General features: G+C 61.2%; 44 protein-coding genes, 1 tRNA gene and 1 riboswitch (1 of these 46 running past the window's edge). Of the genes, 35 read left to right on the forward strand and 10 right to left on the reverse strand.

The window, feature by feature from the left end; genetic code table 11:
* The first annotated feature begins 166 nt into the window (after positions 1–166).
* From OQE62_RS07980 to OQE62_RS08035, 12 genes are all read left to right on the forward strand, one after another.
* The gene (locus OQE62_RS07980) at positions 167–916 is read left to right on the forward strand and encodes a sulfite exporter TauE/SafE family protein (RefSeq protein ID WP_265721490.1); all 750 of its coding nucleotides are present in this window, start codon (positions 167–169) and stop codon (positions 914–916) included.
* Positions 917–929: 13 nt separating this feature from the next.
* Positions 930–2,297, forward strand: coding sequence for a sulfoacetaldehyde dehydrogenase SafD (safD, locus tag OQE62_RS07985; RefSeq protein WP_265721491.1), 1,368 nt, complete (start codon positions 930–932; stop codon positions 2,295–2,297).
* A gap of 75 nt (positions 2,298–2,372) precedes the next feature.
* Positions 2,373–2,471, forward strand: a riboswitch (TPP riboswitch).
* 171 nt (positions 2,472–2,642) lie between these two features.
* Positions 2,643–4,556 (forward strand): phosphomethylpyrimidine synthase ThiC, encoded by a 1,914-nt coding sequence (gene thiC, locus OQE62_RS07990; RefSeq protein WP_265721492.1) that lies wholly within the window; start codon positions 2,643–2,645, stop codon positions 4,554–4,556.
* A gap of 106 nt (positions 4,557–4,662) precedes the next feature.
* Complete coding sequence (gene thiO, locus OQE62_RS07995) at positions 4,663–5,736, forward strand: glycine oxidase ThiO (RefSeq protein WP_265721493.1); 1,074 nt, start codon at positions 4,663–4,665, stop codon at positions 5,734–5,736.
* Positions 5,736–5,933: a sulfur carrier protein ThiS gene (gene thiS / locus OQE62_RS08000; RefSeq protein WP_265721494.1), complete on the forward strand. Its 198-nt coding sequence runs from the start codon at positions 5,736–5,738 to the stop codon at positions 5,931–5,933. Before thiO ends, thiS begins: the two co-directional genes overlap by 1 nt.
* Positions 5,934–5,935: 2 nt before the next feature.
* Positions 5,936–6,739 (forward strand): thiazole synthase, encoded by an 804-nt coding sequence (locus OQE62_RS08005; protein WP_265721495.1) that lies wholly within the window; start codon positions 5,936–5,938, stop codon positions 6,737–6,739.
* 3 nt (positions 6,740–6,742) lie between these two features.
* Positions 6,743–8,281 carry a thiamine phosphate synthase gene (thiE, locus tag OQE62_RS08010; RefSeq protein ID WP_265721496.1) on the forward strand — a complete coding sequence of 513 codons (1,539 nt, stop codon included), beginning with the start codon at positions 6,743–6,745 and terminating at the stop codon, positions 8,279–8,281.
* A gap of 127 nt (positions 8,282–8,408) precedes the next feature.
* Positions 8,409–9,161: a HesA/MoeB/ThiF family protein gene (locus OQE62_RS08015; protein WP_265721497.1), complete on the forward strand. Its 753-nt coding sequence runs from the start codon at positions 8,409–8,411 to the stop codon at positions 9,159–9,161.
* A 5-nt stretch (positions 9,162–9,166) separates the two neighbouring features.
* Positions 9,167–9,523: a c-type cytochrome gene (locus OQE62_RS08020; protein ID WP_265721498.1), complete on the forward strand. Its 357-nt coding sequence runs from the start codon at positions 9,167–9,169 to the stop codon at positions 9,521–9,523.
* A gap of 42 nt (positions 9,524–9,565) precedes the next feature.
* Positions 9,566–10,576, forward strand: coding sequence for a Vgb family protein (locus OQE62_RS08025; protein ID WP_265721499.1), 1,011 nt, complete (start codon positions 9,566–9,568; stop codon positions 10,574–10,576).
* Positions 10,577–10,768: 192 nt separating this feature from the next.
* On the forward strand, positions 10,769–11,239 hold the full coding sequence (locus tag OQE62_RS08030) for a Dps family protein (RefSeq protein WP_265721500.1): 471 nt from the start codon (positions 10,769–10,771) through the stop codon (positions 11,237–11,239).
* Between the two features lie 175 nt (positions 11,240–11,414).
* Complete coding sequence (locus OQE62_RS08035) at positions 11,415–11,771, forward strand: hypothetical protein (RefSeq protein ID WP_265721501.1); 357 nt, start codon at positions 11,415–11,417, stop codon at positions 11,769–11,771.
* On the opposite strand, the gene OQE62_RS08040 is transcribed toward OQE62_RS08035, so the two are convergent.
* Complete coding sequence (locus OQE62_RS08040; protein ID WP_265721502.1) at positions 11,746–12,630, reverse strand: LysR family transcriptional regulator; 885 nt, start codon at positions 12,628–12,630, stop codon at positions 11,746–11,748. The two genes, OQE62_RS08035 and OQE62_RS08040, sit on opposite strands and share 26 nt — an antisense overlap.
* 222 nt (positions 12,631–12,852) lie before the next feature.
* On the opposite strand from OQE62_RS08040, the gene OQE62_RS08045 reads away from it, so the two are divergent.
* From OQE62_RS08045 to OQE62_RS08080, 8 genes are all read left to right on the forward strand, one after another.
* Entirely contained in the window at positions 12,853–14,826 is a 1,974-nt protein-coding gene (locus OQE62_RS08045) for an acetoacetate--CoA ligase (RefSeq protein ID WP_265721503.1), read from the forward strand.
* A gap of 149 nt (positions 14,827–14,975) precedes the next feature.
* Positions 14,976–15,350, forward strand: coding sequence for a hypothetical protein (locus OQE62_RS08050; RefSeq protein ID WP_265721504.1), 375 nt, complete (start codon positions 14,976–14,978; stop codon positions 15,348–15,350).
* Positions 15,351–15,458: 108 nt separating this feature from the next.
* Positions 15,459–17,237, forward strand: coding sequence for an autotransporter assembly complex protein TamA (locus OQE62_RS08055; protein ID WP_265721505.1), 1,779 nt, complete (start codon positions 15,459–15,461; stop codon positions 17,235–17,237).
* Entirely contained in the window at positions 17,237–21,202 is a 3,966-nt protein-coding gene (locus tag OQE62_RS08060) for a translocation/assembly module TamB domain-containing protein (protein ID WP_265721506.1), read from the forward strand. Before OQE62_RS08055 ends, OQE62_RS08060 begins: the two co-directional genes overlap by 1 nt.
* A gap of 135 nt (positions 21,203–21,337) precedes the next feature.
* A complete protein-coding gene (locus OQE62_RS08065; RefSeq protein ID WP_265721507.1) occupies positions 21,338–24,151 on the forward strand; it encodes a xanthine dehydrogenase family protein molybdopterin-binding subunit in 2,814 nt (937 codons plus the stop codon).
* 12 nt (positions 24,152–24,163) lie between these two features.
* Positions 24,164–24,709 (forward strand): (2Fe-2S)-binding protein, encoded by a 546-nt coding sequence (locus tag OQE62_RS08070; RefSeq protein WP_265721508.1) that lies wholly within the window; start codon positions 24,164–24,166, stop codon positions 24,707–24,709.
* Between the two features lie 72 nt (positions 24,710–24,781).
* Positions 24,782–25,999, forward strand: a complete 1,218-nt coding sequence (locus OQE62_RS08075; protein WP_265721509.1) for a cytochrome c — start codon at positions 24,782–24,784, stop codon at positions 25,997–25,999.
* Between the two features lie 76 nt (positions 26,000–26,075).
* Entirely contained in the window at positions 26,076–26,861 is a 786-nt protein-coding gene (locus OQE62_RS08080; protein ID WP_265721510.1) for an outer membrane protein OmpK, read from the forward strand.
* 17 nt (positions 26,862–26,878) lie between these two features.
* Here the strand turns inward: OQE62_RS08080 and OQE62_RS08085 are convergent, their stop codons facing one another.
* Both OQE62_RS08085 and OQE62_RS08090 read right to left on the reverse strand, forming a co-directional pair.
* Positions 26,879–27,754, reverse strand: coding sequence for a M90 family metallopeptidase (locus OQE62_RS08085; protein ID WP_265721511.1), 876 nt, complete (start codon positions 27,752–27,754; stop codon positions 26,879–26,881).
* 33 nt (positions 27,755–27,787) lie between these two features.
* Positions 27,788–28,264 carry a hypothetical protein gene (locus OQE62_RS08090; protein ID WP_265721512.1) on the reverse strand — a complete coding sequence of 159 codons (477 nt, stop codon included), beginning with the start codon at positions 28,262–28,264 and terminating at the stop codon, positions 27,788–27,790.
* Positions 28,265–28,796: 532 nt separating this feature from the next.
* Between OQE62_RS08090 and OQE62_RS08095 the strand changes: the two genes are divergently transcribed.
* Both OQE62_RS08095 and ftsH read left to right on the forward strand, forming a co-directional pair.
* A tRNA-Arg gene (locus OQE62_RS08095) sits at positions 28,797–28,873 on the forward strand.
* A 160-nt stretch (positions 28,874–29,033) separates the two neighbouring features.
* Positions 29,034–30,962: an ATP-dependent zinc metalloprotease FtsH gene (gene ftsH, locus OQE62_RS08100; protein ID WP_265721513.1), complete on the forward strand. Its 1,929-nt coding sequence runs from the start codon at positions 29,034–29,036 to the stop codon at positions 30,960–30,962.
* Between the two features lie 105 nt (positions 30,963–31,067).
* On the opposite strand, the gene polX is transcribed toward ftsH, so the two are convergent.
* The 3 genes from polX to OQE62_RS08115 all read right to left on the reverse strand — a co-directional run bounded on the left by polX (position 31,068) and on the right by OQE62_RS08115 (position 36,337).
* Positions 31,068–32,786 (reverse strand): DNA polymerase/3'-5' exonuclease PolX, encoded by a 1,719-nt coding sequence (polX, locus tag OQE62_RS08105; RefSeq protein WP_265721514.1) that lies wholly within the window; start codon positions 32,784–32,786, stop codon positions 31,068–31,070.
* Positions 32,787–33,014: 228 nt separating this feature from the next.
* Positions 33,015–35,201: an NAD-dependent DNA ligase LigA gene (gene ligA / locus OQE62_RS08110; RefSeq protein WP_265721515.1), complete on the reverse strand. Its 2,187-nt coding sequence runs from the start codon at positions 35,199–35,201 to the stop codon at positions 33,015–33,017.
* Positions 35,202–35,335: 134 nt separating this feature from the next.
* Positions 35,336–36,337 (reverse strand): tRNA dihydrouridine synthase, encoded by a 1,002-nt coding sequence (locus tag OQE62_RS08115; RefSeq protein WP_265721516.1) that lies wholly within the window; start codon positions 36,335–36,337, stop codon positions 35,336–35,338.
* 514 nt (positions 36,338–36,851) lie between these two features.
* Between OQE62_RS08115 and OQE62_RS08120 the strand changes: the two genes are divergently transcribed.
* The 4 genes from OQE62_RS08120 to OQE62_RS08135 all read left to right on the forward strand — a co-directional run bounded on the left by OQE62_RS08120 (position 36,852) and on the right by OQE62_RS08135 (position 40,669).
* A complete protein-coding gene (locus OQE62_RS08120) occupies positions 36,852–37,088 on the forward strand; it encodes an OadG family protein (RefSeq protein WP_265721517.1) in 237 nt (78 codons plus the stop codon).
* A gap of 68 nt (positions 37,089–37,156) precedes the next feature.
* Positions 37,157–38,938 carry a sodium-extruding oxaloacetate decarboxylase subunit alpha gene (gene oadA, locus OQE62_RS08125; RefSeq protein WP_265721518.1) on the forward strand — a complete coding sequence of 594 codons (1,782 nt, stop codon included), beginning with the start codon at positions 37,157–37,159 and terminating at the stop codon, positions 38,936–38,938.
* A gap of 11 nt (positions 38,939–38,949) precedes the next feature.
* The gene (locus OQE62_RS08130) at positions 38,950–40,260 is read left to right on the forward strand and encodes a sodium ion-translocating decarboxylase subunit beta (protein ID WP_265721519.1); all 1,311 of its coding nucleotides are present in this window, start codon (positions 38,950–38,952) and stop codon (positions 40,258–40,260) included.
* Between the two features lie 172 nt (positions 40,261–40,432).
* Positions 40,433–40,669 carry a DUF5062 family protein gene (locus tag OQE62_RS08135; protein ID WP_265721520.1) on the forward strand — a complete coding sequence of 79 codons (237 nt, stop codon included), beginning with the start codon at positions 40,433–40,435 and terminating at the stop codon, positions 40,667–40,669.
* Between the two features lie 162 nt (positions 40,670–40,831).
* Here OQE62_RS08135 and OQE62_RS08140 read toward each other — a convergent pair whose 3' ends face one another.
* Positions 40,832–41,188, reverse strand: a complete 357-nt coding sequence (locus OQE62_RS08140; protein ID WP_265721521.1) for a SpoIIAA family protein — start codon at positions 41,186–41,188, stop codon at positions 40,832–40,834.
* Between the two features lie 276 nt (positions 41,189–41,464).
* On the opposite strand from OQE62_RS08140, the gene djlA reads away from it, so the two are divergent.
* From djlA to OQE62_RS08160, 4 genes are all read left to right on the forward strand, one after another.
* Entirely contained in the window at positions 41,465–42,253 is a 789-nt protein-coding gene (gene djlA / locus OQE62_RS08145; RefSeq protein WP_265721522.1) for a co-chaperone DjlA, read from the forward strand.
* An 18-nt stretch (positions 42,254–42,271) separates the two neighbouring features.
* Positions 42,272–42,577: a BolA family protein gene (locus OQE62_RS08150; RefSeq protein ID WP_265721580.1), complete on the forward strand. Its 306-nt coding sequence runs from the start codon at positions 42,272–42,274 to the stop codon at positions 42,575–42,577.
* Between the two features lie 211 nt (positions 42,578–42,788).
* Positions 42,789–43,592 (forward strand): OmpW/AlkL family protein, encoded by an 804-nt coding sequence (locus OQE62_RS08155; RefSeq protein WP_265721523.1) that lies wholly within the window; start codon positions 42,789–42,791, stop codon positions 43,590–43,592.
* A gap of 243 nt (positions 43,593–43,835) precedes the next feature.
* Entirely contained in the window at positions 43,836–44,702 is an 867-nt protein-coding gene (locus tag OQE62_RS08160) for an OmpW/AlkL family protein (protein WP_265721524.1), read from the forward strand.
* A gap of 102 nt (positions 44,703–44,804) precedes the next feature.
* On the opposite strand, the gene OQE62_RS08165 is transcribed toward OQE62_RS08160, so the two are convergent.
* Together OQE62_RS08165 and OQE62_RS08170 are read right to left on the reverse strand one after the other, a co-directional pair.
* Positions 44,805–45,758 carry a glycoside hydrolase family 43 protein gene (locus tag OQE62_RS08165; protein WP_265721525.1) on the reverse strand — a complete coding sequence of 318 codons (954 nt, stop codon included), beginning with the start codon at positions 45,756–45,758 and terminating at the stop codon, positions 44,805–44,807.
* A gap of 139 nt (positions 45,759–45,897) precedes the next feature.
* On the reverse strand, positions 45,898–47,283 hold the full coding sequence (locus tag OQE62_RS08170) for an MFS transporter (RefSeq protein ID WP_265721526.1): 1,386 nt from the start codon (positions 47,281–47,283) through the stop codon (positions 45,898–45,900).
* Between the two features lie 478 nt (positions 47,284–47,761).
* Here OQE62_RS08170 and OQE62_RS08175 point away from each other — a divergent pair, with 478 nt between their 5' ends.
* Positions 47,762–48,502, forward strand: coding sequence for a FadR/GntR family transcriptional regulator (locus OQE62_RS08175; RefSeq protein WP_265721527.1), 741 nt, complete (start codon positions 47,762–47,764; stop codon positions 48,500–48,502).
* 457 nt (positions 48,503–48,959) lie between these two features.
* On the opposite strand, the gene araD1 is transcribed toward OQE62_RS08175, so the two are convergent.
* The gene (gene araD1 / locus OQE62_RS08180) at positions 48,960–49,955 is read right to left on the reverse strand and encodes an AraD1 family protein (protein WP_265721528.1); all 996 of its coding nucleotides are present in this window, start codon (positions 49,953–49,955) and stop codon (positions 48,960–48,962) included.
* Positions 49,956–50,514: 559 nt separating this feature from the next.
* Here araD1 and OQE62_RS08185 point away from each other — a divergent pair.
* The 4 genes from OQE62_RS08185 to OQE62_RS08200 all read left to right on the forward strand — a co-directional run.
* Positions 50,515–52,173: a glycoside hydrolase family 43 protein gene (locus OQE62_RS08185; protein ID WP_265721529.1), complete on the forward strand. Its 1,659-nt coding sequence runs from the start codon at positions 50,515–50,517 to the stop codon at positions 52,171–52,173.
* 7 nt (positions 52,174–52,180) lie between these two features.
* Positions 52,181–53,335 (forward strand): helix-turn-helix domain-containing protein, encoded by a 1,155-nt coding sequence (locus OQE62_RS08190; protein WP_265721530.1) that lies wholly within the window; start codon positions 52,181–52,183, stop codon positions 53,333–53,335.
* Positions 53,336–53,584: 249 nt separating this feature from the next.
* Complete coding sequence (locus OQE62_RS08195) at positions 53,585–54,739, forward strand: family 16 glycosylhydrolase (RefSeq protein ID WP_265721531.1); 1,155 nt, start codon at positions 53,585–53,587, stop codon at positions 54,737–54,739.
* Positions 54,740–55,151: 412 nt separating this feature from the next.
* Positions 55,152–57,671, forward strand: partial view of an endo-1,4-beta-xylanase gene (locus OQE62_RS08200; protein ID WP_265721532.1) — the 5' portion only. Its footprint extends 558 nt past the window's final position; the window shows 2,520 of its 3,078 coding nt (coding positions 1–2,520); the start codon lies at positions 55,152–55,154; its stop codon lies off the right edge, out of view.

Consider the following 57,671-nt stretch of genomic DNA (forward strand, 5'->3'; position numbering starts at 1 on the left):
GGTGAGCGCCATGGATGGCGCGAATCAGTGGAGCCGGGGGAGAGGGGGCGGAACCCGCCCAATAGCCCAACGTCCTCTATGGACCAGTACCCGGCCTCCGAATACTTGGGTCACCCATGCTCCCCACCTAAACTCTCCTGACTAAAAATTCCACAACGAGGTTGCCTTGGCGGAATTGGGGGAGTTTTCCAACCTGACGCTGGCACTGCTCCTGGCGGTGTGTGTCGCCAGTGCGTTTATCTCCGCAGTAACCGGCGGCGCCGGTGGTGTACTGATGTTTGCGGCACTGAATGTGGCGATACCGCTGCGAATGCTGGTACCGATACACGGCGCCGTGCAGCTGCTGAACAATCTGGCGCGGATCTGGTATGTGCGCGACCACATCCGCTGGAATCTGTGCCTGCCGTTTTTTATCGGCTGCACATTGGGGGCGGCAGCCATGACTCTGGGGATGGCCAGTCTGAGCTGGGAGCTGCTGCCGCTGGCCCTGTTGGCGCTGCTGATCTTTTACACGGTATTCAAACCGGGGCAATTGCCGGAAATACGCCTGGCACCGCGGAACTATTTCTGGGTGGGGTTGGCGGCCGGCACCTTGGGCATCCTCGCCGGCGCCGTGGATCCGCTGCTGGCCGCGTTCTTCGTGCGTAGGGACCTGGCGCCGAAAGAAGTGGTGGCCAGCAAATCGGTGATGCAGGCCTGGTGCCACGCCCTGAAAATCCCCGCCTTTATCTATCTGGGTTTTGCATTTTCCGATCACCTGGAGCTGATTCTGCTGCTGACGGTAGCCGCGGTGATCGGCACACGCGTGGGCGTGGCATTGCTGAACAGAATCGACAGTGAACTTTTCTTCAAACTGATGCGCGTGGCGCTGCTGATGGCCGGTCTGCGGATCACCTACCAGCTGATCGCGATGTAACAGGGGGTATGCAGTGGCGGACTACCAGATTATCAATCCCTACAATAACAAGCTGATCGAAGAATACGATTTTACCGGCCGCAAACAGGTGGATGCCGTGCTGGAAAAACTGGTGGCAGGTCGGGAAGTCCAGGCCGCTACTCCGGCGTTCGAGCGCTCGAATATCCTGATGCGCCTGGCCCAGCTGTTGCTGGAACGAAAAGAGGAGCTGGCGTGCCTGATTACGGAAGAAACCGGTAAAACGATCAGCGACAGCCGGGTCGAAATCGACCGCGCCTACAATACGGCGCTGGGCAGCGCTATGGAAGCGCGCTCGATTTCCGGTGAGGCGCTGGACTCCGACGCCTTCCCGCCCCAGCGCGAAAAGATCGGCGTGGTGCTGTGGAAGCCGCTGGGTACCGTCCTGTGTATCACGCCGTTCAATTTCCCGATCAATATCGCCGTACACAAAGTCGGTCCCGCTTTTGCTGCCGGTAATACCATCCTGTACAAGCCGGGCCCGCAGAACAAGCGCTCGGCGGAGCTGCTGGTGGAACTCTGCCATGCCGCAAGCATGGCAGAGTCGGTGCTGCAGATGCTGATTCCGGATATCGATGCCACCGGCCACGCAGTGGCCCACCCGGAGGTGCATGCGATCAACTTTACCGGCGGCACTGCGGCCGCCAATGCGATTGCCGTCCGTGCGGGTTACAAGAAACTGTTGTTCGAGCTGGGCGGCAATGATCCGTTGATCGTGATGGAAGACGGCGACCTGGACGCCGCGGTGAACGCCGCCATCAATCAGCGTTTTGCCACTGCCGGGCAGCGTTGTACCGCGGCCAAGCGGCTGTTCGTACATCGGCAGGTCTTCTCGGCTTTCTCCGAAAAGCTGGTCGCGGCAACGGAAAAGCTCAAGGTCGGCGATCCGGCGCAGGACGATACCTTTGTCGGTCCGCTGATTCACTCGGCGGCGGCGGACCAGGTGCAGCAGCGCATCGATGCGGCGGTGACCGGCGGCGCGCGAGTGCTGTTTGGCCATCGCCGCGAGGGCAATATCATCTGGCCGACGATTCTGGACAATATCGCCGACGATGCCGAACTGGTCTGCGAAGAGACATTCGGCCCGGTGATGCCGCTGCGCGCATTCGACAGCGTCGACGAGCTGGTGGCGCTGGTTAATAATTCATCATTCGGACTGCAGGCGGGTGTCTTCACCCAACAGCTGTCGCTGGCGAAGCAATTGTTCAACCGGCTCGATGTAGGCCTGCTGGCGATCAATGATGGCCCCGGCTTCCGCGCCGAGCACTTCCCGTTTGGCGGCGTGAAAGAGAGCGGCGTGGGTCGGGAGGGCGTTCGCTACGCCATTCGCGAAATGAGTTTCCAGAAGACCCTGGTGATCTGACCAGATTGACAGGCGGCGCCGCAGCTGGCGCCGGCAGCTTCCTGTTCAGGGCGGCCGACTTCCACTATACTCGGACGCAACTTGTCGGAGTGCCCCTGGGCTGAGATCGCTGTAGCGAGATCCGTTGAACCTGATCGGGATAAGACCCGCGTAGGGAACAAGGCAACCTCCGAAAATCGTGGCATTGCCGTCTGACGACGCGCAGTCCGCCATGTTTTCCGGGGTTACCAAGATCTGAAGTCGCCGAATGCTGTGTACTTAAACAACACTGGTGCGACTTCTCTCTTCATCTCTTCTGCCCCTGGGCGCTGCGGCGTCATTCGTTCGCAAGCCACAGGGGGCAGCATGTCCAAGGAAACCGCCAATACGGAAAGCCGCAACGGCAAATCCAGCCGCGCTGAAAGCCGCGATTCGGCCAGAGAGTTTCTCGATAATCTTACCGCGCAGTCTTTTCCCAATTCGCGCAAGGTGTACCTGAACGGTGAAACCCCGGATATACGCGTGGGCCTGCGCGAAATCTGCCTCGGCGACAGCGTCGTCGGCGGCGACGACGAAAACCCGGTACTGGAACCCAACGAACCCCTGCGCGTCTACGACACTTCCGGTCCCTATTCCGATCCGGATTACAGGCTCAACATTCGCGATGGCCTGCCCAAACTGCGCCGGGGCTGGATCGAGGCCCGCGACGACAGCGAAGAACTCACTTCGCGCCAGGCCGCCTACAGCCAGAAGCGCATGGCGGATCGGGGGTTGGACCATATCCGCTTCGACCGGTTGCCGTCGCCGCGCAGGGCGAAAGCAGGCCGGAATGTCTCGCAGATGCACTATGCGCGCCGCGGCATCATTACGCCGGAGATGGAGTTTATCGCGCTGCGCGAGAATATGGGCCGCGCGCAACTGGCGGATGAACTGGAAGAATCCCACTACCAGAAGGCCCGCGACGGTATCCATATTCCCGAACAGATCACGCCGGAGTTCGTGCGCCGCGAGGTGGCTGAGGGTCGCGCCATCATCCCGGCCAATATCAACCACCCGGAAGTGGAGCCGATGATCATCGGCCGCAATTTCCTCTGTAAAGTGAACGCCAATATCGGCAACTCGGCGGTGACATCCTCGATTGAAGAAGAAGTGGAAAAACTGGTGTGGTCCACCAAGTGGGGCGCCGATACGGTGATGGACCTGTCCACCGGCCAGAATATCCACGAGACCCGCGAGTGGATACTGCGCAACTCGCCCGTGCCCATCGGCACTGTGCCCATCTACCAGGCGCTGGAGAAAGTCGGTGGCGCGGCCGAGGACCTCAACTGGGAGGTATACCGCGATACATTGATCGAACAGGCGGAGCAGGGCGTGGACTATTTCACCATCCACGCCGGCGTGCTGCTGCGCTATGTGCCGCTGACCGCCGAGCGCGTCACCGGCATCGTCTCCCGCGGCGGTTCCATCATGGCCAAGTGGTGCCTGGCGCATCACCGGGAGAGTTTCCTCTACACCCACTTTGAAGAAATCTGCGAGATTATGAAGGCCTATGATGTCAGCTTCAGTCTCGGCGACGGCCTGCGGCCGGGCTGTATCGCCGACGCCAACGACGAGGCCCAGTTCAGCGAACTGCACACCCTCGGCGAGCTGACCGAAATCGCCTGGAAGCACGATGTACAGACCATGATCGAGGGGCCGGGCCATGTGGCGATCCACAAGATCAAGGAGAATATGGACGAGCAGCTGGAGCATTGCCACGGCGCACCCTTCTATACCCTCGGTCCGCTGACCACGGATATCGCCCCCGGCTATGACCACATCACCTCGGGTATCGGCGCCGCGCTGATTGGCACCTACGGTTGCGCCATGCTCTGCTATGTGACGCCCAAGGAGCACCTGGGTCTGCCCAACAAGGAGGATGTAAAAGAGGGGCTGATGGCCTACAAGATCGCCGCCCACGCCGCGGACCTGGCCAAGGGGCACCCGCGTGCGCAGCAGCGGGACGACGCCCTGTCCAGGGCCCGTTTCGAATTCCGCTGGGAGGATCAGTTCAACCTAGGGCTGGATCCGGAGCGCGCGCGCGGCTACCACGACGAGACCCTGCCGAAGGAATCCGGCAAGGTGGCGCACTTCTGCTCCATGTGCGGCCCCAAGTTCTGTTCCATGAAAATATCCCAGGAAGTGCGCGACTACGCCGCCAAACAGGAGGCGGACAAGGGCATGGAGGAGATGGCGATCAAGTTCAAGGATATGGGCAGCGAGATTTATCACAAAGCCTGAGCGCTTTGAGTTTGATGGGCACGTCGCTGCGCTCCTTTGCCCATCCTACGAAAGTAACCGTAGGAGCGGCGGGAGTCTCACGGGGAGTACGGCGGAAGATTGAAGCATGGCAGATAATCGAACAGCCAGCATCGCCATCGCCGGCGGCGGCCTGATGGGCCGGTTGCTGGCCTGGCGGCTGGCACAGGCAGGGCTGGAAGTCAGTCTCTTTGAAGCGGGGGACCTGACGGCCCCCGGCGGTGCCTGCTGGACGGCCGCAGGCATGATTTCGCCGCTATCCGAGCTGGTGCACAGCCAGCGCGCCATTTTCGATCTCGGCATGGAGAGCCTGTCGCTCTGGGCCGACTGGGCAGAAAAGCTCGAAGCGCAAAGTGGCCGGCCGGTGAATTTCCGCAACGCCGGCAGCGTGCTCGTGGCCCACGGCAAAGACAGAAACGAACTGCAGCAATTCCAGCGGGAACTGCAGGCTAAGCTGGGCGACGGGATCGACGGGGATCTGCGCCGGCTCGACCGGACCCGACTGCAACAGCTGGAACCGGCCTTGGAAAGTTTCGAACAGGGGCTGTTCCTGAGCCGCGAGGGCGATATCGATAACCGCCGCCTGCTGCCGGTACTGCTCGACCTGCTGCGCCGGCAGGGCGTACGGTTGCACGAACACACAGAAGTGGAATGTGAGAGCTGCGCCATCTCGGATCGGCGGGGCCGGCAGCCATTCGACTGTGTGATCGACTGCCGCGGTCTCGGTGCCCGGCACAGTATCGATGGCCTGCGTGGTGTGCGTGGGGAAGTGCTGGTGGTGGAGACAGGGGAGGTACAGTTGCAGCGACCCGTACGGCTGCTGCACCCGCGCTACCAGCTCTACGCGGTGCCGCGCAGCGGCGGGCGCACCGTGATCGGCGCCACGGAAATCGAGAGCGAGGACCTGTCGCCCATCTCGGTGCGCTCCACCATGGAATTGTCCTCCGCGCTCTACGCATTGCACCCGGCCTTTGCCGAGGCGCGCATCGTCGAGACCCGGGTCAATTGTCGGCCGGCCACCATGGACAACCTGCCCCATATCCACAGCGAGCCTGGACTGGTACGGGTCAACGGTCTCTATCGGCACGGCTACCTACTGGCGCCGGCGCTGGCGGTGCGGGTGGAAAAACTGGTATCGGAACAACTAAATCAGGTGGCTTGATGGAAATACAGGTAAACGGCGAAAGCAGGCGGGCCGAGCGAAACGACCTGCCCGGCCTGCTGCGGGAATTGGGTTACAGCGGCGAAACTTTTGCCGTGGCCGTCAACGGCGACTTTGTCCCGCGCGCGCAGTACCCGGACACGCGGATTGCAGAGGGCGACCACCTGGATGTGGTGGCGCCGGTTGTGGGAGGTTGAATATGTCCGCGAAACTCGAGCTGTACGGCGAACGTTTCGACAGCCGCCTGCTGGTCGGCACCGCACTCTATCCGTCGCCGGCCATCATGCGCGAATCGGTGCGGGAATCCGGAGCGGAAATCATCACCCTGTCCCTGCGCCGGCAAAACCCGGAACAGCAGCAGGGAAAAATGCTGTGGGACTATATCCGCGAATCCGGCTGCCGGTTGCTGCCCAACACCGCCGGCTGCAAAACCCCGCGGGAGGCCATCGCGCTGGCGGAAATGTCGCGGGAGATTTTCCGCACCAACTGGCTCAAGCTGGAAGTCGTCGGCGACGACTACAACCTGCAGCCGGATCCCTACGGCCTGGTGGAAGCGGCGCGGGAGCTGGTAGAGCGCGGCTTCAAGGTATTGCCCTACTGCACCGACGACCTGCTCGTGTGCCGCAAACTGCTCGACGTCGGCTGCGAAGTACTGATGCCCTGGGGCGCGCCCATCGGCACCGGCCTGGGCCTGCTGAACCGCTACAACCTGCGCACCCTGCGCGAGCGCCTGCCGGATACACCGCTGATCATCGACGCCGGCATAGGCGCACCCTCCCAGGCGGCGGAGGCGATGGAAATGGGATACGATGCGGTGCTGCTGAACACCGCCATCGCCAGGGCACAGGAGCCGGTACAGATGGCGCGCGCATTCCGGTTGGCGATCGAATCCGGCCGCAGTGCCCACGCCGCCGGCCTGATGCTGCAACGCCAGACCGCCAGCCCCAGCACGCCGACACTGGATATGCCCTTCTGGCAGCAGTCGGACCCGGCGACGCAGTAATCGATGAATCGCAACGATATGCAAAACAAGCCGATTGTCTGCTGGTCCATCGCCGGCAGCGATTCCGGCGGCGGCGCCGGAATCCAGGCGGACCTGCTGACCTTTGCCGATTTCGGCTGTCACGGCTGCACCGCGATCACCGCCAATACCGCGCAGAACACCACCGGCGTGGCCGCCATCAACCGGGTCTCGCTGGAGGCGCTGCGCTCGCAACTGCAGGCGTTGCAGCGCGACCTGTTTCCCGCGGCGATCAAGATCGGCCTGCTCGCCAACCGCGAGCAGGTGATCGCGGTGGCGCAGTTCTTGCGGGAATTGTTTCGGGTTGCAAAGGTGCCGGTAATCTACGACCCCGTGGCGGTGGCCTCCAGCGGCGCCGCGCTCGCCGAGAGCAGCTCCGGCGAGGCCGCGCTCGATGCGCTCTTCCCGCTGTGTGAACTGATTACCCCCAACCTGCACGAACTGGAATCGCTGGCCCGGGCGCCGGTGGCCGGTGCGGAGCAGATCGTAGCCGCCGCGCAACAGTTGCAACAATCCGGCGATACGGCGGTGCTGGTCACCGGCGGCCACGGCGAGCTGGTCGAGGGGGAAATCGCCGACCTGCTGTGGGATGGCGAGCGGAGCGACTGGTTTGTCGGCGACAAAATTGCCAGCGAAAACACCCACGGCACCGGCTGCACCCTGTCGTCCGCCATCGCCGCCTGCCGGGCGCTGGGCTACCCGCTGCGGGATGCCTGCGTGGTGGCCAAGGCGTATGTGCAGCGCGGCCTGCGGCTCGGCGATACGGATGCCATCGGCAGCGGCGCCGGCCCGCTGGGCCACTGCGGCTGGCCGGGAGACCTGCAGGATTTCCCGCAAGTACTGGTGCCCGGCGATGTGCGGGGAAGAAGCTACGGGCAGGCCGGTAACATCGACACCTTTGCGCGGGGTTTCGCGCCCGTCGATGCTTGTGCGCTGGGCCTCTACCCGGTGGTGGATTCGGTGGAATGGCTGGAGAAGCTGGCCGAGCTGGGTGTGCGTACACTGCAGCTTCGTATCAAAAATCCCGGAGATGACCTGAAGAGCCTCATTCAGCAGGCGGTGGAAATCGGCGAGCGCTACAACCTGCGGCTATTTATCAACGACCACTGGCAACTGGCTATCGAGTGTGGTGCCTACGGTGTGCACCTGGGGCAGGAGGATCTGCAGACCGCGGATTTGAAGGCGATCAAGCGCGCGGGTTTGAGGTTGGGCATCAGCACCCACGGCTTCTACGAGCTGCTCCGCGCCCACCGCTACCGCCCCAGCTACCTGGCGCTGGGGGCCATTTACGCCACCGACACCAAGGATATGAGCGACCAGCTGCAGGGGGTGGAAAAGCTCGCGCACATGGCGGCACTGCTGCCGGATTATCCGCTGGTGGCCATCGGCGGTATCAACCTGAAGCGGGCGCCGGCAGTGGTGGCCGCCGGGGTGGGGAGCGTTGCGGTGGTCAGCGCGGTCACGAAAGCGGAGAATTACCGGGAGGCGGTCCGGGCGTTCCGGGCCCTGCTGCCGGGCGGCTGAGCCACCCCCCTCTCCTTCCGGGAGAGGGCGACCGGATTGTGCCCCCTGGCTTTCCCCCTCTCCCTAACCCTCTCCCGGGGGGAGAGGGGACTGATCGTGCACGGATTTGGATTCGAGTAATGACACCATGCTGAGCCGAAAAGAACTGCAACGCTACAGCCGCCAGATAATGCTGCCCCGGGTCGGCGAGGCCGGGCAGGAGAAACTGAAAAAGGCGCGGGTAATGATCGTGGGCCTCGGCGGGCTCGGCAGCCCGGTGGCGCTATACCTGGCGGCGGCCGGGGTGGGGGAGCTGCACCTGGTCGACGGCGATCGTATCGAAATCTCCAACCTGCAGCGCCAGATCCTCTACAAGACCAACCACCGCGACAAGGCCAAGGCACAGGTGGCGGCGCAGCAGCTCTCGGCGGCCAACCCGGAAATCCGCGTGCACCCACACGACAACCTGGCGGATGAGTCCTGGCTGCGGGATCGACTGGGCGATATCGACCTGGTGCTCGACTGCACCGATAATCTGGAGACCCGCCACGCGATCAACCGCGTATGCCGGGCGCTGCGAAAGCCGGTCGTCATGGCCTCGGTGCTCGGATTCTCGGGGCAGTTGATCAGCTTCGATTTCGCCGCGCAACAGTCTCCCTGCTACGCCTGCCTGTTCCCCCCGAGCGCCGATCGGGAAGTGCAAAACTGCTCGACCGCCGGCGTCATGGGGCCGGCGCTGGGAGTGGTCGGCAGCATGCAGGCGCTGGAGGCGATCAAGTTGCTGCTGGGGCTGCCGGTGGCCAGCCTGTCGCAGCTGCAACTGTTCGAGGCGGAATCCCTCGAGTTGCGACCGCTGCAGTTACAGGGTAATAATGACTGCCCGGTTTGCAGTAATCCATAACGACAATGAAATTCCCGAAGATCCTTCCCGCGCTTGCGGCAGTGGTGTTGGCGACGCAACTCGGCGCCTGCTCGCAAGAGGAGACCGCCGGAACCGGGCCCGGCAATCGTTCGGCGGAGGCTACCGATATCCAGGCAATCTACCAGCGCACCTGTTACAGCTGCCATAACAGCGGCGTCGGCGGCGCGCCGCGCAGCGGCGATGGGGTGGCCTGGGCGCCGCGCCTGGAAAAGGGCATGGATACCCTGGTGGCCAATACCGTCAACGGCTATCGCGCCATGCCGCCGCGGGGCCTGTGTTTCGATTGCAGCGAGGAAGATTTCGCCAGACTGATTAAACTGATGGCAGGTGAGGGCGATTAAACGCCGCTTTGAACATCTCCCTTTCGATCGCAGGAGCAGGCCATGTACGCTTTTTCCGGGCTGTATCGTTTCACTCTTGTTTCCCTGCTGTTGTTTCCCCTGGCCGGTTACGGCGACGCCGAAGAAGAACCGGCGCTGCCGGACAAACTGGCCCTGAACGAGTGGAAAGTGCCCTGGGAAGGCCGCCCGCGCGATCCCTCTGTCGATGGCCACGGCGATATCTGGTTCTGCGGCCAGGCAGGCAACTATATCGGTCGATTCTCTCCCGCCAGCGGCATTTTCAAACAGTTTGAAGTTCCCGACGGAAGCCATCCGCACAACCTGATCGTCGACGACAGAAACCGCGTCTGGTATGCCGGCAACCGCAATGCCCATATCGGCCGGCTGGATCCGGACAGCGGCGCGATCGAGCAGTTTGCAATGCCGGAGGGTATCGACGATCCACACACCCTGGTGTTCAATCGGGACGGCAATATCTGGTTTACCGCCCAGCACAGCAACCGCATCGGCCTGTTGGACGTGGAGACCGGCAAGGTCCAGTCTGTGAGACCGTCGGTACCGCAGGCGCGGCCCTACGGCATCAAGATGGATGCGCAGAACCGTCCCTGGATTGCACTGTTCGGCAGCAACCGGCTGGCGATGGTGGATCCGCAGACGATGGAACTGACCGAGTTCGAATTGCCGTGCACCGACGCGCGTCCGCGCCGCCTCGATATCGACCGTGAAGGCGACGTCTGGTACATGGATTACGCAGGAGGTTATCTCGGGCGCTTTGAACCGGATTCGGAAACGTTCACCGAGTGGCGTATTCCTGGCGAGGCACCGCGGCCCTATGGCACGGTGCTGGATGACAGCGGACGATTGTGGATTGCGGATGCGGGAGTGATTCCCAATCGCATCCTCGCGTTTGATCTCGCAACGGAAAAATTTGTCAGTGTCAGTCCGCTTCCGAGTGGTGGCAATGTACGCCATATGGTCTTTAATGCCACTGATGGCAGTTTCTGGTTCGGTGTCGACACCGGCTATTTGGCCCAGGGGCAGCCGCAGGACTGATGTCGCTCCGATATGTCGTGTCTTTTTTGGGTAAAAGGCGATGTCGGCGCAGTGTAGCGGGCTTATAGCCATGCTCAATAGCTTCAAGCGGTGAAATAAATTTCTTAATTGTTGTCGCGCGGGCTATTCTAGAGAACGATTGAGTTTACCGGCTCCCGGAAATCTATTTAAGACGGAGACAAGAGGTTATCTATGAGTAAGATCGATATCGGTATTGGTGCCAAGGATCGCGAAACGATCGCCGAGGGCTTGAAATGCCTGCTGGCAGACAGCTATACACTTTATTTGCAAACGCACTATTTTCACTGGAATGTCACCGGCCCGCTTTTCCGCGACCTGCACCTGATGTTCGAGGAACAGTACACCGAGCTGGCGGATGCGGTGGACGATATCGCCGAGCGTATCCGTACCCTGGATGTGCAGGCGCCCGGTACCTACAAGGCGTTCGCCAAGCTGAGCTCGATCGAGGAAGTCGAGGAAGTCCCCGCGGCGGAGAAGATGGTGGAGATCCTCACCCAGGGCCACGAGCAGGTGGTAAAAACCTGTCGCGATGTACTCAAGGCGGCCCAGGGCGGTGACGACGAATCGACCATTGCGCTGGTATCCGATCGCATGAGCGTGCACGAGAAAACCGCCTGGATGCTGCGGGCCATGTCGAAATAATATTCGGGACCCGGTCGCGGGGCGCCACAGGCCCTGCGACCCGGTTGTCCGCCTCGCCAAATCTTTCCCCCCTGGTTTTTCATCCCCTCACCAGCTTCCACTGCGAGCCGCCGTTATCCGGCGGGCTGATCCATATCTGCCTTGGCGCCGTCGAACAACTGGGGGAGACAGTGTAATGGATTGGCTGCAACGCTATGTCGACAACGTAAAAACCTACCTGTCTGGCAGGCATCGGGAGGATATCGGCAGTGAACTCTACTCCGACCTGCGCGACCAGTGTGACGATATGGCCGAGTCGCTCGGGCGTGAATCCACGGAGGCGGAGGTGCTGGCGCTGCTGAAGCTGATACTGCCGGCGTTGCTGTTCAACCAGGAACAGGTTTTCACCATTCAGTGGAGTGGCGAAGATGCCAGGCAGTGGGCCATACCGCCGAATAACTGGAAGATCACTATCGCCATCGTCATGGCGATCATCGCCTATGACCTTTTCAACAACCTGCGCCGCCTCACGGTTTCCCGGCAACCAGCGTGAGGAACGCCTGCGCCGGCGCCGACAGGGCGCCGCGCCCGCGCAGCAGCACGCCCACTTCCTGCGCCACCACCGGCCCCGCCAGCGGCAGGCAGACCAGACCGTAGTCCTGCATCTGCGTCTCACAGAGGCTCGGCACCGCACTGATGCCCAGCCCCACCTTCACCATCTGGCCGATGGTACTGAGCTGGTTCGCCTCGCACAGCAGTCTCGCGTTCACCCCGCATCGGGCGAAGGCATCGTCGGTCCAGCGCCGCACCGCCGAGCCGCGGTTCATGGCGACAAAGGGCGCCTTTGCGAGATCCTTCCAACGCAGGCCCCCCCGCCCGGCCAGCGGATGTTCCGGCGGCATCACGGCGACAAAGCGATCCCGGTCGAAGGGCGCGAACTCCAGCCCGCCCAGGTCGTCCGGGCGGAAGCTGATTCCCAGCTCGGCGCGCCCGGCCTGTACCGCGGCGATCACCCGCTCCATGACGATATCCTCCAGCACGAGATTGATATCCGGATGTTGCCGGTGGAACTGCGCCAGCAACGCCGGAAGGCGGTTCAACGCAAAGGCCGGAATCGCCGCCAGTGACAACTGGCCGTGCTGTAGCCGAAAGCGCTGCTGGATCGCATCCAGCGACTGGTCCCAGTTGCGCAGCAACTGCTCGGCGCGCTCGAGAAATTCGACGCCCTCCGGCGTCAGCGACAACTGGCGGCTCTCGCGGTTGAACAGCGGCCCGCCGGCCACCTCCTCCAGGTTGCGGATCGCCACCGACAGCGCCGGCTGAGAGATATGCAGTTGCGCACCGGCCTCGGCCAAGCTGCGGGTGCGGGCGACGGCGACAAAGGCGCGCAGTTGTTTGACGGTGGCGCTCAAGGGGACTCCTGTAACTCCCCTCTCCCGCTTGCGGGAGAGGGGCCGGGGGAGAGGTCGGCTGGGCCCCCCCGGTAAATGGAAAATAAGGTATAAATATAATTTAACAGAAATGAGTAAATTTAAAATAGCCTTAATTGTTAGACCAAGGCATGATTGTCCGCATCGCAACCGGGCCGATAATGGTCAACCATTGAGAATAACGAAAGTGACAGGTCAGCCGAGATGAGCAACAACACCCAGCCCCTGTGGCAGCCCAGCTTTGACGCCATACACGCCACCCAGATGGACCAGTTCCGCCGCCTGGTGAACGAGCGCTTTGCGCTCGAGCTGGCGGACTACGCCGAGCTGTACCAGTGGTCCGTGGACCGCCGCGAGGACTTCTGGAACACGCTCTGGGATTTTGGTGAAGTGATCGCCAGCCAGCGCGGCGAGCGCACCCTGGGTAGTGACGCCATGCCCGGTGCCGAGTGGTTTCCGGACGCGAAGCTGAACTTCGCCGAGAACCTGCTGCGCTATCGCGACGATCGGATCGCGCTGGTGGAGCGCCTGGAAAACGGCAACCGTCGCGAACTCAGCTACGCCGATCTCCACCGGCGCGTGGAGCGCCTGGCCGCGGCGCTGGTCGCCGAAGGTGTGGAGAAGGGCGACCGGGTGGCCGGCTTTATGCCCAATATCATCGACACCGCGGTGGCCATGCTCGCCGCCGCCAGTATTGGCGCCATCTGGACCTCCTGCTCACCGGACTTCGGTATCAACGGCGTCCTCGACCGCTTCGGCCAGGTAGAGCCCAAGGTGCTGCTGGCCTGCGAGGGTTACTACTACAACGGCAAGACCATCGACTCCCTGCCGCGGCTGCGGGAAGTGGTTGCGCGCATCGACTCCATCGGGAAACTGGTGGTGGTTCCCGTGGCGCGCAACCGCGAGGAAACCGCCGCGGCCATTGGCGATATCGAGCGGGCGGTGACCCTTCAGGATTTTGAGAGTGCGGCGCCGGAGCGCCCGCTCATCTTCGAGCAGACGGACTTCAATCACCCGCTCTATATCATGTATTCCTCCGGCACCACCGGCGTGCCCAAGTGCATCGTGCACGGCGCCGGCGGCACATTGCTGCAGCACCTGAAGGAGCACCGGCTGCATACGGACCTGAAGCGCGACGATGCGCTCTTCTACTTCACCACCTGCGGCTGGATGATGTGGAACTGGCTGGTGAGCGGCCTCGCCTGCGGCGCCACTCTGGTGCTGTTCGACGGCTCGCCTTTCTACCCCGCGGCCGAGGGCCTCTGGGATATGGCGGACGAGGAGGGCATCAGCGTCTTCGGCACCAGTGCCAAATATATCGCCGCACTGGAAAAATCCGGGCGCAAGCCGCGCGAGACACACAGGCTGGAAAAATTGCGCGCCGTACTGTCCACCGGCTCGCCGCTGGCGCACGAGGGCTTTCGCTACGTCTACCGCGATATCAAGCAGGACGTCTGCCTGTCGTCCATCTCCGGCGGTACCGATATCGTTTCCTGTTTTGCGCTGGGCAACCCGACCCTGCCGGTCTACCCCGGCGAACTGCAGTGCCGCGGCCTGGGCATGGCAGTGGAAGTCTGGAACGACGACGGTGAGCCGGTAGTGGGCGAGAAGGGCGAGCTGGTCTGCGCCAGATCCTTCCCCTGCATGCCGGTCGGCTTCTGGAATGACGAGGACGGCTCCCGGTACCGCGGCGCCTATTTTGAAAACTGGCCCGGCGTCTGGGCCCACGGTGACTACGCCGAGATCACCGAACATGGCGGCGTAATCATCTACGGCCGCTCCGACGCCGTGCTGAACCCCGGCGGCGTGCGCATCGGCACCGCCGAGATCTACCGCCAGGTGGAAAAGGTGGACGAGGTACTGGAAAGTATCTGCATCGGCCAGGATTGGCGCGACGATGTGCGCGTGGTGCTGTTCGTGGTGCTGCGCGAAAGCGTCGAGTTGGACGACGAGCTGATCCAGAAAATCCGCACCACCATCCGCGCCAACACCACCCCGCGCCACGTGCCGGCCAAGGTCATCCAGGTGACGGATATCCCCCGCACCATCAGTGGCAAAATCGTGGAGCTGGCGGTGCGCAACGTGGTGCACGGCAAGCCGGTAAAGAACAAGGAGGCGCTGGCCAATCCCGAGGCACTGGCACTCTACGAAAACCTGCCGGAATTGCAGGGCGATTGATCGCCGATTAACGGCGCAGGTTGGAGTGGGCTCCGCGAAGTCCAACCTGCGCCACCGACGATCTAAAAAACAAAAACACGCCATTCAGTTCGCCGCCAATCTGAGCTACCCTTGCGCAAAGCGTTAATAATCTTCACGGAAGAGCACCCATGGTCACTTATCTCTACTGGGCGGCGGTGATCGCCCTGGTCGTTCTATCCCTCTTTGCCGGCAGTCGCCTGGGCAGCCTGAAGGTGGGGGGCATTATCGCCGGTATTGTTTTCCTGATCGGCTGGTTCGCCTATTACTTCCACTACGAGCAGGTATTCGTCAAGCGGTTCGGGGGCGTCATGCGTATCTCGGTGCCCGACGGCCAGCGGCACCTGGGTGCCACCTGGAAGGAAGATAATCTCTGGATCGAAAACTACGACCCGGAAACCAACCAGTGCATCTTCTCCGAGTATTCCAAGGGCAACCTGCTGGAGGGGCGCGTCATTATTCAGGACTGCAACCCGCTGCAGCGCGGCTCCGCGCCCACCCCCTGACTGCCCCCGTTTGCCGCGCGGACCGGACAGAGCGCGGCTTTTGTCGGGCGGGCTGGCAACTTTTCTCCTGAAAAAAGCATCGGAACAGGGCAACAACGGACGAGTCCTTTGCGCGTTTTAATCGGTATCCTGCTGACGGGCCTGCTGCTGTCGCCGCTACAGCCAGCCCTCGCCATCCCCTTTTTCGATCAGCTCCCGGACTTCAGGGTGCGGGTGGAGGGTGACCGCAAACTGCAGGACTGGTTGCGCGGGGAAATGGAAGAGCTGCGCAGCTCCAGCTCCGCCCTGGAAAACTACGAAGACCCGCGGGATGTCGGCCGCTACGAGCGCGGCACCCTGGAAAAGTTGCTCCGCTCCCGCGGCTACTACGACGCCCGGGTGCGCGAGACGGTCACCGGCGGCGATATTCTCTACCGCGTCGATCCCGGCCCCCGCTACCGTATCAAGAGCATCTCCTTCGATATGCCCGACTACCTGCGCAGCGATGGCTACGCACTGCCGCTGTCGGCGGGGGATCCGCTGGTGGCGAGCAAGGTGCTGGACGGGGTCGAGGCAATCGAGACTTATCTCGGGGAAAACACCTGCCTGCTGGAGATCGATGTCAGTTACCGGGCCACGGTGATTCACAGCGAGGCGGCGGCGCGGCTCGAGTATCGCGTCGCCCCCAGCCCCGAAGTGAATGTGGGCGAAGTGACCCTGGAGGGCGTTACCTCCGTGGAACCGGATTTCCTGCGGGACAAACTGGAAATCGGCCGCGGCGACTGTTTCAGCCGCGAGAAAATAGACGCGGCGCGACTGCGCCTGCTGCGCACCAACCTGATCGCCGGGGTCAATACCCGCATCTCCGAGCCCTACGGCGGGTTGGTGGACATCACTTTCATACTGCAGGAGCGGCGCCACCGCACGGTCAAGCTGGGGGTGGGCTACACCTCCGACCAGGGCGCCGGTGTCTCCGCTGGCTGGGAGCACCGCAATGTCCTGCACCGCGGCGAGAAGATCGATATCGAAAGCAAGATCAACCCGGTGCAGCAGTCGCTCAGGGGCGAGCTGCGGGTGCCGCAATTTTTCAGCGACAGGCAGGACTTTTCCGCCGAGGCGGAATACTCCAACGAGGAGCGGGATTCCTACCTGGCGGAATCCCTGACTGTCGGCGCCACCGTGCACCGCCGGCTGAGCAAAAACCGCACCGCCAGCATCGGCAGCGAGCTGAAATTCAGCGAGGTCGAGGAAGAGGGGGCCCGGAGCGAGAACTACCGCCTGCTGTCCTTTCCGCTGGGCCTGCAATGGAATACCACCGACAAGCTGGTGGATGCCCGCCGCGGCGCCACCGTGGCGCTGGAAGTGCGGCCCTTTATCGATCTCGCAGAGACCGACACAACCTTCGTCAAGAACACTCTGGTGATGACCGGCTACAAGACCGCCGAAGACTGGCGCTACCAGCCCACGCTGGCGCTGCGGCTCAAGGCCGGTGTCATCAGCGGTATCGACAATTCCGGGATTCCCGCCGACGAACGCTTCTACGCCGGTGGCGGTGGCTCGGTGCGCGGCTACGCCTACCAGGCGTTGGGGCCGCGGCGGCTGATTGAGGAGCCCGATGGCACGAGCCGCCTGAGCGACCCCATTGGCGGCCGCGCGCTGAGCGAAATTTCCATCGAGGGGCGCCTGCGCTTTTCCGATACCTGGGGTGGCGTGCTGTTCGTGGACGGCGGCAACGCCTACGCCGACCCCAGCCCCAATTTTTCCGATCTCCACTGGGGGGCCGGGTTCGGCGTGCGCTATATCACCTCGTTTGCGCCGCTGCGCTTCGATATCGCCTTCCCGCTGGACAGTCGCAAAGAACTGGACGACAGTTTCCAGGTCTACGTCAGCCTGGGGCAGGCTTTCTGATGCGGGCCCTCGCCGCGCTGGCGGCCGGTTATGTGCGCGCCCTGGGGGCGGTGCTGCGGAGCCTCTGGCATTCGCTCGGCGGCCGCGGCTCGCTGCTGTTCAGTCTTTTCCTGCTGGTGCTGGTGGCGCTGCTGCTGTTGCTGGGTACCGAGCCGGGGCGGGTTTCACTGACCCGCACCGCCGTTGTCGCCGCGGAAAAGTTTATGCCGGACCTGGATATCCACGCCGAGCATATCGGCAGTGATCATCTGGGCGCCTGGTATTTTTCCCACCTGGAAATCGATTACCGCTCCGAAACCCTGCTGCAGGCGCGGGACCTGGCGGTGGATTTCGATATCGGCGGTCTGCTGGAAAACCGCATCGATATCGAGCGGATCGAGGCGTCGCTGCTGCGGCTCGACAACGACACCCTGGGCGAACTGCTGGAGGCCCGGGGGCAGGCCGCCGAGGATGCCGTGGAAAAAGACCCGGAGCCGTTCTCGCCACCGCAGTTGCGTCTCGGCGCATTGCAGGTCGATCGCCTGGAAGTGATCGACCGGCGCCTGCCGGAGCTGCCGGCGGTATCGGTGACGTCCAACGGCCGCTATCTCTGGCAGGGAGAGAGGGCCGAGCTCTTCCTGGAGATACGCGAGCTGGACGGCGCCGACCTGCACATCATCCTGGAGGGGCGGGAACTCGAAGAGGGCCGCCTGCGGCTGGTGTTTTCCGCGCGCGAGAAAGCCGGCGGCTTTGCCGGCACGCAGTTGCAACTACCGCGGGGCGAGGCGCTGGATGCCAGCGGCCGCATCGCCCTGTGGCAGCCGCAAAAAAACCGGCTGCGGGTACAGGTGGAAGCATTTTCCCTGCCGCTGGTGGCACATCGCTTTACGCTGCAGGGCAACGCCGACATCGCGCTGTCGCCGTGGGAACTGGCCACCGAGGAACTGCAGCTTCGGGTCGACGATACCCGGCACACGATTGCCGGTACCGTCAGCGCCGACAGTGTGGATGCGGAAATCCGCCTGAACCGCCTGCCGGTCGCCATCTCCCAGCCCTGGCAGGATTACCTCACCGGCGGCTGGCTCACCGCCGACCTCAGCCTGCGCGGGCCGCTGTCGCTGCCCGCGGTTTCCGGCATCGTGGAGCTGGAAAGCCGCTATCGCGAGCGGCCGTTGCACCTGGAGGGGCGGGTGCAGAGCGAGAAGGAGGTGATCCGTATCGAGGCGGCGACGCTCGAGTATCTGGACACGCGGCTCGACGCCGGCGGCCGTGTCGATATCGGCAACAGGGCGCTGGATCTGCGGGGGGAAATCCGCAGGCTCACGATCGCGGAAATCCGCCGGCTGCTGGTGGCACTGCCGGGCACCGGCGAAGTGGAAATCCCGCCGGACTTGTCGGGCAGTGTGGAAAAACTGCAGCTTGCGGCAAAAGGCCCCTGGGACAACCCGGAACTGACCGCCGAGCTGTTCGCCAATCCCATCTACCGACAACTGGATACGGAGTTGCGGGCGCAGGTATCGGGCAATCTGCGCAAGCTGGAGATTGCCGACCTGCAATTGCAGTCGAAAACCCTCAGCATCGCCGGCAGTGGCAGCGTGGATATCGACGGCGAATCCCTGGACCTGCAACTGGATCTGGGTGCGCGGGGATTCCGCCCGGCGGAGGAGTTGGGCGTGGCCGCGGCCGAGGGCGTGGCGATCGACCTGGATTCGACGCTCAGTGTCCGCGGCCCCTGGAAAAACCCGCAGATGGCTGCGCGTATCGAGTCCGGCGGCGAGTACAGAGACTACCGCTACTCGCTGCGCGGTGGCGCCGGCGGCAGTCTGGAAAGAATCGAACTCGACAAGCTGCGCCTGGAGCTGTTCGCCGACGGCGCAGGCCGCAGTGTGCAGGGTGGCCCCATATCGCCCGTGCCGAAAACAGAGGCTGGCGAAGCGGCGCCGCAGCAGAGCCGCGTCGGACTCCTGGCGCAAGAGGTGGAGAATCTCGGGCGCGAGGGCAACGCCTGGCTGGAACTGGACGGGGTTATCCAGCCGAAAGCCGGGCGCGCCCGGGGCACCGTGGCCGGGCGCAATATTCCGGTGAGCCTGGCCGAGCTGGCCGGTGTGGAATTGCCGCCGTCACTGAGTGGCGAGATCAGTATCGAGGGCCGCATGGAAGGGCCCTTTGCCCGGCCCGAGGCCACCGTCAGCATCCTCGCGCTGGGGGACTACCGCCGCGAGCCCTGGCAACTGCAGGGGGATATCGGCTACGGCAGCGGGCGTGTCGACCTGTCCGATGTGGAACTGCTCTGGGCCGGGCGCAACCGGCTCTCCGCCAGCGGCAGCCTCAACGAAAAACAGCTGGACCTCCAGGTGAGCGGTCGCGCACGGCTGGCGGACCTGGATTCGGGGCTGCCGGCCAATATCGCCGATCGGGGCGAGATAGCACTCAATATCAGCGCTGCCGGCAGCCCGCAGAAACCGCAACTGGATGGCGAACTCCGCCTCGACAGCCGCGGTGCGGGCCAGCCGCTTGCGGCGGTACTGGACTGGAACACCCTCGGCGACGACCTGCATATCGCGCTCGACGCCCGCAGCGGCCAGCGCCGCGCCGTCGAGGTCCGCGCGCAGTTGCGCATCGCGCCCATTCTGGAGCAACTCTTCGCGCAGCGGCCGGCCGGGCAGGCGGCGCCGCCACTGCCACTCGACCTGCAGAGCCGCGGCAGCGCGGACCTGGCGGTGCTGGCGGAGTTTATCGACCCGGAAATCCACGCTCTGCGCGGCCGGCTCGACTTTACCCTGAATGTCGGCGGCAGCTTCGATCAGCCGGACCTGCAGGGTCGCATCGCGCTGGAAAACGGCGACTACGAACACCGCCCCAGCAACACCCGCCTGCGCCGGCTCGAATTGCTCGCGGTACTGGCGCCCGGCGAATGGCGTATTGAAAAGGCCCGCGCCGAAGACAGCGAAGGGGGCAGTATCAATCTCGCCGGCGCCGTCACCTTCCCGGCATCGGCGCCGCCGCAGATGGATTTCACCCTGCGCGCGGAGCGCATGCACCTGCTCAACACCCCCGCGGTGCGCGGCGCCGTATCCGGCCAACTGGCGCTGACCGGTACTACCGAAGACTCGCTGCTGGAGGGCAGGCTGACCCTGCGGCCGCTGTCGGTGCAGGTGGAGCAGTTGATCGGCAGCAGTGTGCCGGAGATCGAAGTGGTCGAGGTGGAAGTGGACGGCCCGCAGGTGGAAAAGGCGCCGCCGCTGCTGCGCAAACTGGCGCTGGCGATCGAAGTGGTGCTGGACCAGCAATCCTATGTGCGCGGCCTGGGGTTGGACTCCGAGCTGCGCGGCAAGGTGGATATCGCCGGCACCGCTGCCAAACCCAGGGCCTCGGGTGAACTGGAAATCGTGCGCGGCGAGTTCGACCTGCTGGGCAAGCGCTTCGAACTGCAGGAAGGGCGCGTACAGTTCGAAAACAATGTCGCTGCCATCTATGTGAAGGGGCTGCACGAATACCCCGAGGGTGAAATCATCGCCGAGATATCCGGCACCCTGTCCGGCACCGCCGACGACCTGGATATCCAGTTCAGCGCCACCCCGGACGCGCCCCAGGACGAAATCTTCGCCCAGCTGCTGTTCGGCAAGTCGATGACGGATATTTCCCCGCTACAGGCGATACGGCTGGTGGGGGTGGTGCGCACCCTGCAGAGCGGCAGCTCCGGCTTCGACCCGGTGGCCAGGACCCGCGAACTGCTGGGAGTGGATACCCTGGATGTGGAAACGCAGGACACCGACGAGGGCGAAAGCCAGTACGCGCTCAGCCTGGGCAAATACATCACCAACCGCATCTATATCGAACTGCAGCGCAGCACCGACCCGCTCAACCCCTGGCAGGCGGAAATGCAGATAGAGCTGCGGCGCAACCTGCTACTGGAATTCAAATCCGCTGGAGAAAGTGAAAGCGGCGCCGGCAGTGTGGAGTTGCAGTGGAAGAACGACTATTAGTTGAAACTCGGGACCCGGATCGGGCGACTGTCGATTTCTCGATACTGGAAAGAATAGCTCCCCTCTCCTACCGAGAGGGGGCCGGGGGAGAGGGCCCTCCTGCCGGCCATCAAAAACTGGACATCTGGCACCACCATGAAAGGATTCCGCCCGGACCGCCGCAATTTCATCAAACTCTGCACCGTCGCCGGTATCGCCGTGTTCGCCGCGCCGTCCCTGTGGCAACTGGGTCGCGCCGGCCAGGCGGACAAAGGCGCAAAACCGCTGCACTGGCGCGGCGACGGCGCCGATCCCGCTTTTCGCACCGACGGTGTTGCCAAAGTCACCGGCGAGAAGATATTCGGCCGCGATTTCCGCTCGGCGGATATGCCCGGTTGGCTCAAGCAGCAGCACTACGCCTTTATCCTGCGCTGCAACCGCGTCGAGCGGCAGTTTGCCGGCGTCGACTGGTCGCAGCTCCCCGAGGGCGCTGAACCCTACGAGCGCATCACCGCGCAGACTCTGGCGGACAACAAGTTTGCATTGCCGCCATTTTACGGCGAGGCCATGCTGCTGGCGGAGGGCGAAACGCCGCACTACTACGGCCACGCGGTGGCAATACTGCTGTTCGACAGTTTCGAAAAATACGCCACCACCAAGCAGGCGCTGCAGTTCAACGAATCCGTCATCCGTTACGGCGAGGAAACGCCGCCCTACCGGCGCGATCCCTATGCCAGTTGGCGCATTATCCGCGTGGAAGGCGAGGGCGGCCCCACCGGTGAGGATCTCTATTCGCCGCTGCAGGACGGCATCTTCTTTCCCCAGTACCGCGACCGCAAGGCCGAGTGGCCCAGCCACGCGGACCAGGCCGGCAGCGTCAGCGAGCGGGGTATCTACTATGCGCAGGAAATCCGCCACCGGATGGAACGGGAGGCCGCCGCCGGCAACTGGCACCTGGTGGAGGGCGACTACAACACCCAGATCGTCGAGCCGATGATGATGGAGCCGGAGGCGAGCAACGGCTGGTTCGACAGCGACAGTAAAACCCTGCACCTGGTGCTCACCAGCCAGTCGCCGCAGGACTTCCGGGAAATGGCCGCGCAGATGATCGCGGAGAGCGGCTTTGCCGGCCGGGTGGAAAACCTGGTGGTGCATTCCGGCTTTGTCGGCGGTGGCTTCGGCGCCAAGGATCACTCGATCTTTCCCTACTACGGCGCCGTCGCCGCACTCTTTGCCAGGGCGCCGCTGCGGCTCGCCAACAACCGCTTCGAACAGTTCCAGGCGGGCCTCAAGCGTCACCCGTTCAGGATGCACAACACCCTGGCGGTGGACAAAAAAACCGGCAAGTTCCAGGCGCTGTTGGCGGAGATGCAGGTGGACGGTGGCGGCCGCCAGAACTTCAGCCCCAGCGTCTCTATGGTCGGTGCCAGCGCCATCCAGAGCATCTACTACCTGCCGCGCAACGACATCATCTCCATTGCTCACCAGTCGATGAACGTGGACGCCGGTTCCATGCGTGGCTACGGCACCCTGCAGACCATGAACGCCATGGAGATGATGGTGAACCGCGCCGCAGGGGAGCTGGACCTGGACCCGATCGAGCTGCGCCTGCGCAACGCTTTCGAGACCGGCTGGCGCAACACCCAGGGCGCGGTGCCACGGGTCGGCGTGCGCTACCGGGAAATGCTCGAGCGGGCGCGCCGACACCCGATATGGCGGGAGCGCGCCGAGCGCAAGCGTATTTTCGAGGAAGAGAACCCCGATTATTTTTTCGGAACCGGCTACGCCATCGCCACCAAGGATTACGGCACCGGCGCTGCGGCGCCCAGCTCGGCGGTGCAGTTCGACCCGGAGGGCCGCCTGTCGCTCGCTATCGGTTTTATGGAAATGGGCACCGGTACCCAGACTTCTCAGGCGATGTTGCTGGAAGACATCCTGGGGGTGCCGGCGGCGGACTGTCACGTGGCGGAGATTGAGGCCTGGGAGGCACTGCAGCAGTTCCAGACCGAGAGCCCCTACACCATGAGCCAGGAACACCAGGACCGGATGGCGGCCGACCCGCTGTGGACGCCGGTAGTGGCCATGGCCAGTTCCGCCTCCATGTCCGCCTACTTCCAGAGCCACGTGACCCTGCAGGCGGCGCGCATTCTGTTCCGGCAGGGGCTGGTGCCGGCAGCGCGGAAACTGTGGCAGCTAGAGCGGGTGGATCTGTCGGAATTGCAGTGGCGCAACGGCGCCCTGGAAATGGCCGGGCAGCCATCGCTGCCGTTGGCGCGGCTGGCGGCCGAGGCCCACCGCTCCGGCCTGGTTACCGGTGTGATGGCGCACGGCTTCAACCGCTGGGACTGGGCCGAGGCGGATTTCAACTTGAATGGCGAACGGCAGACCTGGGTAATCGACGGCCTGGCGCTGCGCCGCGGCGGCGGGGCGGAACGACCGGTGGCGGACGAGTATCGGGTGTTGAAGCGCAGTGCCGTGCGCTACCCGCCCACCGATCTCAATAACGCCATGGTTACCTACTACGCTCCCTGTGCCGCTCTGGTGGAAGTGGTGGTACACAAGGGCACCGGCGCGGTGGAAATCCATGATCTCCAGAACTACCTGGAGTGTGGCCGGCCCATCGTGCGCCAGTTGGTGGAAGGGCAGATCGAGGGCGGTGTGGCCATGGGCATCGGCCACGCGCTCTACGAAATCCTGCCGCCGCTGGCCGGGGGCGCCGGCAACGGTACCTGGAACCTGAACCGTTACCAGGTGGCGCTGGCGAAGGATGTCTGTGTCTGGAAACAGCGGCACGAAATCCTGGCGCCGGAATCCGATCAGGACCCGCACAAGGGTATCGCCGAAGTGGTGATGGTGCCCATCGTCGCCGCACTGGCGGAGGCGATCTTCCGGGCCACCGGCAAACGTTTCAACGACACGCCCATCACGCCGGAAGTCCTGCGCCGCGCGTTAAACCCCCAGGTGCTGTAGAGAGGTGCTCCAATGGCCAGTTTATCCATCTCCATGAAGGTCAACGGCGAGACGGTGGGGCCGATGGATATCCCCGAATACACCTCGATGCTGGATTTCCTGCAGGAATACCTGAATCTGACCGGCACCAAGCTCGGCTGTGGTATCGGCGTCTGCCGCGCCTGCGAGGTTATCGTCGAGGATGATAACGGCGGGCTGCAGACGCTGCGCACCTGTATCAACAATGTGGGCCGTTTCAATGGCAGCAACGTGACCACCGTGGAGGGACATGCGCAGCGCAATGCCGATGGAAAAATCGAATCCCTGTCGCCGGTACAGGAGGCCTTCCTGCGCCATTTTTCCTTCCAGTGCGGTTGGTGCACCCCGGGCTTCGTCAACGCCGCCACGGTGCTGATCGAGCGGCTGAAAAAGAACCCGGTGGCGAAAGACAAAATCGAGGCGACCATCGACGAGTCGCTCGGTAAACATATCTGCCGCTGCACCGGCTATGTGCGCTATTTCCACGCGGTAAGGGACGTGATCGAATCCACGCCGGGGTTGGTGAAGGAGGGCGACTGAATGGCTGTTATCGCCCGCTGTAGGAGCCTGCTTGCAGGCGAACCGGCAGCAGGGAAAGGCAAGGGATGGGCAATGACCATTCTTCTTTTCTTCCTGTTTCCGCCTTCCATCACCGCGGCCCAGCCCCTCGCGGAAAAGGGCCGCTATATCGCCGCCGCCGCCGACTGCGTTGCCTGCCACACGGCGGAAAACGGCCGCCCCTTCACCGGCGGGCGCCCCTTCCCGACCCCGTTCGGCACCCTGTATTCCACCAACATCACGCCGGACGGGGAAACCGGTATCGGCGATTATTCCCTGGAGCAATTCCGCGCGACCATGCGCCACGGCAAGGGCCCCCACGGCAATCTGTACCCGGCCATGCCGTACACTTCCTACTACCTGGTGCGCGACGACGATATCGAAGCCCTCTACCGCTATTTCATGCAGTTGCCGCCGGTGGAAAACCGGCCGCCGAAAAACCGACTGATATTTCCGGCGAACCTGCGCTTCGGTCTCAGCTTCTGGAACTGGCTCTATTTCGACCCGGAAAAAACGCTCGCCGAGCCGGCGGGCAAGAGCGCCGAGTGGCAGCGCGGCAGCTACCTGGTCAATGCGCTGGGTCACTGTGGCGAGTGCCATACGCCGCGCAACTTTGCCCAGGCCATGCGGTTCGACAAGCGTTTTGCCGGCAACGTGCTGGAGGGTTGGGACGCGGTGGATATCCGCCCGCAGTCGCTGCGCCGCCAGGGCTGGAACCGGGCGCAACTGCGGCAGCTGCTGACCACCGGCAGCAGCGAGCGGGGCACATTGTTCGGCGAGATGTATCGCGTCATGCAGCACAGTCTCCGCCACCTGAGCGACGACGACATCAACGCGATGATCACTTTCCTGCTGGACGACAGCGAGGCCCTGCCGGAGCGGCCGGGCAATAGCGAAAGCGCCGCGCAGAACTATCCCGGGGGGCGGGGGGATTTCATCGCCTATTGCGCCGGCTGCCACGGCCGAGCCGGCAGCGGCATCACCCAGGCGTTTGCGCCGGGCATGGACAACAACGCCGCCATCCGCGCGGCCAGGCCGCACAACGCCATTGCGGTGATCCTGCGCGGCCTGCCGGCACAGCGCCTGGACCGCGAGCGGGCTCGGGCCGGTATGCCATCATTTCATCGCCAACTGGATGACGCCCGCATCGCGGAACTGGTGAATTTCATGCGCGCCGCCTGGAGCAGCGGCGGGGCCGAAGTGACCGCGGAGGAAGTGGCGCGCATACGCCACAGCCTTGAAGAAGAGGGCTATTTTTCGCCAGCGCATTAATCACCATGTGACCGGGAGTCGAACCCGCCTTTTTTCAGTCACTCCATCGCATACTCCATCGCCGAGGGGGAGGTCTATGAAATCGCCGGCTGTAGTGCCCCGTTTGTTGCTCCTGTCGCTGTGCCTGTGTCCCCCGGCTGCCGCGGCCGCCGAGTGGTCCAATACTGAAGCGCAGTTGCAGTACGGCCACCTGGATAACCCTTATACGGGCAGGGGCACCGATACCACCATTCTGACTCTTCAGCACGCCAGTGGTTGGCAGTATGGCGACAATTACTTCTTCGTGGACTTTCTCAACGACAGTCGCGGCGACGGCTTCAACGATAAGGACGTCTACGCCGAGTGGTACAGCAATTTCAGTCTCGGCAAGATCACCGGCTGCGACCTGGCGGTCGGGCCCTTTTCGGACTTCGGCCTGATATTCGGCTACAACTTCGCCGCGGATGCCAATGTGGGCAAGGTGTTACCGGGGATCCGTCTGTCCTGGGAGATTCCCGCCGAAGGCGCCTTTCTCAATACCGACATCACCGCGTTTATCGATGATAGCGACGGGGATATGGCGCCGCGGGAAGGGGACAGCTTTATGGTGGATTTCAATGGTGCCTTTCCATTCACCATCGGCGGGCAGGACTTCAGCATCGAGGGGCACATCGAGTATATCGAGGGCCGCCGCATCGAATCCGGGGGACGCGCAAAAAGCTGGATATTCGCCCAGCCGCAGTTCCGCTGGGATATGGGCAAGGCGCTGTTCGACAGTCCCAAGCAGCTCTTTGTGGGAATCGAGTATCAGTACTGGCGCAACAAGCAGGGCACCGACGTGGACGAGAGCGCGGTCCAGGCCCTGCTGGTGTGGCGGTTTTGATCAACAATGGAGGGGCGTCACGCGGGATATCGATCGCCCGGCGGATTTCCACGCAGCAGTGAGTGCGGATCCAGCCGATAGAATGCACAGAGTTCCCCGTACAGTTGCGGGTGGAATGTCTTCATCTCGGTGGGGGTGACAAAGAAAGTTTCGGTGGCCACGGCAAAAAACTCCGCCGGCGACTGGGCGCCGTAGACGTCCAGTATCGACGGTGTCTCTTCGTCGACGGGCGTATCGCCGGATTCCTCTGCGTCCAGTTTGCGCTGCAGCCGCTCGAATTCGCGGCCCATCACTGCCGCCCAGTTCTTTCCCTCGCCGGCGTCGCTGAACAGCGGCCGGCCGTCGTAGTAGCCGTCCTCCTCGTCGAGCTTGTGTGCGAATTCGTGCAGTGCCACATTCCGTCCCTGCTGTGGGTGCATCATATCCTGCTGCAGATCCCCCCAAGACAATACCACCGGCCCGCGGTAGTGGGACTCGCCCTCGCGGGCACTGTGCTCCGTGGATTCCACATGGCCCTCGACACGGGTTTCGCGGGCGACGTAGGTGTCCGGGTAGATCAACACCGTGTACAGGTTCGGGTAGCAGTTGTTTTTGCGGCCCAGCAGCAACAGGCAGGCGAAGCCGGCCACCGACACACGTATCGGTTCGGTCACCTGCAGGCCGTTGCAGCCGACGAACTCCTTGTCGTGCAGGAACAGGGCAACATTGGCCTGCAGCTCCTGCTGTTGCGCCGGTGGCAGGCAGCGGTAGAGAGGCAGGGCATCGATCAGCAGTTGCTGCTGTCTGTCGGACAGCGGTTTCTTGCGCAGGTGCTCGCGGCGCCAGCGCCGGTAGTAGAGCGGCACCAGCCAGACGAGGATTGCGAGCAGGATAATGGCCAGGAAAGTGGTCATGGAGCTCCGGGTCAGCGCTGTGGATTCTCAATGTTAGGGAATTCCGTACTTGCGCGCGAGCCGGTCGATATCTGATTTGGACCTGGAGGCCCCGGGGCATTTCCTCCTGAGCCACTGGCTCGATTCACTGCTCGTGTCACCGGAGACCAATTGTAAGACTTCCCAGCAGCGATCCCCCTGTTGAACAAAGGTCCCGGTGGCGGTCCTGTAGTTGTCATCTTCGGACTTGAACTTGCGGACTTTATGGCGTTCTCGAGCCAGTTTCTTCGCCAAATTAGGGTCGAACACGGTGGAACGGGATTTGGCGCCGGATTCTGGCGTCGCCGGTCGCTCGGTGGTCCCGGCGGTATCCTTTTGCGGCGCTGGGGCAGCGGGTTTCTGTTCTGTCTGGATGACTGTTTTCGGTTTTTCCGGGGCCGGACCTGCGGGCGGCGCAGTCTCTGCCGGAGCTTCCGGACTCGCAGTCGATTCAGGCTCTGCCAACGGATCGAGAGCTTCTGCCGGCGCCACTTCGGGTTCCGGCGGCTGTGCAATGGTGATACGGATCGGGGCCGGTCGGGGAGGGGTTCGCGCCGCAGTGAAACCGGCAGTAGCAGCAGGAAAGCATGCAGCGCAACAGCGATTGCCCCGGCCACAGCGATACGCCGCGGGGCAAGCGTGTTTACCGGGGGAGAGGGGAATAAGTCGATGGTATGCGACACGGGCCGGGCGATGCTTTCCGTTGCGAGTAAGTCCTGGTGGTTGGAGTGGTGGAGAAAGAGGTTGGTTCCCCGGGACGGGATCTCTACTCCCTCTCCCATCGGGAGAGGGCCGGGGAGAGGGGAAGGGATTTGGCACTGAGCCCGACGGCAAAATCGACTATCTTCAAACCAGGGCTTGCAAAGCGCCTCCCGCGAGGGCAGAATGCGCGCCCTATCGAGCTTCACCGGCGATCCACCGGAAGGCTGGGAAGTTCGGTAACTTGCGGATTTTTAAGAAATTTTCCTTAAAAGTAGTTGACGCGGCAAAGCCGCTTCACTATAGTTCGCAACCACAATGCAACGCGCTCGTAGCTCAGCTGGATAGAGTACCTGGCTACGACCCAGGCGGTCGGAGGTTCGAATCCTCCCGAGCGCGCCATACAGAAAGGGCCCGATCCGAAAGGATCGGGCCCTTTTTTTATCGCTGTTTCTGGCGCAAAGAGACCAGTGGGACAGGTGGCCGGCAAGCTATACTGGCCCTACGGGCTGTTGCGAGGCGGAATTCCCGCCCGACCTGGCCCGAAACACCCGGACTCCCTATGGCAGATCGACGGGACAGCGACACAGACCCCACCCGGGAGCCGCCCACACCGGAACAGCCGCCACAGCGTCCCATGCCGTGGTTGCCCTACCTGGTGTGGATCATGGCGATCCTGCTGACCTCCCAGTATCTGGTAAACACCGCCGACACGCCCCGGCGCCAGCAGCTTTCCTACACCGCCTTCAAGCAGAAGGTCACCGAGGGCCGGGTGGCCAGCGTGACCCTGCAGGGGGAAAACATCCGCGGCAGCTACAAGGGCGCCGACAGCGAGACGGTTGCCACCGGTGATCGCCCGCAGCCGAAGCATTTTTCCACCACTCTGCCGCCGGTGGACGATCCGGACCTGATGCTGCTGCTGGAGGACTACCAGGTGGAGGTGCGGGCCGAGCCCGCCGAAGGCAACTTCTGGTCGCGGCTGCTGATCGGCCTGATCCCGTGGCTGCTGATCCTCGGTCTGCTGCTCTTCTTTGCCAGCCGCATGCAGGCGCGCATGGGCGGTGCCGGGGGCATGGGTGGCGGTCAGGGGGCTTTCGGTTTCGGCAAATCCAAGGCCAGGCGCTTCGAGCGGGGCGAATCCAATGTGACCTTCGACGATGTGGCCGGGCTGGCCCACGCCAAACGCGATCTGCAGGAGATTGCCGGCTACCTGCAGGACCCGGATCACTACCGCAGGCTGGGGGCCAAGATTCCCAAGGGCATCCTGCTGATGGGGCCACCGGGTACCGGCAAGACACTGCTGGCCAAGGCGCTGGCCGGCGAGAGCGATGTCCCCTTCTTCAGTATCAGCGGCTCCGAGTTTATCGAGATGTTTGTCGGCGTGGGTGCCTCGCGGGTGCGGGATATGTTTGCCAGCGCCAAGAAGGAATCGCCATCGATCATCTTTATCGACGAGATCGACTCCGTGGGCCGCGCCCGCGGCGCCGGCCTGGGTGGCGGCCACGACGAGCGCGAACAGACCCTGAACCAGATCCTCGGCGAGATGGACGGTTTCGATCCCCACGAGGCGGTGGTGGTGATCGCGGCCACCAACCGCCCGGATGTGCTGGATGCGGCGCTGATGCGCCCGGGCCGTTTCGACCGCAAGATCACCCTGGACCTGCCGGACAGGCCCGCCCGCCTGGCGATCCTGCAAATCCACTCCCGCGAGGTGCCGGTGGCGGACGACGTGAATATGGAGCGGCTGGCGGCGTTGACGGTGGGCTTCGCCGGTGCCGATCTGGAAAACCTGATCAACGAGGCGGCGCTGCTGGCCGGGCGCGAGGACAAGCCGGCGGTGGATATGGCCTGTATGCTGCAGGCCCGGGACAAGGTGGTGCTGGGCGGCGAGCGGGAAATGGTGATCAGCGACGACGAGAAAAAGATCATCGCCTACCACGAATCCGGCCACGCGCTGGTGGCCAGCCTGCTGCCCCACGCGGATCCGCTGGACAAGGCCACCATCATTCCCCGCGGCCGCAGCCTGGGCGCCACCGAGCAGATTCCGGAAGAGGAGCACCACAGCCTGCGCCCCAGTTACCTGCGCGATCGCATCGGCGTCATGCTCGGCGGGCGGGCGTCGGAAAAGGTGATCTTTGGCGAGGTCAGTTCCGGCGCAGATGAGGACCTCAAACAGGCCACGCGCCTGGCGCGGCATATGGTGATCCACTGGGGCATGAGCGACAAGATCGGCCCGGTGGCCTTTCGCCGCGGCGAGGAACATGTCTTCCTCGGCCGCGAAATTGCCCAGCAGCAGGATTTCAGTGAGCATACGGCGCAGATTATCGACGAGGAGATCGGCGAGCTGGTGCGGGGCATTGAGAAAGAGGTGGTCGAATTACTGGAAAATAACCGGGACAGGCTGGATAAACTGGCGCGAGCGCTGTTGGAGAAGGAGACGTTGGAATCTGCGGAGATCCGGCAGATTGTCGGTGGCGATAACAAGCCGTAACTATAAAAGGCTACGAAATTATGGCACTGGGTTGGCCTCGGCCGTAGGATGGGCAAAGCGCAGCGTGCCCATCATCCACTCGGCGAACGGCCGGTGGAGTAGGGTTCAGCGTTCAAACAGCTTTAGCAGTTTTTCCAGCGGCAGGCAGTTGACTACGTCTTTCTTTTCCAGCCAACCGCGCCGCGCCTGGTCGATGCCGAAGCGCATATAGTCGAGATCGGTTGCGCTGTGGGCATCGGTGGCGATGGAAATCTTTACCCCGAGATCCTTCGCCATCTTGCAGCTTTCATCGGTCAGGTCCAGGCGATCCGGCTGTGCATTGAGCTCGATGGCGCGGCCTCTGTCCGCCGCCTCTTCGAGTATTTTTTCCAGGTCGAATTCGTAGGCTTCACGTTCGTTGATCAGGCGACCGCTGGGATGGGCGAGGATATGGCAGTGGCGGTTGTCCAGTGCGCGCAGTATCCGTTCGGTCTGTTTCTTGCGCGGCAGGTCGAACTTGTGGTGCACCGCGCAGAGCACAAAATCCAGCTCTTTCAGCGCGCTGTCAGGCAGGTCCAGTTTGCCGTCCTCGAGAATATCCACCTCGATGGATTTCAGAATGCGGATGTCATCCTGATCGCCGTTGAATTTGTCGATGGCATCCAGCTGTTTGCGCAACCGCTTTTCGTCCAGGCCGTTGGCCACCGCCAGTCGGCGGGAGTGGTCGGTGATGGCCAGGTATTCGTAGCCACGCTCCGCCGCCGCCCGGGCCATCTTCTTCAGTGAGTCGTGGCCGTCGGTGGCTTTGGTGTGAGCGTGCAGGTTGCCGCGGATGTCGTCGAGTTCGATCAGCTTGGGCAGCTCGCCCTTGCGCGCTGCTTCCAGCTCGCCGCGGTTCTCGCGCAGTTCCGGCTCGATATAGGGCAGGTCCATCTTTTTGTAGACGGACTTCTCTGTCTTGCCGGCGATACGCTCGTCGCCTTTGAACACGCCGTACTCGTTGACCTTGTAACCCTTTTTGATCCCCAGCTTGCGCACGGCGATATTGTGATCCCTGGAACCGGTAAAATAGTGCTGCGCGGCGCCGAAGCTGACCTGGGGCACCACCCGCAGGTCCACCTGCATACCGCAACGCAGGTAGACGGTGGAGCGGGTCTTGCCCTTGGAGACGATTTCGTCCACCTCCTCATAGTCGGTGAAGTGATCCATGACATCCGCATCCTGTTTTGCGGTAATCAGGATATCCAGGTCGCCGACCGTCTCCTTGCGCCGGCGGTAGCTGCCGGCGATGGCGATGTCTTTCAGGCCCTTGGCCTTTTTCAGGTATTCCACCAGCGGCTTGGCGATCTCCTCGGCCTCGATCAGCTGGGTGCGCTGTTCGTCGCCGGCGTACTTTACCAGCCGCTGTTTGATCTTCTCCTCGCTCTTGTCGCCGAAACCTTCCACGTTGCGGATATCGCCGCGCTCAGCGGCCTCTTTCAGGTCGTCGATGGTGTCGATCTCCAGTGCCTCGTGCAGCGCCTTGATCCGCTTGGCGCCCAGCCCCTCGATCTTCATCAACTCACTGAGGGCCTTGGGGGTGCGTTGCTCGACTTCGTCCAGCAGTGGCAGATCGCCGCTCTCCACCAGTTTGTCGATCTTTTCCGCCAGGTCGTCGCCGATATCCGGCAGTTCCGACAGGTCCTCGCCATCGTCGATCAGGTCGGCCATGGCGCGGGGATAGCCGCGCACGGTGCGCGCGGCATTGCGGTAGGCGCGTACGCGGAAGGGGTTGGCGCCCTCGATTTCCAGCAGGTCGGCCAGGCGATCGAATTTGTCGGCGATTTCACGATTGTGGACCGGCATAGCGGCATCAGTCGATCGAAGGAAGTGTTCTGTCAGTATAGGGAAGAGCCATCTGCTGTCCGAATGGGTTAGTGTGCTGTGCGGGAAGTTCGCGAACAAAGGAGCATAGCCAAAGCGCTCAGATCAAGGCGAGAAAGCGCTGGAATAGCAGCGTTATTTCAAGCTTTCTCAACGCAGAGCTGGGCGCTTTGGCGCAGCGAACTGTTTGCGAACTTCCCGTACGGCACACTAGCGTTCGAGAAGCCGCTTGAAGGCGTCTTCGTCGATACAGTCGACCCCCTGTTCCTCGGCCTCGTCCCGTTTGCTGCCCGGGCTGTCGCCCAGCACCAGGTAGTCGGTTTCACCGCTGATACTGGAGGTGGCGCGACCACCGAGCGCTTCCACCTGCTCCCTGGCCTCACTGCGGGTGAAGTCGTGCAGCGCACCGCTGAAGACAAAGGTCTTTCCCTTCAGGGGCTGGCTGTCGCGCGCCGGCATCTCCCCGATCTCCAGGCCCGCACGGTGCAGGCGCTGCAGAATCCTGCGGTTGTCTTTGTCGGCGAAGAAGTCGGCGGTGGCGGCGGCGATCTCGGCGCCGATATCGGGAATTTTCTGCAGGCGCTCCCTGTCCGCTTTCATCAGCCTGTCGAGAGTGCCGAACTCGCCGGCCAGCTGACGCGCCACGCGATGGCCTACATGGGCAATACCGAGGGCGTACAGGAATCGATCCAGGCGCGCGCTCTTGGCGTCCTGAATGGCATCGTGGAGTTTGCCTGCGGATTTTTCCGCGTAGCCTTCGAGAGACTCCAGATCGTTTTTTTTCAGCTGATAGAGATCCGCCAGGTTTTCCACCAGCCCGCGCGTTACCAGCTGGTCGGCGGCATCTTCGCCCAGGTGGTCGATATCCATCGCCTCCCGCGAGGCGAAATGCCGGATACGGCCGCGCAGCTGGGCGGGGCAGGCGAGACCGGCGCTGTAGATATGGTAGGCACCCTCGCGCGTGATGGCCGCGTCGCAGACCGGGCATTGCCCCGGCATCTCGAATCGATCCCCGCGTTTCCTGCCCGGGCGCTTGATGCGCTCGGCGATTTCCGGAATCACATCGCCGGCGCGGATGATCTTTACCCGGTCGCCGATACGGATATCCTTGCGCCGCGCCTCGCGTTCATTGTGCAGCGTGGCGCGGCTGACGGTGACGCCGCCCACATCCACTGGCTGCAGCAGCGCCACCGGTGTCAGAATGCCGGTGCGGCCCACCTGCACCACAATATCCTCCACCAGTGTGCTCTCCTCGCGGGGCTCGAATTTCCAGGCCAGCGCCCAGCGCGGATTGCGGTCGCGGGTGCCGAGGGTCTCCCGCAGTTCGCGATCATCCACCTTGATGACAATGCCGTCGATTTCGTAGTCGAGGTCATCGCGACGCCCGACCAGCTTCCGGTGGTATTTCTCGATCTCTTTGAAGCTGCTGGCGGTTTTGTTCAGCGGTGTGACCCTGAGCCCCCAGTCGCGCAGTTGTCTGAGTACTTTTTCGTGGGAATCGGGAAGATCGCCGTCCGCGGCAAGTATTTCGTAGAAGAATATGGCCAGCGGTTTGCCCGCCACATTTCTGGATTCGTACTGGCGCATCAGTCCCGCCGCGGCATTGCGGGGATTGGCGAAGGGATTCCGGCCGCTCTCCACGCGCTGCTTGTTGAGTCGAGTGAAACCGTCCAGCGGCATATAGACCTCGCCGCGAACCGCCAGTCGATCCGGCAGTTCGTCCCCCTGTAGTGACAGCGGCAGGGTGTGCACTGTCTTCAGGTTGCGGGAGATATCTTCGCCAACCCGGCCATTGCCACGGGTAGCGCCGCGTTCGAATTTCCCCTCGCGGTAAATCACTTCCACGGAAAGGCCGTCGAACTTGGGCTCCAGCACCAGATCGGTAGAGCGGCTGTCGGCCGCTTCCCGGGCGCGGTCGAGAAGCCTTTTGACGGCGTCGGCCTCCAGTGTTGCCTGAAGACTCAGTAGCGGCGCGCTGTGTTCGACTTTTTCCAGTTCACTGACCGGTTCGGCACCGACGCGCTGGGTGGGGGAGTCGTCGGTTTTCAGTTTGGGATGGGCGTCTTCCAGATCTTCCAGGCGTTTTAACAGCTTGTCGTATTTTGCGTCGGATATTCTGGGGGCATCTTTTACGTAGTAGAGGTGGTCGTGATAGTTGATGCCTTCGCGCAGCGCGGCCGCCTCCCCGGCGGCCTCGTCCTCGTTGAGGTCGTCGATATTCTTGAAGTCGGTATCGGGGTTTTTCTTGAAGTCCATAAGGATATTCAAGATAGCATCGCGGTAGAAGTCTGCTTGCAGGGCAAAACAGCACGCGTAACGAGCCTGCTCGTTGTGCAGTTTGCGACCGGCCATGGATGGCCGGGCCGGCGTTAGCTCCACGGATGGCTGCTTGGGCATGAGCCACTTCGAAGCCACCGCCATTCGCCTGCAAGCAGGTTCCTACAGGCGTAGCGAAGTCCAACGGATAGGCCCCGGGGGCGGGTTGTCGGAGTTCGTGGAACTCACTCCAGCCTACACCGTTGTTCGGGTCCTCAGGCAGCCTCGATGCCGGTGTCTCCGCCCGCCAGCTCCCTTGCAAAGGCCGCCTCGATCAGTTCCGCCTCGCGCAGCCGCTTGATCCGCTCGAAGAACACCTGCGCCTCCGGGTAGCCCAGCTTCAGGTAGGCCAGCCACTGCTTGATGCGGTTGCCGAGGTATTTGGCGGGGTAGACCTCGCGGGTGGTCAGGTAGTAGTCCCAGAGGAGAGGGACGATGTCGCGCCAGGCCATGGGCGTGTAATCGCGGCCCTCGCAGAAGGCCTTCACCTGCAGCGCCAAGTCCGGGCGCGCCAGCAGGCTGCGGCCGAACATGAAGGCATCGCAGCCGGTCACATCGCGGCAGCGCCGGAAATCGTCCAGTGTCCAGATATCGCCGTTGGCCACCACCGGCATCGCGAGTTGTTCGCGGATTTCGCCCACATACTCCCAGTAGGCCGGCGGGCGATAGCCGTCTTTTTTCGAGCGGGCGTGTACTGCCAGTTCGCCGGCGCCGCCGTTTTCCGCCGCGCGGGCATTGTCCAGGTAGCTGGACCGGTCCTCGAAGCCCAGGCGGATCTTGGCGGAGACGGGGATCTCGGCGGGAAGGGCGCGGCGCACGGCGCCGACGATCGCCTCCACCCGGTGCGGGCTTTGCAGCAGGCAGGCGCCGCCGTCGCTGTTGTTGACGGATTTGGCCGGGCAGCCGAAATTCAGGTCGATGGCCCGGGCGCCCACTTCCACTGCTTTGGCGGCGTTCCAGGCGACGGCATCGGGGTTGCCGCCCAGCAGTTGCAGGCGCACCGGTACACCGCTGGGTGTGGAGGCTTCCCGTGCCAGCTCCGGGCACAGCCGCAGGAACACCTTGCGTGGCAGCCTGGTGTGGGTCACCCGCACAAACTCGGTCACGCAGATATCCACGCCGCCGACGGCGGACAGCAGGGCGCGCACATGGTGGTCGATCACGCCTTCCATGGGGGCCTGGTAGAGTCGCGGAATAGCCAATGTCTGTTGGGTCATAATTTCGGGCTAACAGGGAAACGCGGCCGGTTGAGGAGGGCGAATTTTACCAGTGTTGTCGGATTGTCACTAATTTCTTCCCGACATTGGGTGGGATATGCCAATAAGCCGGTAATATCCGGTCATGGCTGTGCGGAAAAGGCACTGGTTACGCGTAATCGGCTTATGTATGACAAATGCTTTATCGTTGCGCGTGTAACTAATAAGTGTTTGATTTTAAAAGGTTGTTATTTTGTAATAGCGCCCGCCCGGCCCGGAGATTTTACCGGGGGCCGCGATGATCGCGCCGAGATCTGTGCGCTCAGTGCATTTTGGCGGCGTAGATGCATGCTGGTTGCACGTATTAGCCGCCAAAATGTGCTGAGTGTGCAGAGGTCAAGCGAGGGCGCGGCCAGCGGCGCCCGGTAATATGCTGTATTTCTGGAGGTCCAGAAAACTTCAGAAAAAATTGGGCCAAAATGAATAGCAAGCGGCCCGGTGAAATATCCGGGCTGAGCGGATGAAAGGAAAAATAGTGCAAGAAACCTTATTACAACAGGGGCTGGACATAACCGTGTTCGGCATGGGAATCGTGTTCACCTTCCTGCTGGTGCTGGTTATCGGTACCAGTATCATGTCCCGCATTATTGTCCGTAACTTTCCCGAAGCGGAGCCTGTCGCTCCCGTATCCGGCAACCAGCGCGATGACAGCCCGCGCCTGCGCGCCATTGCCAAGGCGGCGATCCAGAAACACCGCGAGCGCAACAAGTAATCGGGTGCTTCCACCATTCAATGACCGGTTGCCGAACATTTCAATAAATTACCGAGAGAGACGACCCCATGACTGAGGCTAAAAAGCCACTGGGCATTACCGATGTGGTCCTGCGCGATGCGCACCAGTCACTTTTCGCCACCCGCCTGCGCCTGGACGATATGCTGCCGATTGCAGAAAAGCTGGATAAGGTCGGCTTCTGGTCGCTGGAATCCTGGGGTGGCGCCACTTTTGATGCCTGTATCCGCTACCTGGGCGAAGATCCCTGGGAGCGTATCCGCGAGCTGAAAAAAGCCATGCCCAATACGCCGCAGCAGATGCTGTTCCGCGGCCAGAATATTCTCGGTTACCGCCACTACGCCGACGACGTGGTGGAGAAATTCGTCGAGCGCGCCGCGGTAAACGGTGTGGATGTATTCCGCGTGTTCGATGCCATGAACGATATGCGCAACCTGGAGACGGCGCTGGCCGCCGTGAAGAAACAGGGCAAACACGCGCAGGGCACCATTTCCTACACCGTCAGCCCGGTGCACACCATGGACCTGTGGGTGGACCTGGGGCGCCAGCTCGAGGACATGGGCGCGGACTCCATCGCCATCAAGGATATGGCCGGCCTGTTGCGTCCCTACGAGGGCTACGAACTGGTAAAAAAACTGAAGGCAGCGGTGGATATTCCCATCCACATGCAGTGCCACGCCACTACCGGCCTCTCCACTGCCACGGCGCTGAAATGCGTGGAGGCGGGGATCGACAATGTGGACACGGCCATCTCCTCCATGTCCATGACATACGGTCACAGCCCCACCGAATCCCTGGTGGCCATTCTCGAGGGCACCGATCGCGATACCGGCCTGGATATCGAGCTGCTGGAAGAGATCGCGGCCTACTTCCGCGAGGTGCGCAAGAAGTACGCCAAATTTGAAGGCTCGCTCAAGGGCGTGGACTCGCGCATCCTGGTGGCCCAGGTGCCCGGCGGCATGCTCACGAATATGGAAAACCAGCTACGCGAACAGGGCGCCGGGGACAAACTGGATCGGGTGCTGGAGGAAATCCCCCGCGTGCGCAAGGACCTGGGTTACCTGCCGCTGGTAACGCCCACCTCCCAGATCGTCGGCACCCAGGCGGTGCTGAACGTGCTCACCGGCGAGCGCTACAAGAATATCTCCAAGGAAACCGCGGCGGTACTGCGCGGCCAGTACGGCGCAACCCCGGCGGAGGTAGACAGCGAGTTGCAGGAGCGGGTACTGGAAGGCGAGGAACCGGTAACCTGCCGCCCGGCGGACCTGCTGGAGCCGGAGCTGGACAAGCTGACCGGAGAACTGAAAGAGCAGGCCTCGCGGGAGGACATCGCCCTCACCGATGGCGAGGGGCAGATCGACGATGTGCTGACCTATGCGCTCTTCCCGCAGATAGGCCTCAAGTTCCTGCAGAACCGCGGTAACCCGGATGCCTTCGAACCGGCGCCCACCGGCGCGGAAAACAGCGCGGTTACCAACGAGAAGGGCGAGGGTGTCTACACCGTCACCATCGAGGGCCAGTCCTACAACGTCACCGTCGCCGACGGCGGCGATGTCACCAGCATGGCGCCGTCCTCCGGCAATGCGGCGGCCGCACCTGCGGCGGCACCGGCAACCGGCGGCGAGCCGGTGAAGGCGCCGCTGGCCGGCAATATCTTCAAGGTACTGGTCAAGCCCGGCGAGCAGGTCACCGAGGGCCAGACCATCGTGGTGCTGGAGGCGATGAAAATGGAGACCTCAGTCAGTGCTCCCCATGCCGGCAGCGTGACCGAGGTGTCGGTGAAAGAGGGCGATTCCGTGGCGGTGGGCGATGTCCTGCTGTCCATCGCATAACGGAGGCACCTGTGGATAATCTGATCAACCTGTGGCAGTCGTCCGGCGTCTACCAGATGGCGTCCGGCCAGTTCGCGATGATCGTGGTGGGACTGCTGCTGCTGTTTCTCGCCATTCGCAAGAATTTCGAGCCGTTGCTGCTGGTGCCCATCGGTTTCGGTGGCATTCTCGCCAATATTCCCGGCGCCGACCTGGCGCTGTCGGCGGCGGAGACGGCCATCGTGTCCGGCGACAGCGGCGTGTTGCTGCAGATGGCGCAGCTCCTCGGTGTCGACGGCGGCGATGTCTACGCCGTAAAAGAGGCCCTGGCCAATGCACCGGCGGCGGTCAAAACCCAGGCCGCGCAACTGGCGATCGACAGCGGCTTCAGCAACGGCATGCTGTACAACTTCTACAACGTGGCCATCGCCTCCGGTGCGGCGCCGCTGGTGATCTTCATGGGCGTGGGCGCCATGACGGATTTCGGCCCGCTGCTGGCCAATCCGCGCACCCTCTTCCTGGGCGCCGCGGCGCAGTTCGGTATTTTCGCCACGGTGCTGGGCGCGGTGGGCCTTTCGGTGGCCGGCATCATGGATTTCTCCATCGCCGACGCCGCCGCCATCGGTATCATCGGCGGCGCCGACGGCCCCACGGCCATCTATGTCTCCAGCCTGCTGGCGCCGGAACTGCTGGGGGCGATTGCGGTGGCGGCCTATTCCTACATGGCCCTGGTGCCGCTGATCCAGCCGCCCATCATGCGCGCGCTGACCACGCCGGAAGAGCGCAAAATCGAGATGGTGCAGCTTCGCCATGTGAGCAAGCGCGAGAAGATCACCTTCCCGCTGTTGCTGCTGATCCTCGTGGCGCTGTTCCTGCCGGACGCGGCACCGCTGCTGGGCATGTTCTGTTTCGGCAACCTGATGCGCGAGTGCGGTGTGGTGGCGCGGTTGTCCGATACCGCCCAGAACGCGCTGATCAATATCACCACCATCTTTCTCGGACTGTCGGTGGGCTCCAAGCTGGCGGCGGACAAGTTCCTGGATCCGAAGACCCTGGGCATCCTGGCGCTGGGTATCGTCGCCTTTTCCATCGGCACTGCCTGCGGCCTGTTGATGGCGAAACTGCTGAACCTGGTGAGCAAGCACAAGGTGAATCCGCTGATCGGTTCCGCCGGCGTCTCCGCGGTGCCCATGGCCGCGCGGGTGTCCAACAAGGTGGGCCTGGAATCCAACCCGCACAACTTCCTGCTGATGCACGCCATGGGCCCGAACGTGGCCGGCGTGATCGGCTCGGCGGTGGCGGCCGGCGTGATGATCACCATGGTGCGCAGCATGACCGGCTGATCCCCTTGGCTGTTGTGTTGACTACTGTGTTGATACGGAAGGCGAGCTGTCTGGCTCGCCTTTTTTCGTTTCCGGTTTTGTGTCGCTGTACTATCTTTTGTATCGTATCTTCGCCCCGCGACGGAGCGGGGTGTAGTAGAGGAATACCACTGCGCAAGCAGGGAGGGAGTCCGTGAAAAAACTGAAAAACGAAAAAGAGCTGGTAAAAAAGGCCATTGCCGCCGGCGTGAAATACGGTGAAAAGCGCGGTGTAGTGGAGTTCGAAGCCACGGATTCGGCGACGGAAAAAGTCGAGTATATCTACCGGCTGCTGGTGCACGACAAGGTGATACAGCCGATACCGGAAGACCAGGTGTCCCAGCTCACCATGCGTCACAAATTGGCGATCTGGGCCTCTCGCCTGGATTGAATGCCGGCCCGGGCCGGGCAGGAGAATCTCAACAGTGAATGGCACCGGGTTGAGGATCGGTACGGCAGTTTTCGTAGGATGGGCAAAGCGAAGCGTGCCCATCAAAGCTGCGGATGATGGGCACCGGCTTGACTCAGTGCCATGCGGTTGTGCAGTCCCTTTTCAGCGATTCACCCAGTCCCAGGCCTCGAGCTGCTGGTCTTTGTAGAAGAAGCGTATTTCCGCATTCATAAACAGGCCTGAAAAACGGGTTCCCCATTCCTCCCATTTCTGCTCGCCGATAATTGCGGTTCTGCCGTATTGATCGGCATGTTCGCGATCGAATTTCAGGTCTTCCCAAATCGCGCCCGGTTCGAAGCCATCGAAATCTTCCAGCTTTATGTAGAACCGCAACTGGCCGTACTCATCGAGCTTTTTCTCCAGCTCCGGTAGCAGCTGCCGGTAGTCGTCGGCTGTCAGCGTGCCGCTGGCAGTGATGGTCAGTACCCGGTTTTCATTGACTTGGTCCATTTTCAGCATACGGTGGCTCCGGCCAGGCAGGTGGGTTCACCACCTCGAAGAGCTGTAATTTCTGCAGAAAGTATGGCATAGCCGCTTCGCGGCGAGCCGCTCAAGACAGGCTGGGGACGGCGCAACCGGCGCGGCGCCCGCCGCGTGTACTGTCTGTTTCCCGCAGTCTCACCATGGTCGTGACTGATCGGTCTGCCTTGTGCCCGGTCAGAGCGGTGCGCGTGGTATCATAGGCGCGTTTTTTTACTATCGAGTGGGCGCGGACCGGCGCCCGGAGGAGAGACTATGTCCTGGTTGGGCGCGGGTATCGGGGCCGGTATCGGCATGATGTTTGGCGGTCCCATCGGCGCGGCGCTGGGGGCCTGGATCGGCAGTTCCTTCAGTTCCGGCCTGCAGCGGGTGACGGGCGCCGCCGGCCAGCTTAACCGCGATGGGGCCCAGGCGGTATTTATCGTCACCCTGTTTTCGATGCTGGCGAAAATGGCCAAGGCGGACGGCAAGGTGTCGAAAGCGGAAGTCCGGTTTATCGAGGACTTCATGCGCAACAATCTGCGCCTGTCCGCCGAAGATCGCAAGCAGGCGATTAAGATCTTCGAGAATGCCAAGACCGACGAGTACAGCATTTACGACTACGCCCAGCAGTATCGGCAACTGGTGCGCAACCGGGCGATGCGCGAGATGGTCTACCGGGTGCTGTTTGCGGTGGCCTATGCCGATGGGGAGCTGCACGCGAGCGAAGAGGAAATACTGCGGCGGATTCCGGAATACCTGGGGCTGCATGCTTCCGTCTTCGCGGCCATGCAGGGGGAGTTCGATCGCGCCGCGGCGCCGGGGTCTTCCTCCGCAAGCCTGGAACAGCACTACGCGATTTTGGAGTGTACCCCGGACACCAGCGACCGCGACCTGAAACTGGCCTACCGGCGCAAGGCGGCGGAATTCCACCCGGACAAGATTGCCTCCAAGGGCCTGCCCGAGGAATTCATGCGCCATGCGGAAGACCAGATGAAAAGTATCACCGTGGCCTACGACACCATTGTCGAGGCGCGCAAGCGCAAAGCAGCCGCCACCACCTGACCTGGATAGAGGTACATGATGAGTCTTGCGAACACCATTGAACACAAGCTGCGCGAAGCCTTCGCACCCGAACATATCGACGTGCAGTGCGAGAGCCACCTGCACAATGTGCCGGCCGGTTCCGAGATGCACTTTCGGGTAGTGTTGGTGAGTGATGCCTTTACCCCGCTGCGCAAAGTGCAGCGCCACCAGAAGGTTTACGGCGCACTGGCGGAGGAAATGGCCGGGCCGATTCACGCGCTGGCGCTGCACACCTTCAGCCCCGGCGAGTGGGAGGGGGAAGCGCCCGCCAGCCCCGAATGCCTCGGCGGCGGGAAAAAATAATCCTCTGTCGGAAGGGGCGCCATGTTTATTGGTTTGCCCACCAGTGGTTACCGAAAAAAGGGCGCTTTGGCGCCTTTTTTTTGAACTCTGGCCTCATTGTGCGGTTTTTTTGGAATTTTGTTTCTAAAAGTCGGAGGAGCGTGTCTAGACTAAAAAATAATCGATGAGTGATTCTTCGATGGTTTGGATGTTTTAAATGGAGTTTTTCTCTATGAAGATGACGCGCATAATCTCCCCCCTGGCACTGGCAGCATTTTCCACTGCGGCAGTGGCCGGTCCCTCCGGTTACCAACCGCCGGCCCCGGCACAGGACGTGTACGGGGCGGGCACGGTGGCTGCCCGCATTGGTGCTTCCTATATCAACCCCCTCAGCGACGATGTGACTTTTGCCAACGATTCGCTTGATGCCGCTCTGTTCGGCGATGCTTTTCGCGCAAATGTGGACCCGGACGAAGAGTGGGGCTGGAACCTGAGTGGTCTGTGGATCCCCATCGACCACTGGGGGCTGGAGCTCAACTACATCGCCGGTGATGACCACCTGGGACACCGTCACCGCGGCCGGGGTTTCTTTGATGTGGACGGCGAGCGTATCGGAAAGTACGAAGCTGATATCTCAACGGCCACCGTCAACTGGTATCCGCTGGATCCCAGCTGCATGTTCCAGCCCTACATCGGCGTAGGTCTCGCCTATACCGATTTCAACGATGAACGGTTCAGGCTGTTCCGTGGCGTGGACCCGGCGGATTTCCAAGGCTTTGAGCTGGATGGTGATTTCGGCCTGGGTTACTCCTGGGGCTACACTTGGCAGGTCGGTGTAGACTGGGTATTCGGCAAGGACAGCAGCTGGCTGGTCAACGCTGCGGCCAAGTATGTACACTCGGAAACCGAAATGGACTTTAGCATTTTCGCCGATAGCCCGGAGTTCGGTCGGGAAGTTCTTCTCGATTATTCCGGCGACTACCGCTACAACCCCTGGGTCTTCAACCTGGGCGTTGGCTACAAGTTCAGTTTCTGATCTCTCACCTCTTGAGTAAGGGCGCTTCGGCGCCCTTTACTTTTTGTTCCTTTTTTCTGTGAAATTTTTTTGAGAGTTTCACCGGTGATCGGGATGTAAATTACCCCGCCAAGGTTACATTAAATTTCTAATTTTTATCTCATCTTGGACATTTTTTCACTCTTCCCGTTTCTGCGTGTCTAGACTTGAATATGATTGGGTCAATTGCTGTTCAATTTGCCGAATATCAATGGAGTTCTACCTATGAAAATGACGCGCGTTCTGACACCTCTGGCAATAGCTGTTTCCGCTGCCGTGGGGTCGCACCAGGCGCTGGCCGGTCCTTCCGGTTATGCTCCGCCGGCACCTTCCGGCCCCGACCCGGTTTACTCCGCGGGAACCGGCGTGGTTCGTATCGGCGCATCGTTTGTCGATCCCGATGATGACAAAGGCCGTTTCAATTTCGAGGATCCGCTGTTTGTCGACGGAGTCCTCGTGGAAGAATTTGGTCGCCCGGGCTACCGGCTCGACGACGATACCACCTGGAACTTCACCGCGGGCTTCATGCCGGCGGACCACTTCATGATCGAGTTGGGTTATATCGGCAAGTCGGAACACGATCTCGACCTGCGTGCCCCGGTAGTGGATGTTATTGATGCGGGTGGTGGAGAGTTTGCGGTCGTCGGGGAGGAGAGCCTGCGCCTCGGCAGACTGGATCGCTGGTCCGGCTTCGCCATGGCGAACTGGTTCCCGGTATGTCCGGAATCCTGGATTCAGCCCTATATCGGTATCGGTGCCCACTACACCGATTTTGACAACCACAATATCCGGAGCCCGGTCTCGGACCTCCTGGTTGACTTCGCCGGCGCCTCGGAGCCGTTCGACGGCCGCGTGCGTTACGAAGACGACTGGGGCTGGGCTGGCCAGATCGGTGTGGATATCATGCTTGGCCGCGACAGCAACTGGCTGGTTAACGCTGCCGTCATGTACCTGGACACCGAAGTCAAAGCCGATATGCACTATCGGGTCGATCATGACAGCTTCTTTGCCGACACGGCAGTCAGGGCTTTGAGAACAGACTTCGATTTCGATCCCTGGGTTTACAACCTTGGCATCGGCTACCGTTTCTGATCTCTGATTGCTCTGCAGAAAAGAAAAGGCGCTTCGGCGCCTTTTCTTTTATCTGTGTGATGGGCCGAAGAATGGACATCGGCCCGATATGCAATGCCCGGTTCAGGGCTCGGCCGGGCTACCGAATACCGGCATGCCGTCTTCGGACCAGCCGAATTCCTTGATGTAGGTGTGCCGGTTCGGGTCCCACAGCGGATCGCCCTCGATCTCGGTGTAGGTACGCGCGTGGTAGACGAGGATATCCCGCTCGCCGTCTTCCGATACGGTAAAGCTGTTGTGGCCCGGGCCGTAGATACCGCGCTCGTGGCAGCTCTGGAAAACCGGCTCCGGCGATTTGCTCCAACTTGCCGGATCCAGCAGGTCGGCGTCTTCGTCCGCGTACAACAGGCCCATGCAGTAGTTGTGGTCGGTGGCACTGGCCGAGTAACTGATAAAGATCCGGCCGTGGCGCACAATGACCGCTGCCCCCTCGTTCACGGCAAAGCCGATTTTTTCCCACTCGTATTCCGGTATGGTCAGGCATATCGGTTCGCTGGAAATACTGGTAGGCGAGTCCTGGCGCGCGATATACAGGTTGGAGTTGCCGGGAATATCCGGCCCCTTCTGCGCCCACAGGTAGTAGCGCTGTCCGCGGTGCTCGAAGCTGGTGGCATCCAGGCAGAAGGTATCGATACCGGAATCCACTTTGCTCAACTCCCACTCGCCCTCCAGGGGATTGGCGGCGGTGGTGGTGACCGCGTACATGCGGTGCTGAAAGAGGTCATCCTTTATTTCCCGCGACGGTGCCGCGGCGAAGTAAATGGCCCAGGTGCCGTCGACATAGTGGATCTCCGGCGCCCAGATCAGGTCGGAATAGGGTCCGCTACCCGGCTTGCGCCACACGGTGACCTTTTCCGCCTCCGCCAGGCCGGCCAGGGTTTGCGAACGGCGCAGTTCCAGGCGGTCGTACTCCGGCACCGAGCCGATGAAATAGTAGAAACCGTCACTGTGCCTGTAGATAAAGGGATCCGCGCGCTGTTCGATCAGCGGCTGCAGCAGTGGGGATGATTCACTCACAATAATTCTCCGCGGTACTTCAGGATTTATCTTCCGCCTCTGGGCGGTAGCCTTGTCGGGGCCTTTCCACAGGCCCCTTTGAAATCACGAATGCTTTTTCAGGTAGGGTGCGCTGTACGCACCTTGCCACTCTATTTCGTCAAGAGGCCGTTGGAGCCACGCTTCCACTCCCGGCATCGCCTTTTACCGCCGGCAGTGCCCCGCTTTCCTTCAGACGGTGGTAGTAGTCATCGGTAATGATGTACCTGCGCATCAACAGGCCCAGCAGGAAATGGAAAAGGCCCGGGATTACCGTCAGCGTCAGGGCGATCCCCGTCATGGTGAACTGGCTCTGGGTTTCGCCGGCCTGGTAGCCGAAATAGGTGAGCAGCAGGCCGGTAATGAAGCCCGCTATGCCTGTACCCGCCTTCTGGCAAAAGGAGATACCGCCGAAAGCCAGGCCGGATACGCGCTTGCCGGTCTTGGCCTCCCCATAGTCCACCGCCTCGGCGATAGCGGACCAGAAAATGGGGGCGTGCAGGTCCGCCACGAAGGACAAGATGAAGTAGAGTACAAACGCCAGCACGATATCGCCGGGGGCCACGGCGAAGAACATCAGGGCACTGATGGCCGCCAGGAGAAGCTGGGACCAGCCGAACAGCTTGACCTTGCAGAAGCGCTTGGTGATCCAGGTGGAAGCCACCATGGCGGCGATGGAGGCAACGATGCCGGCGCTGGTGAACTTGGCGGCCATGGACTCGGTACCACCCAGGAAATAGATGGTGTAGTAAAAGGCAACACCGCCGCGCAGGGCGTAGCCGATGGTGCCCAGCATGCAGGCCCCCGCCAGCACCAGCCACTGGTCGTTCTTGAGCAGCAGCTTCGCCTGTTCGCCCAGCGGTTTTTTGTCCACCACATGCTCCACCCGCTCGCGGGTGGTGAAAAAGCACATCATCAGCAGACCCACGCCCACCAGCGACATGAAGCCCATGGCCAACTGGTAGCCCTTGGCGGAATCGCCTCCGCCCCACCACTGGGCCAGTTCGGGCACCGAGGCGACAATCACCACATTGGCGATCTTGGCAAAGAACATGCGATAGCCGTTGGCCGACAGGCGCTCCTGCGGATCGCTGGTCAGCACCCCGATATAGGAAATGTACGGAATGGCGATGCCGGTAAACATCAGGGTGGCAAACAGATAGGTCAGGTAGGCCCATACCAGCTTGGCGTTGTAGTCGAAATCCGGCGTGGTGAACAGCAGGCAGACGGCGAAGCCGTAGGGGATGGATAAATACAGGAAGTAGGGGCGAAAGCGGCCGTGGCGGCTTTTGAACTTATCGGTCACCAGCCCCATCAGCGGGTCGCTCAGGGCATCGACAAAGCGTGCGGCCAGGAACAGGGTTCCCACATGGGCGGGCTTGAGACCGAAAATATCCGTGTAAAAGTACTGCATGAAGTAAAACATGGCCGCAATCATCACGTTGACGGCCATATCACCGGCCCCGAAGCCGACTTTTTCAAATGCGGAAAGCTTGCTGGACTGCATTGTTATATTTCCCATCTATCGCCGGGGCCGCCTGCCGACCCGCTTATTGTTATCGAGCAATTGCGATATATATATTATTGTAGTACTAATGTCAAAGCGGATGCACTACGCCCGGACTCGATAATTTGCCTTCATAAGAGCACAAGTGGCGCAAAATCGCACATTCTGAAGTCGACCGAATGTCCGGAATCTGTCGCGGTAGCGGCCTGTTGCGAGGTATCTGACGGCATGCAAGGCCGCGAGATGGCGAGGTGTGTCCCTCCCGGAGGCCAAAAATCATAAGGTAGGTCAATCGCTGTACCAATGGCCCCGGGCTGGTAGTAGAATGATTTTCTTTGCGGAGGAAGCGGCATCGCGACTCCGTGGGTCCGGAGTATCCAGTCGATGACTCTATTCGGCACTCCGATCATTTTCCGGCGAGCGCATTCTGGCGGAGCCCGGCTGCGTGATTCGGCAGTTTTATTAAGGCATTTTTAATATGGCAAACCAAGTCAGGGAGAGCAGGCCGCGGAGCGTGCACGCCTGGGTCGCGTACGAGCTGGGCACACGGATTGTCAGCGGTGTATACGAGCCCGGCGAGTATATCCCCAACGAGGCCAAAATCGGCGAGGAGCTGAATGTTTCCCGCACTGCACTGCGTGAAGCCTTCAAGCTCCTGGCGGCGAAAGGGCTGATCGAGTCGCGCCCCAAGCTGGGTACCCGTGTGCGCTCGAAGGATTGTTGGAACATGTTCGACTCGGATGTGCTCAAGTGGAGCTTTGAATCTACGCCGTCGCCGGAATTTCTGCGTTCACTGTTCGAGGTGCGGGAGGTTATCGAGCCCAACTCCGCTGCGCTGGCCGCCAAACGCGCGACGCCGGAACAGATCGACGAGATCGAAAAGGCCTACTACGCAATGGAGGAAGCTGAAATCGGCACCGAGGATGTGATCCTGACGGATATCGATTTCCATATGGCGATCCTGCAGGCCACCAACAACGAATTCATGGTCTCCCTGGGCCAGTCGATCAAGACGGCGCTGAAGGGCCTGTTCCGTATCAGCAGTTCCGAGGAGTCGGAATTCGTCGCCTCCCTCCCGGGCCACAAGGCGGTATTCCTCGGCATTCGCGACGGTGATTCCGAGCGCGCCCGCTTTGAGATGAAATCCCTGCTGTCCAAGTCCGTGCACCGGGCGCTGGACAGCCTGCCGGGGGATTCGGATGTGGATGTTGCGGTGTAGTTGCGGCTTCCCGGCTTGTGGATGAAAGGCGGTCTTCGGATCGTCTTTTTTGTATCTGGGGGCAGGGTGCTCCCGGAATATATTAAGGGGCTCATCATTGTATTGGCAGCTATCCAGGCTCCTGTACTAGCGGACGATTCCCGCATTCGCTACATACGGTCGTCATTCCGGGCTCGATCCGGAATCCAGGCCGCTGGGGTCCCTTCAATGGATCCCGGATCAAGTCCGGGATGACGGCTCCGGGGCTTGATCAAAAAGTTTTGAGACAGCTAACACGTTGCTGTGAGCGGAAATAAAAAGGGCGACCCCGAAGGGATCGCCTACTCGCAGGGAGAGTGCGGAAGTGAAAAGGGTGTTGTTAGTTACTCAAGTTTCGGAGGTCGAGGCTATTTTGGTGGCACAAGCCGGGGCGCGCCTCGCCCCGGCTCCCGGAATTGAACTCTGAAACTTGAGGTCGTTAAACGGGTTTAACCGCCGGAATCTTGCGTTCGACAACAGACAGCGGATTGCGCAGTGGGCGCCCGAAGGGCTCGGCCTCGATTTCAAAGCGATCGCCGTCCCGCGGCTCGATGCCGTCGCCGAAGCTCAGGGTCGCGGTGCCGAAGAAGTGCACATGCACATGGCCCGGGCGGCAGAAGCCGGCGTATTTGAAGTGGTGTGCTTCCAGGTTGGCGACGGTGTGCGACATATTCCGCTCGCCGCTGAGGAAGCTTTTCTCCCACAGGGTTTTGCCGTCGCGCACGATGCGGGAAACCCCCTCGACATGCTCCGGCAGCTCGCCCAGCAGCAGCTCGGGGCCGATGGAGCAGGGGCGCAGCTTGGAGTGGGCCAGGTAGAGGTAGTTCTGGCGCTCGGTCACATGGTCGGACAGCTCGTTGCCCAGCGCGAAACCGATGCGGCGCGGATTGCCGTCGGCATCGTTGATATAGATGCCGGCGATCTCCGGCTCCTCGCCCGCGTCCAGGGCAAAGGAGGGGCTTTCCAGCGCCGCCTCCGGCGCGGCGATGCTGTCGCCGTCGCCCTTGTAGAACCATTCCGGCTGCACGCCGGTTTCGCCCGCGGCTGGCTTGCCGCCCTCGACTCCCATCTTGAACATTTTCATGGTGTCGGTCAGGTCTTCCTCGGCGCTGGCGCTGTTCTGGGCGTGCATGGCCGCGCGGGTGTCGGCGCTGCCCAGGTGGGTGAGGCCGGTACCGGCCACCATCAGGCGTGTGGCTTCCGGGTGGTCGATGGGAGCGAGCAGGCGGCCCTCATCGACGATGCGCTGGTAATCGTGGCGGTTGTCGGAAAGCAGGCTGCGAGCCAGGGTTTCCAAGGGTTCGCCATTCTGGAGGGCCCGCTGCGCCAGTTGGTAAATGGTCTCGACACCGTCCAACTGGTCGATGCTGCTGTTGTCGGCCACGGCACCCACCGCCCGCTGGCCGCTTTCGGAGGTGAACTGGATCAGTCTCATCGCTTTATTCTCTGCCTGTTGTGTTGAATTGTGCTGGCTGCTGGTCGCTATTCGAAGGACTCGAGTATTTTTATCATACAATATGATATAAATCAATTAACCCCCGGAATACCGGGGCTCACCTGCCGAAGGCTTCGCTCCCGAAATACCTTCGCGGACTCATGCTGCATTGCAGAGTAGGGGCGTCATTTTATTCATACAATACTATTGACATATTCTGCTAGCCAATGTGAATATAAATGGTAGCGATACCATTGCAGTGTTAGCCAATGGCGTTAGCACTCCATGGCTGGGCGGTAAATCAATAATAACCATACCGCAAATACGCTTCCGGTTTGTTGAAGCAAGGGAATGGGCACACAGCGAAGAAGAGCAGTGTCGCTGCGGGTTTTGTCCGGCAGAGGCGGCCGTTGATATTACGATGCATTGGCTGAGCGTGTCCCCGATAGAGCGATCACCTGAATAGGCGCCTGCTGAAAGACGCTGTCGCAAAACCGGCGACCACCCTGCCTAACCATCAAGACTGCATTGGTCGACATTGTGCCGGATGGGGATGACCATGAAAAAATTAAAAGCTTTTGGGAGCTTGCTGCTTCTTTCAGTGCTTGCCGCCTTTGCGGTATCAGGGGTCTCAGAAGAGTATGAGCCCGGTGAAAACCCAATCTTCAGAAACATTTTTACGGCCGATCCCGCGCCGCTGGTTGTTGGCGATACCCTGTATGTCTATGTTGGCCACGATGAAGCCGGCGAAGGCCAGGTGTTCAACATCACCGAGTGGGTCGTCTACTCCACCACGGATATGAAGAACTGGACGTTTCACGGTTCGGTCATGAAGCCCACCGATTTCGATTGGGCGGTCGGGGACGCCTGGGCTTCCCAGGTGATTGAAAAGGACGAAAAGTTCTGGTTTTACACCACTGTGGAGCATGGCCCTCCCCACAAAGGCAAGGCCATCGGGGTCGCGGTCGCGGAAACGCCGCTGGGACCGTTCAGGGATGCAAGGGGGGCCGCCCTGGTCCATGATGCCACGACGCCCACACCGGAAGACCCGCACGACTGGGACGATATCGATCCAACCGTGTTTACTGATGATGATGGAACGACCTGGGTTGCCTGGGGCAATATGCATTTGTACCTGGCCAGGCTCAAGCCCAATATGATTGAATTCGACGGGCCCATTCGGGAAATATACCTGCCCAACTATACCGAGGGGCCGTGGTTGCACAGGCGCGAGGACTTGTATTACCTGACCTATCCCTGCTTCGCGCATCAGAATATGTACGAAAAAATATGTTACGCCATGGCCCCGCGAATTGCGGGCCCCTGGACCTATCGAGGAATTCTCACTGACCGCACTGAAAACAGCTTCACCATTCATCCCGGTATCGTGGAGTACAAGGACCAGTGGTACTTCTTTTATCACGACGCCAAACTTGCGATAAACGGTGTTTCGGGAGCCATGGGCAGGCGGTCCGTCGCCCTGGAGCACCTATACTATAACAAAGACGGAACCATCAAACCGATCGGGAAAACAAGGGAAGGGGTGAGTCATCCGCCCACTCCACATTTAGGCTATCAACCGTCCATCTTCAATCCAGGGGGGCCCCTGGTCACGGTAGAAAGCGATATAGACGTCACACAGAATACGGCAAGTGCCGCCACCGAGTGGAAAGGAAAACCGGTTCTGCAGACTGTCGCCAACCCCTATCAAGCTGCGATTGTTCCGGAGAGTTTTAACCGCGGAGACAGCGGCGCCGCCTCCCTGGGGCAGGCATTTAGCCCGGAGGTGGATTTTGAATTACATGAAATCAGCCTGTATGCCGGCGATGGGTTCGGGACCGTCGAAAGTAAACCGGTAACCCTGGCTCTGTATGAAATTGATGAAGGCGGTGTGAAAAGTAACGCCAGCCCATCCTACACGCCGGGAAAGAACCTTTTGGGGGAAAGCGACGGGCTAAAGGTCAACTACAAGCCACAGGCACAGGGGCTGCTCCGGCTTCGTCTGGACGAAGCCCGTCAACCTGCCTTGAAAGCCGGAAGGCACTATGTGCTGGAGATCCAGGGAGTGCGCGGCTCGGCCCCGCTTTTCTGGCGCAGGACAAAGATGAATAGCTATTCCGTGGGATCGGCTTACCAGGATCGGTCTCTGATTCGAGACGAATCGAAAACAGGCGATTTCGGCCTGGCTCTGTACGGGGAGACATATCGGGGGCGGTGATCTCAATATGAAGGGAGTTCTCTTCAATATTCATGATGTCGCCCTGCTATTGATTGCCGGTGAGTTCGGTATTCTCTCGGTGCTGTTACTGGCGCGCCGCGGTGTCAGGCCCCTCGCTCATCCGCTGCTGGCGATGTTCCTGGTTCTGAATATGCTGATTGCGGTTGATACGCTCATCTACTGGGGCGTTGCGGTTCGCTATCGGGTTTTCCATATATCGCCAGACCTGTTTTTTCTTTTCGGGTTCGCGTATTTTTTGCAAGGTCCGGCGCTATACTGGTATACCCGGTCGATTATCTGCAAAGACTATTCCTTTCGTCGGTTGGATCTGTTGCATCTTGTCCCGGCAGTCGCTGCACAGGTTTACCTGTACTTTGTTTACCATCGTTATCCCGCGGCCGTCCAGGGTGACCTTGTTCTGGGCCTGGAAATTTTCACTTTCACGGCCGGCTATCACGATATATTCGTCACAGCGCAAAAGTCCATAGTGCTTGTCTACGCCATAGCCTGTGTTTTCCAGGTCGTTCGTCATCGCGCCTTTTTGAAAGATAGTTTATCGAATATCGACTTGGACTGGTTGCACCTGCTGATCGGTGGTTTCCTGTTGGCATGGGTTTGGAGCCTGGTCACACATATATTCGGCCTGTTACGTCCCGGTGATATCAGCGACATGATGGGAGTCGCCGGCAATTACATGATTTTTGTACTGGTCAATACTCTTGTGCTCTACAGCCTGGCCTACTCGGGTGTTTCTGAAGGCATCAGCCGGGGTGAAAAACGCGACCAGTACGAAGAGCGGGTTCCGATCGATCCGATTCATGTCGACCGGATCCTGGCAACCATGGAAAGCGGGAGGTTGTTTCTCAACCCCAGGTTGACTGTAGAAGATTTCGCCGGGCACGTAGAACTGCCGCCTCGCCAAGTATCTTCGGTTATCAAGCACCGATTTGGGCGAAATTTTCTCGAGTACGTCAACAGCTACCGTGTGGAGGAGGCCAAGCGTGGGCTCGCTGACCCGTCGAATCGTCACGACTCTGTGCTCGATATTGCCTCAAAATCCGGATTCAACAGCAAAGCCACGTTCAATCGGTTCTTCAAGAAGTTTGCCGGTGTTACCCCCACTGAGTATCGGCGCCGTTGCCTGTCGGGCCAGACCGGTTGACCGTGTCGCCACGGGTACCGTGTGTCTCAATTTTGTTCCGCAAAAATTGCAGCTTTACCTACCGCAGTAACCGTACCAGTCTCTCCGAACCATTGCCTGGCCGGTGCCCCGTCTTGTTGCCGGCCGGGCGAATGGTTGTGTCGAGGGCCCGGCGGGACAGCTGGGCATGCCGGAATCGCGTCCGGGCGGCCCTCGGCCGTTGCTTCGGAATTAAATAGAAATTATTCAAATATCTAGGGAGAAGAAGTGATGATCCGATCGACCTTTTACGTCATACGAACGCTACTCTTTGCCATCCTGGCGTTCTCACCGTTGGCCGCCAGTGCCAAACCATACAAGGCTGCAGAAATTTTCACCAACAACAGTCAGCTCTACGGCAAGTATGTATTCCGCATGCGCGCGGGCGAGGGCAGTGGGATCATTTCCAATTTTTTCCTGTGGAAAGATGGCTCAGAACTGGAGGGGGTGACCTGGGAAGAGGTCGATATCGAAGTCTTCGGTCAGGACGGTGCCCGCTCGTGGCAAAGCAATATCATCACAGGCCTGGACAACCGGGTTACTTCCGAGGAGATACACAACGCCGGTGTATCCCTCGCCGAAGACTACCATACCTACAGCATTGAATGGACGCCGCAGTGGGTGCGCTGGCTGGTTGATGGTCAGGTGGTTCGGGAGACCCAGGGTGGGCAGACTGGTGATCTGATCAACCCCGCACAGGCGCGCTTCAACTTCTGGCCCCCGGATAACCCCGACTGGGTTGGTTCCTGGGATGACAGCATCCTGCCTGTGCATATGTTCGTCAACTGGATCGAATATCACAGCTGGAACGGCAGTGGCTTCAATTTCGAGTGGCGGGATGACTTCAATTCGTTCGATACCGGTCGCTGGGGCAAGGCCGACTGGACCTTCGCCGAAAACCGCGCGGACTTAGTGCCGGCCAACGCGGTGACTGACAATGGATACCTGGTTTTGTCCATGACCCGCGAGGGCGATGAAGGCTTCAATGGTACGCCACCGGTCGATAACGGCGACGCAAGTTCGTCATCCAGCGGATCCTCTAGCTCATCATCCAGCTCGTCGTCCAGCAGTTCTTCCAGCTCATCGTCCAGTTCCTCGAGTAGCAGTTCGTCCTCCGGTGGTTCAAGTGACGGCGATTGCCCGGTGGTGTCCTGGAATTCTGGCAATTTCAATACCCAGAGGGCTTATTGTTTCCGTACGCAGGAGGCGATCCGTGGCTGGGGTGTGGCGAATTTTTCCGGGCGTTCGATCTCAGTGACAGTAAACGGCTCGGGAGAAGCCGTCACTTCCCCCGGCGTGCCGCTGCCGTCCAAGGATCCCGGCGACTACTACGTTTTTGAAGCCAGCGCCGGGCTCTTTTCCTGGGCCTCGGTCTATTGGTGGTAAGACAATCATATTCAACATTTTTAGTACTAGTGTGCCGTACGGGAAGTTCGCAAACAGTTCGCTGCGCCAAAGCGCCCCGCTCTGCGTTGAGAAAGCTTGAAATAACGCTGCTAGTCCCGCGCTTTCTCGCCTTGATCTGAGCGCTTTGGCTGTGCTCCTTTGTTCGCGAACTTCCCGCACAGCACACTAGTGGGCCGTGCGCAAGGTTCTGTAACAGTTCGCTGCGCCAAAACGCCCCGCGCTGCGTTGAGAAAGCTCGAAAAAGAACCACAATTCCAGCGCTTTCTCGCCTTGATCTGGACGTTTTGGCTGGGCTCCTTTGTTACACAACTTTACGCATTTACGCACGGCCCACTAGATCTCATGAGAGAGAACGGCGATAAAAACTGAAAACCAATTCTGGAGAAAGGGAATGGAACTCAAAAAAACAACCCTCTCGTTTCTGCCATTGGCGGATGGGCGTGGAAACCTGATGTTCACGGTGACTGGAGTAAAGATCCTTCTGAAAGCCGCTTTTACAGCTTTTCTCGTGTCGGTTTCAGCCATTTGTTCAGCTGACAACCCACTGGTATCCCAGATCTATACCGCAGACCCGGCGGCGCGCGTATTCGACGGCCGCATGTATGTAATCACCACCCACGATCAGGACGACCAGTCGGATTACAGCGACCTTCACGACTACACCATGTTCTCGTCGGACGACATGGTCAACTGGCAGGACCACGGTGTGGTCTTCGATTCGCGCACCGACACCGATTGGGCCAACCTCGCCTATGCACCCGATATCATCGAACGCAATGGGCAGTATTACCTGTATTTTCCCGACGGCGCCAGCTCGATCGGGGTGGCGGTGAGCGACAGTCCCACCGGTCCCTTTACCGACCCGTTGGGTGGTCCCCTGGTCGATCGCAATACGCCCAATGCCAATGTGGACTGGGTGTTCGATCCCGGCGTGTTTATCGATGACGACGGCCAGGCCTACCTGTATTTTGGCGGCGGCGGACCGGGCAACGCCCGCGTTATCCGGCTGAACGACGATATGATCAGCACTAGTGGTGCAGCCATAACGCTGGATGTGCCCAACTTCTTTGAAGCGCTGTATATGCACAAGCGCAACGGCACCTACTATCTGTCCTATTCCACCAATAACGAGGCGGGGTTGGCGATAGACTACATGACCAGTAACAGCCCGATCTCCGGGTTTGTACACCGCGGTACCGTGTTGCCTAATCCCTGGGAAAACAACAATAACAATAATCACCAGTCCATTCTGTCGTTCGAAAACCAGTGGTATATCTTCTACCACAACCGGGCTGTGGCCAATGCCCGGGGTGCGAGTACCTACCAGCGCTCGATCAACTCAGACCGGCTCTTTTATAACGGCGACGGCAGCATACAGCAGGTCAATGCGGGCTCGGCGGGGGTACCGAAACTGAAAAATGTCGATCCCTTCGCCCGCAACGAAGCAGAAACCATCGACAACGAACAGGGTATCGAGACCGAGGGTCCCGCCACCGGCACCCGCAACCTGGCGTTTATCGAAAACGGCGACTGGGTGAAGGTTTCCAATGTCGATTTCGGCTCCGGTGCGACCGGCTTCGAGGCAGGTGTCGCTTCGGATACCGACGGCGGCACCATAGAGATTGTCCTCGACGACGTGAACAATGCACCGGTCGGCAACCTCAGCGTCGGCAATACCGGGGGGTGGCAGAGCTGGCAGACACTTTCAACGGGGATCGACACAGTGACCGGCGTTCACGACCTGTTCCTGCGTTTTTCCGGCGGTAGCGACTATCTGCTCAATCTGGACTGGTACCGGTTTACCGGCGGTGCCGTTGAGGGCAGCACATTGGAGGTGGAACTGGAAAGCCTCTCGGGCCAGGGCGGCTTCTCGCCGTTCAATGTCGAATTCGATTCGGCCGCGTCCGGCGGACAGTACATCGCCTGGCCGAACAATGGCACCCAGATACTGGATTCGCCCGCGGATGGCGAAACCGGTCAAATCGAGATCCCGTTTACGCTTTCGCAAGTGGCGGACGTGCAGTTCCAGATCCGCGCCAATCTACCGAACGCCGATGACGATTCCTTCTATTACAAACTGGACTCGGGTTCGTGGGTTACGCAAAACAATACCGCCACAAGCGGTTGGGATACGCTGATGCCGGCGACCTTCGACAATCTGTCGATGGGGGAGCACACCCTGCGGGTTCTGCGGCGCGAAGACGGCGCAGGACTGGATCGTGTCGAGCTGACGGCATCTGCGGGAGAGATCACCACTTCCGGTAGTGGCGGCGACGATACGGTCGTTGTCCGTGCACTCGGTACCACAGGCAGCGAGTCGATCACCCTGCGGGTGGGCGGCACCGACGTGCAGAGCTGGACTCTGTCCACCGCCATGGCGGACTACACGGCCACCACCGAACTGTCCGGCGACGTCACCGTGGCCTTCACCAACGACAACGACGACGCCGATGTGCGGATCGATTACGTGGAAGTAAACGGCCAGGTTCGCCAGGCTGAGGACCGGAGCGAGAATACCGGAGCCTGGGGCAACGACCAGTGCGGCGGCGGTTCAAACAGCGAGTGGCTGCACTGCAACGGCTATATCAACTTCGGTCCACTGTCGGGAATCGACCCGGATCCTTCTCCCACCGGTTTCTTTGTCGGCAACATTACCACCGGCGGACAGGTTCGGTCGGATTTCATGCAGTACTGGGGCCAGATCACCCCCGAGAATGAAGGCAAGTGGAGCAGTGTGGAAGGCGTTCGTGACCAGTACAACTGGAGTGGCCTGGACGCGGCCTACAACTTCGCCCAGCAGAATGGCATTCCATTCAAGCAGCATACGTTCGTATGGGGAAGCCAGTCCCCGGACTGGATCAATGATCTCAGCCCCTCGGAGCAGGCCGCGGAAATCGAGGAGTGGATTCGC

The sequence above is a fragment of the Microbulbifer halophilus genome (genome assembly GCF_026183675.1).
Classification (GTDB): domain Bacteria; phylum Pseudomonadota; class Gammaproteobacteria; order Pseudomonadales; family Cellvibrionaceae; genus Microbulbifer; species Microbulbifer halophilus.

What these genes read in the sequence shown, in the direction of transcription:
- OQE62_RS08155 (WP_265721523.1), top strand. Translation starts at nt 42,789, where the DNA reads ATGAAGATGACGCGCATAATCTCCCCCCTGGCACTGGCAGCATTTTCC.
- OQE62_RS08075 (WP_265721509.1), top strand. Translation starts at nt 24,782, where the DNA reads ATGACCATTCTTCTTTTCTTCCTGTTTCCGCCTTCCATCACCGCGGCC.
- OQE62_RS08050 (WP_265721504.1), top strand. Translation starts at nt 14,976, where the DNA reads ATGGTCACTTATCTCTACTGGGCGGCGGTGATCGCCCTGGTCGTTCTA.
- OQE62_RS08150 (WP_265721580.1), top strand. Translation starts at nt 42,272, where the DNA reads ATGAGTCTTGCGAACACCATTGAACACAAGCTGCGCGAAGCCTTCGCA.
- ligA (WP_265721515.1), bottom strand. Translation starts at nt 35,201, where the DNA reads ATGCCCAAGCAGCCATCCGTGGAGCTAACGCCGGCCCGGCCATCCATG.
- ftsH (WP_265721513.1), top strand. Translation starts at nt 29,034, where the DNA reads ATGGCAGATCGACGGGACAGCGACACAGACCCCACCCGGGAGCCGCCC.
- OQE62_RS08140 (WP_265721521.1), bottom strand. Translation starts at nt 41,188, where the DNA reads ATGCTGAAAATGGACCAAGTCAATGAAAACCGGGTACTGACCATCACT.
- OQE62_RS08190 (WP_265721530.1), top strand. Translation starts at nt 52,181, where the DNA reads ATGAAGGGAGTTCTCTTCAATATTCATGATGTCGCCCTGCTATTGATT.
- OQE62_RS08030 (WP_265721500.1), top strand. Translation starts at nt 10,769, where the DNA reads ATGAGTAAGATCGATATCGGTATTGGTGCCAAGGATCGCGAAACGATC.
- thiC (WP_265721492.1), top strand. Translation starts at nt 2,643, where the DNA reads ATGTCCAAGGAAACCGCCAATACGGAAAGCCGCAACGGCAAATCCAGC.
- OQE62_RS08185 (WP_265721529.1), top strand. Translation starts at nt 50,515, where the DNA reads ATGAAAAAATTAAAAGCTTTTGGGAGCTTGCTGCTTCTTTCAGTGCTT.
- OQE62_RS08015 (WP_265721497.1), top strand. Translation starts at nt 8,409, where the DNA reads ATGCTGAGCCGAAAAGAACTGCAACGCTACAGCCGCCAGATAATGCTG.
- thiO (WP_265721493.1), top strand. Translation starts at nt 4,663, where the DNA reads ATGGCAGATAATCGAACAGCCAGCATCGCCATCGCCGGCGGCGGCCTG.
- OQE62_RS08175 (WP_265721527.1), top strand. Translation starts at nt 47,762, where the DNA reads ATGGCAAACCAAGTCAGGGAGAGCAGGCCGCGGAGCGTGCACGCCTGG.
- OQE62_RS08045 (WP_265721503.1), top strand. Translation starts at nt 12,853, where the DNA reads ATGAGCAACAACACCCAGCCCCTGTGGCAGCCCAGCTTTGACGCCATA.
- OQE62_RS08035 (WP_265721501.1), top strand. Translation starts at nt 11,415, where the DNA reads ATGGATTGGCTGCAACGCTATGTCGACAACGTAAAAACCTACCTGTCT.
- oadA (WP_265721518.1), top strand. Translation starts at nt 37,157, where the DNA reads ATGACTGAGGCTAAAAAGCCACTGGGCATTACCGATGTGGTCCTGCGC.
- OQE62_RS08085 (WP_265721511.1), bottom strand. Translation starts at nt 27,754, where the DNA reads ATGACCACTTTCCTGGCCATTATCCTGCTCGCAATCCTCGTCTGGCTG.
- OQE62_RS08080 (WP_265721510.1), top strand. Translation starts at nt 26,076, where the DNA reads ATGAAATCGCCGGCTGTAGTGCCCCGTTTGTTGCTCCTGTCGCTGTGC.
- thiS (WP_265721494.1), top strand. Translation starts at nt 5,736, where the DNA reads ATGGAAATACAGGTAAACGGCGAAAGCAGGCGGGCCGAGCGAAACGAC.
- OQE62_RS08160 (WP_265721524.1), top strand. Translation starts at nt 43,836, where the DNA reads ATGAAAATGACGCGCGTTCTGACACCTCTGGCAATAGCTGTTTCCGCT.
- OQE62_RS08170 (WP_265721526.1), bottom strand. Translation starts at nt 47,283, where the DNA reads ATGCAGTCCAGCAAGCTTTCCGCATTTGAAAAAGTCGGCTTCGGGGCC.
- OQE62_RS08065 (WP_265721507.1), top strand. Translation starts at nt 21,338, where the DNA reads ATGAAAGGATTCCGCCCGGACCGCCGCAATTTCATCAAACTCTGCACC.
- araD1 (WP_265721528.1), bottom strand. Translation starts at nt 49,955, where the DNA reads ATGAGACTGATCCAGTTCACCTCCGAAAGCGGCCAGCGGGCGGTGGGT.
- OQE62_RS08070 (WP_265721508.1), top strand. Translation starts at nt 24,164, where the DNA reads ATGGCCAGTTTATCCATCTCCATGAAGGTCAACGGCGAGACGGTGGGG.
- OQE62_RS08005 (WP_265721495.1), top strand. Translation starts at nt 5,936, where the DNA reads ATGTCCGCGAAACTCGAGCTGTACGGCGAACGTTTCGACAGCCGCCTG.
- thiE (WP_265721496.1), top strand. Translation starts at nt 6,743, where the DNA reads ATGAATCGCAACGATATGCAAAACAAGCCGATTGTCTGCTGGTCCATC.
- OQE62_RS08195 (WP_265721531.1), top strand. Translation starts at nt 53,585, where the DNA reads ATGATCCGATCGACCTTTTACGTCATACGAACGCTACTCTTTGCCATC.
- OQE62_RS08115 (WP_265721516.1), bottom strand. Translation starts at nt 36,337, where the DNA reads ATGACCCAACAGACATTGGCTATTCCGCGACTCTACCAGGCCCCCATG.
- OQE62_RS08020 (WP_265721498.1), top strand. Translation starts at nt 9,167, where the DNA reads ATGAAATTCCCGAAGATCCTTCCCGCGCTTGCGGCAGTGGTGTTGGCG.
- OQE62_RS08025 (WP_265721499.1), top strand. Translation starts at nt 9,566, where the DNA reads ATGTACGCTTTTTCCGGGCTGTATCGTTTCACTCTTGTTTCCCTGCTG.
- djlA (WP_265721522.1), top strand. Translation starts at nt 41,465, where the DNA reads ATGTCCTGGTTGGGCGCGGGTATCGGGGCCGGTATCGGCATGATGTTT.
- OQE62_RS08060 (WP_265721506.1), top strand. Translation starts at nt 17,237, where the DNA reads ATGCGGGCCCTCGCCGCGCTGGCGGCCGGTTATGTGCGCGCCCTGGGG.
- polX (WP_265721514.1), bottom strand. Translation starts at nt 32,786, where the DNA reads ATGCCGGTCCACAATCGTGAAATCGCCGACAAATTCGATCGCCTGGCC.